Source organism: Ruminococcus sp. RTP21484sp1_RTP21277st1_D2_RTP21277_210401 (assembly GCF_040924225.1).
Taxonomy (GTDB): Bacteria; Bacillota; Clostridia; order Lachnospirales; family Lachnospiraceae; genus Blautia_A; species Blautia_A faecis.
Genome location: NZ_JBCOMJ010000004.1, coordinates 57,672 through 115,342 on the forward strand (window position 1 = coordinate 57,672; position 57,671 = coordinate 115,342).

A 57,671-nucleotide genomic window follows, 5' to 3' on the forward strand; every position below is an offset into this window, starting at 1 on the left:
ATCTTGTGTCCTTCTCTGGCTCCATGAAAATAAATCGTATGATCAGCCTCTTCATAGTAAAAATTAATTGGAATGGTATAGGGATACCCTTCATCACCAATTACAGAAAAAGCAGCTCTTTTTTCATCTTTTAATATTTTTTTACATTCATCTTGTGAAACCTGTTGCTTAAATCTTCTCATCTCGCGAAACATAAGATATCCTCCTGCCAATTATTTTGCTTTTCAATGGAATCTCATTTTTTAGATTACATTTTGATTAAGGCAAACTCCATTTTTCATCTATATAGATTACCAGACAATTCAATTGGAAAGAATCACATTCAGAGCAGTTCCAGTTTTTCTCAGAATTGCTCTTTTTGTTTGCTCTGAATCTGATACTTTCCTAATGAATTGTACCATATGCAAATAGAATTTACAAACATTTGTTCTGCTTATTTTCAAAAAATAGTGCGCCTAGCTCATCACTGAAGTAACGAGAATGCGACGCACAGTTTTTCAAAACTTTATCCATATGTTTTCCCTGTAACTTTCCAAAAATATTTGAAAAGGGACTGTTTCCAGCCCCTTAATTTCTGTAAATTTCCTTACAGATATGAACAACATGACAATTTGTGCCCCGGATATCTTTAATCTGCATACCACGATGGTTCATTTATATACCGAATAGTTCTTCTCCAGGAGCATGTCTCGCACTTAAAGCATCCCATTTCGGTTCTTCCATCGCTATATTCAACACGTCGCTCCTCATGTGGTTCAATTGTTCTATGAGTGAAGCAGAAATGCTCTTTATTATTTATTGATTGTCCGTCACACTGGATAATTATATCTAAAAAGTTTACAGCTTCTGTAATGTCTTTAAATCCATTAATTTCCTCAGGTTCAGGATCCTTAAAGAGTAAAATACGTGGCATTTATTTCTTTGTCTATTACTTCTTTATGGCCTGTTGCCTTCACTGCTTTCTGTGCTGCAAATACTGCACCGCAGATTTCACAGTATCTTACTTCCGTTAATCCATCTTCTGTGCAGGTCGCTGCTACTTCTGACAGGTTTTTGTCAGTCCTTTTATACTTATATAATTTTCAAAATATTTACTTTTCTGCCAAAACTGCTTCAAATCCTTCTTCTGCTTTTCTTACTGTGTCTTCTATGATTTTCTCTGCAATTGGTTTCAGATCCATTTTTAAGATCTGACCTATTACTTCCTCTTGTTTGGCTTCCGGTACTTTATATAAGGTAAAGCAGCATTTCAGTAATCTTCTTAATTTATTCTCCATGGTAAAATAGAGGTCGCATTTTTTTGCCATAAATCCTCTGGTGATTCCGGCAGAGGCAATGTCCATTTCATAAAAATCTTTCAATTCTGCTTCTTTTATATATTGTGAAAAAATATGCTGAATCTTCTGCGCCGTGCTCATATAAATATATTCTGAAGTAGTAGGAAGAGAATATCCTACCACATATAATTCCCTCAACGGTTCTGACAATTCGGCTATGTACATCTGTATCGAAACTTCTACTCCATAGACAAGCAACGGATCCGGAGTTTCCCCTAATAATTTCTCCGCCTTATCAAACTGGCTTCCAAACATTGTTTTGACCAGGGTAAGCAGCAAGGTATTCACAAGTATATGCGAAGCAGTAATGTTCCGTATCAGGATATGCTTGCATTGGTGGAAAGGCATTTTTCTGTACTCAGGCAAAATTCTATGCGGTACTACTCTATATTCACGGAAAAAGGGCTGCTGGATCTTTTCAACAGCAATGTTATTGTAGATTTACCGCCTCAGTTTGTACCTCCTCTTGAGCACGAAGACATTCTTGCCATGCTCAGGCAGCTGCGGTCAGATATTGCAAAGGATAATATTTGTGGCCTTATCACCCGCCCGACACAGCTGAAACTTCCTGACTATCTGTCCATTTCTGTCAGTGCGCAAAACAAGATTAATATTTACCCGACAAACGCTTTTTTATTTGGCACATATTGTTGTAATATTCATATTTCAGACGAATCATTGTGCCGGATCTTTCAGGATTTCGTTCAGTCACTGCCAGGAAGTCCTATGGTATATTCAAAGGAGGACTGTTTAAAGCTACTGGATCAGCTTACTTTGCCATTTTAATTTACGCCGGCAATGAGCCATATTCCGGGCAAAATTATTGTTTTTTCGCCTTTTTTCATATATAATAAATACATTATCGCTGCGAATCACTGCAAAATATGAATGTATCAGTACACTGATTCACAGCTTCCAGATTTATTAGAAATGGAGTGTTCGGATATGGAACTAAAAAACAGAACTTTATCAAATTTTGCAGAACTGGTACGCACTGGTGAATGTAAAAAATTCAGAGGGCGTTTGAAGGTAGGCGTGGATCTTGGTACTGCGAACACGGTTCTTGCAGTTGTAGATAGTACGAATCGTCCTATTGCCGGTGTCTCTGCACCCTCCCATGCAATCCGTGACGGTGTTATTGTGAATTATTACGAATCTGTTCAGCTGGTTACAAAATTAAAAGAAGAACTGGAAGAAAAGCTGGGCACGGAGCTTCTCTATGCCGCTGCTGCCATTCCTCCGGGAGTTTCAGAAGGCAGTGTGAAGAGCATTGGATATGTATTGGAAGGTGCCGGTTTCGAAGTAACCAACATTGTTGACGAACCTACTGCGGCCGCTGCTGTATTAAAGATTACCGACGGTGCAGTTGTAGATGTGGGCGGCGGCACAACCGGCATCAGCATCCTCAAGGATGGCAAGGTAATCTATACGGATGACGAGGCAACTGGGGGCAGCCATATGACGATGACAGTTGCCGGTCATTACCGGATTCCCTACGAAGAGGCAGAGGTTCTGAAGACCACTCCGGAAAAAGAGAAGGAAATTTTTCCGGTTATTAAGGCAACGGTTGAAAAAATGGCATCCATTACCGAGAAATTTCTAAAAGGCTATGAGATACCTGCAGTTTATGTGGTAGGCGGCTCTGCAAGCTTTCAGGAATTTACCAGCGTGTTTGAGAAGAAGCTGAACCTTCCAGTTTACCGGCCGGTTCATCCCCTTTTGGTCACACCGCTTGGAATCGCTTATAACTGCCAGCTTCCACAAAAAGCTCACTGATTCTAATAACAAAAAGCTCTATCGTATTTTGATCTGTCCAAAAGTTAGATTTTTGGTGCTTCAAAATACGATAGAGCTTTTATGTTGCAAATAAGTGAATTTCAGTTTTCTAGTATGGCTCACGCCCTGCCAGGCATTCACTTTTCAGGAGACGTTTGACAATAATCTTCTCCGGATGGGCAAGGATGGCGGCATCAAACAGATCTGTTTCTGCAGAACAGGGAAAACCATGCTTCTGTCTTTATTTGCTACCCAGGCAGTTTTTTGAAGTAACTGGTTCTTGACACATGATATCCCTTGCATTATAATACGTTTAACAATTAGGTTAAATGTTAAATAAAGGGGTGTGATGAATTTTTGGGTATACAGGATACATTAAAAGCACTGGCAGATCCAATACGACGTGAGATTTTGAACTTATTGAAGAATGGGCGGCTTTCAGCCGGAGAAATATGCGCACATTTTTCAGTAACGGGAGCATCCATATCAAGACATCTGGCAATATTGAAGGAAGCTGATTTGATCCGAAACCAAAGAGAAGGAAAGTTTATTTATTATGAATTAAACACTTCCGTATTGGAAGATGTCATGCTGTGGATCACAAATTTGAAAGGAGCATCAGACGATGAAGGAAATGATAAAAAAATATAGAGGTTCATTAATCAGCTCTATACTGGTAATTTTTGTAGGAGTCCTGGTCGGTTTTACGAGTACACACGGTAAATGGATAAATGTATTTTTTGTAGTAACGCACTGTATATTTGTAGCAATCATATTTTATGATAACAGAAGCCGACAACAGAGCCCTAAAGTTATAGGAATGGCTATATGGATGATACCTGTTATTACATTGCTCTATAATGGCATTGCCAGATTGGTAAATACCGGGGCAGATATGGAGAACCTGTTTATGGCATTCATGTATTATGGAACAGGCTTACTGTTCATGGTTATAGGAAATTATCTGCCAAAGGTAAAACAGAACAATACGATAGGGATCCGGGTTATATGGACATTGCAGGATGAAGAAAATTGGAATGCAACTCATAGATTCAGTGGAAAACTATGGATGGCATCAGGTATTCTGTGTATGCTTTGTGGTCTTTTTGAGGAAAGTATGGCTGCTCTTGTTTTGTATATCGTAAGCATTATGGCAGCTGCAATCATCAGCATTCTCTATTCTTATCTCTTTTATAAGAAAAAGATAGCGACCGGAGAAAAATTAAAAATTCAGTATAACAAAAAAACAATTGGAGTATCAGGTATCATAGCCATTTTAACCATTATATTCGGTATATGGACGTTGTTTTTGGGAAGTATTGAGATTCGTTTCGAGGATAAAGATTTTACTATTGAGGCACAAGGCTGGAGCGATTATACAGTAGACTATACGCAGATTGACAGTATCTCATATGAAGAAAATTCATCTCAGAGCTGGAATGATTATAGAACCAATGGTTTAGGAAATCTTAAATATGCTATGGGAAATTTTAGAAATGATGTCTATGGAGATTATATCCGGTATACCCATTCATCCTGTCATTCATATGTAGTCATGAGTATAAATGGAAAAATATTGGTCGTAAATGGTGCAAATGATTCAGCGACAAAGGAAATCTATCATACTATTAGCGAAAAGATGTCAAATGAATTAGAATAACATCAGTTACAAAAAAGCTTGACCACAACAATTCTGCAAATAAAAAAGAAACTGTCGGATAATTCCAGGCAGTTTCCTTTTTTACATATATCAGATACTATATTTATTTACAATTATTTTCAATCATGTCAGCTTTTTTGTTTCTCCCCATCAGCCGATAGTATTTACACCATAATCGCAGCGATTGCAAAGGAACGATTTCTGTTCCAAGTGTCATTCGTTCCACGATTTGTTCTTTGTCAAGAGAACAATCATAAACCTTCCCTTCGCTTACAATAGAAAATCCAGCCATAACGTCAATATCTACAGAATCAATGGTGAATTCCATGAATACCTTTGTACGATACATTGGATCAGAAGCAGAAGCCGGTGCGTGAAGTTCTCCCATTTCTGATAAAATTGTTCGGACCTGTTCAGCATCATGAACAGAGACCATTAAATCAATATCATGAAATTCTGAAATAATACCTTTAAAGTACAGCAGCATAGATGCGCCTAAAGCCCACTCTATATTTGCCTCATTAAATCGATGTGCAATTTTCTGTAGTAATTCAATTTTCTTCCGTATTTCAGGCATAATACCTCCCACTTATATATTTATCTGGATAAAACATGTTTGTTACTGATTCCTACGGATCACTCTGCAAGGACTGCCTGCAGCAATCACATTGTCGGGAATACTTTTTGTTACAATACTGCCTGCTCCAATCACAACATTATCTCCGATAGTAACTCCTGGTAAAATAATAGCCCCGCCACCAATCCATACATTATTTCCAATGATAACTGGTGCTGTTTGTGTTTTACAATCATGCTTCTTAAGTCCGTCAGATAAAGGTGGCTTGGAACTGTTTTTTGAGTTTTTGTTTAACTGCTCTTTCAGTTCTCGGATGGTCTGGTTCAGACTTGTAATCTCAGCAGAAAGCTCAGCAATGCGAGCACTTTGTTCTTCGTTTTGCTTCATCAGAAAACGAACGAATTCTTCTGTGATATTAACTGGCATTCAGACCACCTTCTTTCCGCGATTTTTTATATTTCTATTGTAACGGAAATGCCGTAAAAAAACCAGTCAGACAAAAAAGATACTTCCTTAATCCAATCCTCTAACGCCAGACCCTCTACAGAACTCTCGCGTATTATTCGTTACTACTATTATCCCTCTGATCCTCATTACAGCCATTGTTCCTTTGACCTGCTATAACAAAATGGCACAAAAAGCATTGATTTTATAGACCAATTAGTCTATTCTAAAATAACTACAACAAAAATATTCTTGGAGGGGTATATGACGAAAGCTCTGACTAATTATGATAAAATAAAAATTTCTACAGCACATGTTTTCCTGCAATATAATCAGGCTACAATGATACATAAATATTCATTAGATTACAATTCTGACTGGTTATATATTACTTTTATTAACCGTACCTATCGTATTAAACGAAAAACGGGAAGTGTTCAGTGGTCAGATAATGATTTTGAAATAATTCATGAAGCCAATCACAATGAAGCAATGACTATTTATGATGTTTTATGTTATTCAAAGGATAGATGCCATCTGTCACATGAATTTATAAACATAAACAGCCTTTCCTCTGTCCGAACAGGAAATCTCTCAACGAGCAGCGGATTTTTTCAGAATACCGCTGACTTTTTTAACGGAAAAACCGTTGAATTGCGTAATGCCTGTATAGCACTTTCCGGAAAGGAACTGGAAAAAGGAGATGTTGCTTTTAAATTAAATCTTTTTCCTTTTTTGCCGATTATCATTCGTTTCTGGGAAGCTGATGATGAGTTCCCGGCAAGTCTTCAAATTCTTGCAGACAGGAATACTTTAGATTACATGCATTATGAAACGCTTATGTTTGCACTTACACATCTGTTTTCCAGACTGAACGAGGAAATGCGAAATGAAAAAAGGTGAAGAATCCAGACAACTCCTGATTGAGTGTGCGGCTGAATTATTATGGAAAAATGGATATTCTGCTACTGGAATCAGCGAAATTCTCAAACAAACAGACCTTCCAGTAAGAAAAAATATGATTGAAATGTACCTGGAATACCGGTCATATCATGGCATCTGAAAGGAACTTATGTAAGTTCTGAAAAAATATTTTTGGGGAGGGAATCCTCCCCATTCTTATATCGTGGTACTTTCAAAGATTAAATTGTTAAAGCACTCTTTAAAGAAAAAAGTCCTATGCAATTTTCCAGAGTGGCACTCCATTAGTATAACATGCAATTAATATTTTTCCTGCTGCCTTATTACTTCTGATAATATTGACAGCAGCTTATCAGCCTGGACTGGCTTTGCTATATGTTCATTCATTCCGGCTGCAATAGCCTCCCGCTTATCTTCCTCAAATGCATTTGCTGTCATTGCAATGATTGGTATACACGCCTTGTCCTTATCTGGTAAATTTCTGATTTCCTGTGTTGCCTTATAACCGTCCATTTTAGGCATCTGGATATCCATGAGGATCACATCATATGTTCCAACCGGCATTTGCATTATCCTGTTTACACACTGGATACCATCCTCCACACGTTCTGTTTTAAGACCTGCACGCTCAAGTATTGCTTCTGCAATCTCTGCATTCAGATCATTGTCCTCTGCCAAAAGGATATTCCTTCCCTCAAGTATTTCACTGCAGGATTCTGGATTTTCAGCATGTTTTTTTACATAATAGCTTTCATCCGCTATCCTGTGTTTTAGTGTTACAGTAAAAGTGCTGCCCTTTCCAAGCTCACTCTCCACATCGATTGTTCCACCGAGCAGATCAACATATTTCTTTACGATTGACATTCCAAGTCCGCTTCCTGTGATTTTGCTCTTCGTGGTGTTTCGTTCACGAGTGAATGCTTCGAAAATTTTTGACAGATAATCCTGGCTCATACCAATTCCGGTATCGCTCACCCTGGTCCTTACAATCATGTACCCAGGCTCCTCGCAGGGTAATTCATCTATATCTACCATAACAGAACCACCGGCTGGAGTATATTTTACGGCATTACTCAGGATGTTGACAAATATTTCTTTTACCTTGGTAGTATCTGTCAGTATATTTTCATGTTCTACATTTATTGTGTAATGAAGAGCAAGATTCTTTTTCTTTGCTTCATCCTCAAATATTTCAAACAGAGTCTGCCGGATATCCTCAATCCGTCCATAGTTCTCATCAATTTCCATCCTTCCGCTCTCAATCCGAGCCATATCAAGTACATTATTTATGATTGACAGAAGGAGGTTTCCTGACTGCTGAAGTTTTTTTAAATGTTCTGAAGTTTCAGGCAAATCCTTTCCTTTCAGTTCATTCTCCATAAGCTGTGCATAGCCCAGAATTGCATTCATAGGAGTACGGATGTCATGTGACATATTGTTAAGGAAACGAGTCTTTGCCAGATTAGCTTCTTCTGCTTTTTTCAGAGCGATTTCCAACTTGTCATTAAGCTTTTGTGTATCATTTGCAGCAAGCTTTGCGACAGCTTCTGCTTTCCTTGCCTTCCGTAAAAGTACGAGGATAATACTAATGATAGTGAGTACAAAAAATCCTGCCGTAACAAAAAAAGCAAGCATATTGTCTTTTACAAAATCCAAAAATGTTACCTTATCTGCTGTACTGTCATAAATAGCAAGTGCACTTGTAAGCATGTCAGACGGCATAGCCTTTAAGGTTTTATTCAATATTGATAAGAGGGTTCCCTCTCCACTTCTAACTGCAAAGCATGCCTCCATTGTTTTTGTAAGTGGAATACTCTTGAAATTTTGACTGTTATCATATATTAGTGCCTGACTTGCGCCCATGAGGAAACAGTCTGCTTTTTCATGAATGACCATATCTGCTGCATCGTCAAGCGAATCACAATCTATAAGCTTCCATTGGGGATAACTGAATGCAATATGCTGTTTTAAGGCATATTTTTCCCTGGGCACAGCTACAGTATACACCTTATTCTCATCAAATTTTTCCTCATCTGTTACCGCCATCAGGCTGTAGGTCCAGGCTGTGTTTGTAAGTGTATATCCGTTTTTTTCTGCAAAATATGGATTCCTGCCAGCATAAAAAATCATGTCAATCTCTCGTTCTTGTAAAGCCTGAAGCATTTCATCATAATCATCATATTCCTGTATATTAAATTCCAGTGTCTGATTTCCCAGACAGTCTTTGGCATAAGAGAAATATTCTGCCAGCATACCGGTAAGTTTTCCAGTCTCTTCGTCCAGAGAAAATACTGCCGCATCATTACTCAGAAATCCGATCCGGATACCATCATGTTCTTCCAACCAGGACTTTTCTCCGCCTGTAAGACTTTGACAATAATCAAGCGTAAAATACTTTTTATACAGATCCGCCTTGAAAAAAGGACTATCCTGATCCAGCTGACGCATAGCCCAGTCCAACTCTGTCTTGATATCGCTGCGCTCTTTATTTATTACAAAATATATGCCGGATTTACCAATCGTGGTAACGGATGATATTCCCTGTTCAGACCAGATGGATTCCTCCAGAGATACAAAACAATCGATTTCATGATTCGCTAATTTCTTTTCGACATCATCATTATTATTCACATTTACATGTTCTGTATGTATGCCATTCTTATTTTCCCATTCTGTCAGCATGATTTCAGGCTCAGTACCCATGAGCACACCTACACGTTTACCGTCCATAGATTTGAAATCAGACGTCCCAATATCCGTATCCGATAAATCAGCATAAAGGATATATTTTTCCTCACCCATGGGTTCATCCGGGAAAAGCATCTTCTGTGCACGTTCATCGGTGTAAGAAATATCGCCCATGATATCAATCTCACCATTTTCAAGCTTATCAAAACAGTTGGACCAGTCACATTTCACATGCTCAAATTTCCATCCGGTATAACCTGCCAGAGCCTGCATGAGCTCGTAGCCATAACCTCGTCTGACACCGTTTTTATCGACATAATTAAAGGTATCCTCAAATGAGCCGACACGGATGGTCTGTGGCTGTTTTTCATCATTATTCGTTTCAGCAGCCTGGCAGTGTACCGATAACATCATCCACATTCCCAGGACCACAAATATACATGCAAATAGTACGGCTGATTTTTTTCTACTTTTATCCATATTTTTTATTTCCTTCATCCGTTTGTGTTTTATGATGTTCCAAACACCAGGTCAAAAACAGCAAGTATTGTTTTTATATCAATCGGTTTTGCAATATGTGCATTCATCCCTGTTGCTGTGTACTGCTGCTGTGTAATTTCCATCATCTCTGCAATGCCCCGGGTGATAAAAACGCTGCCAAACAGGCAGCGCATCTCATTTCATGCAACTGGCTGCCATTTTACAGGCCCTGTAGCTTTGCGTCGCAGACTTTCATCTGTTTTGCCGATTTCCATATTAGAGCATTTAAAATTATACAAAAAAACTGATTTTATTATACTCCCTTGCTCCACTTTACACAAGAAAAACCTCACCGCTTTAACGCTTAAAAATAATTTGAAAACCTGCTAAAAAGTTGTTAACCGAACTTCTTAGCAGGTTTTTATTACTAATCTGTCAGATTATTTTGTAATGTACTGATCAATTCCTCTATAACGATTGGCTTGGATAAGAATCCATTCATACCGCATTCCAACGCTTTCTTTCTGTCCTCGTCAAAAGCATTGGCCGTCATGGCAAGGATGGTGATTCCTGCCAGTGCCGGATCCCTAAGGGCACGGATCTGCTTCGTGGCCTCATATCCGTTCATTACCGGCATCTGCACATCCATCAGCACCAGATCATAACCGCCCGGTTTCGACCTCTTGACCTTCTCTACTGCCTCTGCCCCATTTTCTGCAGTATCCACCAGGAAGCCATATTCATTAAGGATCTCCACCGCAATTTCACTGTTCAGCTCATTGTCTTCCACAAGCAGTATACATCTGCCTCTGAAATCTGAGCATGCCGCCGGAAGAACAGGCTTCTCCTGCTCAGCCTGATTCTGGCCAATGGCAGTCATCAGGGTATCTCTGATATCGGACATAAACAGAGGTTTCGCACAGAATGCAGTTACTCCTGCAGCCCTGGCTTCCACTTCGATGTCTGACCAGTCATAAGCAGTCAGAATAATGATCGGTGTATCGTCACCAAGACTGCGGATCTGTCTGGTGACCTCAATACCATTCATATCCGGCAGTCGCCAGTCGATGATATAAGCATGGAAGGCATCCCCAAGCTCCATAGACTGTCGTGCACGCAGAACAGCCTCCTTACCGGAAAGTGTCCATTCCGAACGCATTCCAACCCTCACAAGCATTTTTGTCACGCTGTCACAGGTATTAAAATCGTCATCTACAACCAGAGCCTTAAGACCTTCCAGCTCTATGATCTTCTCTATACGTTGGTGCTCAGGCTGAGTCCGGAATGGCAGTCGGACGATAAATTCGGTACCTTTCCCCTGCTCTGTCCGGACCTCAATGGTGCCGCCCATCATATCCACAATATTCTTGGTGATGGCCATGCCAAGTCCTGTACCCTGAGTCCTGCTCACAGTGGAAGTCCGCTCCCTCTCAAAAGGAGAAAAGATCTTCTGTACAAATTCCTGACTCATACCGATTCCGTTATCCTTTACCCGGATCTCGTACAGTTCACTGCCTCTTTGGAACCCCGGATACTGTTTCAGCCGGACAGAAACGGTTCCGCCAGCAGGAGTAAACTTGATCGCATTGGACAAAAGATTCAGCAGCACTTGATTCAGTCGTGTCTTATCACAATAGACATTCTCATTTGTCACATCCACGGCATCCATATAGAGCTCCAGCTGCTTCGCATGGATCTGCCCGCTGATGATCGTTTTCAGATCATGAAGCACATCCGACAGACTGACCTCCGTTTCTTCCAGATGGATCTTTCCACTCTCAATCCGGCTCATATCCAGGATATCATTGATCAGAGAAAGCAGATGGTTACTGGAGGAAAGGATCTTACCCAGATAATCCCGAACCCTGTTTTTATCATCAATATTGCTTACAGCCAGTGTGGTAAAGCCGATGATCGCATTCATTGGTGTCCGGATATCGTGAGACATGTTGGAAAGGAAGGTACTCTTGGCCCTGTTTGCTGTCTCCGCCGCACGGACTGCCTCAGAAAGTGCCTGGTTCATTTTCCAGTCCGAGGTACGGTCCGACAGAACCAGGATGTATTTCTTTTTTCCATTTACCTCACTACCCATTGCAATATTATGGAACCAGCGTTTTTCCCCTGTTTTCTGATGAACATATTCAAAATCCCATTCTCGCTGTTCATGAACCTTGATTTCTTCCAGATAATTTTTCTCCGGATCTTCATGTTCCGCCGGATGCAATTTTCCCAGAACACGAATATCTCTACGAATCTGTTCTACCGTAATACCCAGCAGATTTTCCGCATTTGGGCTGACGTAATCTGCCTGATATGTTTTTGCATCCAGCATCAGAAAGACATCATCCACGTTCATTGAAAGCTTTTGAAACAGCTCATCCCGGTACCGGATCTCCGTATCCTTTCTTCTGAGATTTGTCCTGCTTTTTTGAATAATAAGACTGATAAGAAAAGCAGCAATACAGAACACGACCGCACCAACAAGAAGCATTGTACTGCTCTGCAGGCTGTTCATACTGGCATTGACAATATCCGCCTGTACAAGTCCCAGAAATACCCAGTCCTGAATATCTGATTTTTCATAAACCAGATAATAGTTCCTTCCATCCAGATCTATCAGCAGCGCACCGGTATGTCCTGCTTTAAACTTCTCCGAAAGCTTATTGACCTCTTTCTCCGACATATCAGAATGCTCTCTCAGAACACCGAAGAAATTATATACATTCCCCCATGACTCAGAAGAATGATCGATCACAACACGGCCATCCGGATGAACAATAAAACTCTGTGCATTTCCATTGAAAGCAGAAATATCCAGTACATCTACGATATCAGAGTTTTCATAGGCAATGGCGATGGCATCATATTCAAATCCCTGATAGCTTCCATGAGCCCTGGGAGTAGCAAAAACAAGCAGCTGGGATTTTCCTGGAACTGCTGCATTTGATATCACATCATTTCCCTGCCGGATGTCCTCTTCAATATCTTCCTGTAATCCAAGGTATCCGTTTTCCCCTGTCACCAGCTTATAGTTTCCGTCGGCTGACAGAAAAAAGAAATCCAAAAATCCGGCATCCTCCTGCGCATTCTTTATATAATGACGGATTTCATCTTCACTGGAGATATTTTGCAGATTCTCACCCCATATATGGAGATAAGTCAGGTTCTTATCTGTCAGTTCCCTTAGCATATTATCAGACTGATGAAAAATCTCTGTCAGATGAGAAACGCTTTCCTCATAAATGGTTTTCGACACAAAGTCAAAATATCGGAAAACCATCAGAACAATTCCCAGTAAAACAGCTGTAAAGACAGCAATCCGGGATCGTTTTACCATGCCAGGTTTCTTTCTGCCTTTATTACGATTCTTAATATCCATTCTTCTCACCTCAGAGTCATGTAGTCTTCAGGCTCTGCAAGAACGGCATTACCATCTGAAACATATTCTGTCCAGGTATCTTTCACAAAGGTATCTTCTCCCTCAAACACAATATTCTCATCTGTGAGATAAGCTTCCATGTGTTTTGGTATCGCAAGGCAGGTTACCGTGAATGTATCATTGTCCTGAACTTTTTTTCCATCTTTTGTAACTTTACTCAATGTGTAGCCATCATCTGTTTCTTTGACTTCCACGGAAATCCCGCTGAACACAGGCAGCGAACCACGGTTAAAGGGAATGAAGCCGCCCTGGTAGCCTTCTACAAAGTTTCTGACTGTCTCTTTCAGTTCTTCCCCGCTCATCTTGCAGCTATACGCAGAAAGACTGTTTGGCATGATCATGCTGCCAGCCATTTTTTCCGTATATTCTGCCTTCAGTACATTTCCCGTAAAGCTGTTCCCAGTTGCGAGCAGTACATCCGTTCCATAAATACCACGCAGAGTGTTTGCCATAACCGAATAAGCCGCATTTCCCCCACTGCTATGAAAACGGTTGGAATAGGATTTCTGTGAATCCAGCACGGTATTCTCTGAAGCAGATTCTTCCGCAAGAAGCTGGGAATTAAATGACTGATATGCCTGCTTTGCATCGTATTCTCCTGAAATCATCTTAGACACCACATCCTTGGAAACGGAGAAAAAGTCATTTGACGCAATGCGAATATACATATGGTTTTCTTCGATCACAGGTTTCACATCCTTCAGATACTCCGTAAGCCTGAAATCCACATCCTGGCTGTAGCTCAACAGATCCTGTCCATCACTAATGATCCGGTTCTGTGCCTCCGCTGAAAACATTGTTTTCAATACCTTCATTGCTTTCTTTCGGCGGGCTTCGTCCTGTGTCAGGTCGCGGTTTAAGGCCACCTGAAAATATGGGGTCGTCATCAGCCACTTTTCGCCATTCTCCTGAAAGAATGGCAGAAATGTTGTGTTAATGCCCTGATCCTGAAACATTTTTACACCAGCTGAGGTGCCAAAGTACATGGCAAGCTTACCACTCTGGTACATCTCAACGATATCATCATAATTCATATCCAGATCATCCTGGTTCAGCCCTGTATCCTGGATAAACTGTTCCATACGTTCAAAAGCCTGCGGCCAGACGGTACCATCCAGACCCTCTCTCTTTGTATTATCCGGGTCACTGTAGGTGGTGCGCCACTTGCGTCCGTCTACAGAAGACAATTCTGATGCAGACAGACCCTGCAGTGTTTCCATACAGGTATAATCGTAATAATAGTCTGCAGTAAAGCCACGGATTCCCACCTCGTCAAATGCCTGGCAGGCAGAAACGAAGCTTTCATAATCGGTTGGCAACGGAATTTCATACTTTTCAAAAAGGTCCTTGTTGACCACGAAACCATGGGCATCCGCGCACACGGGAAGCCAGTTTACGCTGCCATCCTCGTTCATAAAACTGCTGAGGTAGGTATCATAGACAGCACCTGCCTCATTGGTTGTGGAAAGATCCATCAGACTGTCCTTCAGCGGACTTGCGTCATGCAGGGAAAACCGGCAGCAGGTTATAATATCCGGTAAACCACCGTTTTCATCAAGAAACTTATAAAAATCCAGATCATTATTGCCGACTACAAATTCAACATTGATATCCGGAAGCTGTTCCTGGATGTATGGTGCATATTTATCATACAGGCTGGTGCTCCATAAATACACTGTGATGGTTTCTGCATCTTCTTTTTCTGCAATTTTTCTGCCACAGCCTGACAAAAGTGATGTGCCTGTCGCCATCACCAGAAGTACAGCAAGTAACTTACTCCGTTTTTTCTTTTTCATTATGACTCCCCCTGAAACTGTGTTTCATTAGTTTATAAATTATATTTATTAATAATTTTCCATCAACAGGCTTTGCTATATGTTCATCCATTCCTGCTTCTTTAGCTCTCAGTCTGTCCTCCGTGAATGCATTTGCTGTCATTGCAATGATCGGAATCATCTTTGCATCCTCTCTGTCCAGAGAACGGATTTTCTTTGTAGCTTCATAACCATTCATAACCGGCATCATAATGTCCATAAGAATGACATCAAATTCACCAGGTTTACTTTTTCTGAATAGCTCAACAGCTTCCTGTCCATTCCATGCTTTCGTCACCTCAGCACCTTCATTCTGGAGCATAAATTCTGCAATTTCCATGTTCAGCTCATTATCTTCTGCCAGAAGAATATGCAACCCCTTTATAGATTTTTCTGATACATCCTTCTGTTTTTCACGTTTATCCGCATTCATATCTATTTTGAACGGAACCCGGATCACAAATGTAGTTCCTGTGCCTTCTTCACTTTCAAAGGTAATGGCTCCGCCCATTTTCTCGACCAGATTCTTTGCAATCGGCATCCCAAGTCCTGTTCCGGCAAATTTTGTGCGGCTTCCTGTGTGTTCCTGTGCAAATGGTTCAAATACACATTTCTGGAACTCCTCAGTCATTCCGATTCCGGTATCCCGGCAGACAAATTCCATTGTGGTCATTCCCGGCTGTTCGGATGGGATTTCCATGCAGCTGATATAGATATGTCCGTTTTCTCTGTTATATTTCACCGCATTGGACAGGATATTCATCATCACACGTTTCACATACCCCGGACTTCCAATAAAATCCCGGTGTGTGATTTCTTTTTTCTCCCACTCGATCCGGATATTCTGTTCTGCAGCCATCTGCTTGATCACAGCAAATACTTCCCTTGAAATACTGCTCAGATTAAATGGAATCTCTTCCAGAACGATTTCGCCTGACTCAAGCTTACTCATATCCAGGATTTCATTTACCAGTTCCAACAACAGATTGGACGCCTTTTTCACCTTTGTCCTGTATTCCGTCTGTTTCTCCAAATCACCTGCATAATGTTCTGCCATATTGACCATGCCGCAGATTCCATTGATCGGAGTCCGGATATCATGGCTCATCCGCTGGAGAAATTCTGTTTTTGCCTCATTGGCGGCTTCTGCCTTTTTTGCTGCTATCAGAAGTTCTGCTTTATATTTTTCATCTTTTTCCTGTTCCTGTTTCCGGTGCGCCAGATTGGTTCTGTATGTCCAGAACCAGAATATACTGAACATCAGAAAATAAAGAAAAATAACACTTATCACACTTAATGGAAGATTATGGAACACTTCTGTATCCGGAAGATATGCATAAATATAGTAATCCCTCTGCTTCAGCATGATTCCGTAGCATCCTGTTCCTTCATTCTTCAAATGATAAATGTGCTGACTGTCTGTATGCTTTTTCATTTCCTGAACAACTTCGTTTTCAGCCGTATTCTGTCCTAACAGACTCTCATCATTGCTGGCAACAACAATCCCATCATCTGCAACAAGAACCGTTCCATCTTTCTGAGTACTATAACCGTTTAAAAGTCCTTGTATCGTCAGTGTATAGTTTCTGGCAAATTCAGGAGAAGTGTAATAGTAGATTGCTACAATACCCGGTGCATCTTTTCTGGCACAGGCTGCAATGTCGACATGTGATCCATCTTCCCTGTCAAACCGTTCCGAATAAGTTCTTTCTTCATATCCGTCAAAATCCATGATAATATCTTTTTGCAGATACTCTGTAATCTCATTGGCCAGAGATTCATCCGTACTGTATTCGCAATCCATCTTTCCTTCTGTATCCAGTACAATGATGCCATCCACCCAGAGAGTCTGCAGGTTTTCTTTCAGAAAATCCTCGCTTAGCTGCCCGCCGTTTTCTGTTTCCATTTTAATATTTGTACTCATCTGTCTGGCACTTTCAATGGCACGGAGGAGACTTTTGGATTCCGAAGATTCATTATAATGGGTGTAGGTGGAGCACTGCACTTTCACATAATTTACAATCTCCACCATTCTTTTCTCTGCTTCTGCTTTTTCTGCGTGGAAGAAATAAAACAGAGAGACTACAGCCACACAGATTCCAATCAGACCACCCAGCCGCTGGATTCGTTTTTCTTTTTTACTTCTCTTAATATCCAAGATCATCCACCTCCAGATACTTCTGGGGATCATCCAGATATTTTTCAATAATTTTCAGGGATGTACCATCCTGACGCATTTCTTCCAGAGTCTGGCTCATCTGCTCACAGATTCCCCTGTCATCATCTTTTGCAAAAGCGACACCTATTCCAGTGAGCATTAAAGGTTCTTCCAGGATACGGAAGCTTGCGTCATAATCCTTCATATACTGGACAATCGATTCCTCATGTGCGGCAACTGCATCTACATATCCTTTTCCCAGAAACGTATAAATCAGCTCCCGGTGTCCAAGACTGATCAGATTTGCCAGTTTGGGGATTCTATCATCTGTCCGGTTCAGAAAAATACTTTCCGGTTTGGTTGTGGACTGAACAGCCAGATTCTTTCCCTCCAGGTCGCTCAATTTATAGATATCACTGTTCTCATTTACAGCGACCACCTGACGGCTTGCTATGTACGGTCCTGCCCAGCGGTAATCATCAAGACGTCCTTCCATAGAAAAGCAGCCCATGATACAGTCAATCTCTCCGCTCTCCACCAGTTCTTTTTTATCTTCCCAGTTGATCTGGACAACCTCCACCTGATATCCCATTCTTTTGAAAGCTTCTGTAGCCAGTTCTACATCTATGCCAGTCGGTACACCATCCTCATTCAGATAATTGTATGGTGGATAGTTATCGCTTCCGAGGGTAATAACAGGCTTTTCTGTTTCTTCTTTCGTGTTATCTGTGTTTTTACACCCTGCCAGGGTAACTGCTAAAATTCCCGCAAGCAGAATGCCTGCAATCACTTTTTTTCCTTTCATTTTCTGTCTATCCTAATTATCCTTCTCGTATTTTTTATATCTGATTCCCTGCCATTTGTTACTGTTCAATGACCTGCGGTTCGGTGCCCCCCCCCGCCGGATTTTATGCTTCTGATCGTCTTTTCCAGTATTTTCATCTCAACCGGTTTTGAAACATGTGCATTCATACCAGCTGCCAGTGAATGCTGGATATCCTCTGAAAATGCATTGGCGGTCATGGCAATGATCGGAATCGTCTTTGCCAGTTCATGGGAGCTTCTGCGGATTGCCTTTGTTGCCTCATAGCCATTCATAACAGGCATCTGCACATCCATCAGGATCATGTCATAATCCCCTGGAGCAGACTGTTCAAATGCTTTCAAAATCTCTTCACCATTTTCACAGATGGTACATTCCGCACCTTCAATCTTTAACAGTTCCGTCAGGATCTCTGCGTTCAGCTCATTGTCTTCTGCACACAGGAATCTCATTCCCTGCAGGATATTTCCATCCTGCTCATCTGTTTCTTCTTGTGCCGCCAGAGCAGTTGTTCTGTCCTCTGCAATTTTCAAATCTATGAGAACCTCAAAACAGCTTCCCAGCCCCAGTTCACTCTCCACATCGATGGTTCCTCCCATCGCCTCAACCAGGTTCCTGGTAATCGCCATTCCAAGTCCGGTTCCCTGTATCTTATTCGTCATGGAATTTTCTGCACGGGTAAACGCATCAAAAATTGTATTTTTGAAATCTGCTGACATTCCCATGCCATTATCGCTGACCCAAAAGCGGTACTTTGCATAAACAGATGAATTTGATTCACATTCCTCTGCCAGAAACTGAATTTTTCCGCCTTCCTGTGTATATTTTATTGCATTAGACAGCAGGTTGCTGAAAATCTGCATTAAATGGACGCGATCCCCATTCACCCACTCATGCCGGATATTTTCTTTTGCAATTGTAAAGGTCTGCTTCTTTTCATATATTTGAGAATGAAATATCGTGTCAAGTTCCTGTATAAAATCCACAATAGAAAAGTCAGAATATTTGAAAACCGTTTTGCCAGCTTCAATCTTACTCATGTCCAGAACATCATTAATGATCCCCAACAGATGCTGTGATGAAGTGTCAATTTTATCCGCATACTCTATTACCTTTCCTTTATCTCCGGCATCATATCTGATCAATGACGTAATACCAATGATCGCATTCATAGGAGTACGAATATCGTGAGACATGTTGGCAAGAAAACTGCTTTTGGATCTGTTCGCTTCCTGTGCCACCTGAAAAGCTTCCTCTGCCGCCTGTTTTGCCTGCCGTAATTCTGTATTTACTGTTTCCAGCTTCGCATTATTTTCCCGCTCCGCACGGATCGCTTCCTGCTGGTTTCTACGCATAACAAAAGAAATTCCCAGCATAACGCAGACAGCTACGATAACCGTAAAGATAACGATAAATACCATAACAAAATTCACAAGTTTTAATGTATTTGTAGCAACATACTCTGCCGGAACCAGAAAGATAAGTGTCCATTCCGCATTTTCCAGTCTTTTTAATGCATAAAAATATTCAGTACCATCCAGTATTGCATTAGAATAACTACAGCCTTTTTCTTCCAGTTCCACTTTTGTTTTATCAAAAGAAGAATTGTGAAGGTATTTCATATTCTGTAAAACCGAAAATACATTATGCCCTTTAATTAATTCCACCTGATTGCTGTTAAACAGTTTAAATCCATTATCATCCAGTACATACACACTGTTGTTTCCGTTATATGCATCACAGCTAAAATAAGGATTCAGCTGTTCCATATCCTGGGAAATTCCAAAATAAGAGATTGTAGTTTTCTCTTCTCCATTTTGAAGTTCTATTGCTTCTGGCAAACGTTGCAAAAACACCATCTCTGACTGGTTATCTGTCATAGAATCAAAAACAAAACTGATCTGTTCGGGTTTGTCTTCAAAATAATCCAGATCACGAAAAAGTCCTATGTATCCGTCTTCTGTATAATATCTGCCCTGTGAATCCACTGCCACCAACATGATCTTATGATCTGCATATGCTGATAATTCATATTTCTTTTTCATATGTCTGCAGAGTTCATCTGTAGTCTGTATGTTTGCATCTCTCAGATAATTGCATTCTTCCGTTACCCGGTCCCAGTGGGAATCAATCACATCCTCCAGATTCTGAAACATCTGATGGGTAATCTCTTCCATCTGGTTTAACCGTTCCTCATAGATGATATCCCGGATATAAGTCTGATACAGGAAAAAAAATGCAAGAAGCATCGCTATACCAGCTATACAGCAACACAATATTAAGTTCCGATAACTCTTTGTCTTCTGCATCCTTTCCCTCCGCTTATTTCCATTCAGCGTCTGCTTCACTTAAAGTCTTAAATTGCCCAAAAAATTCTTTTGCCGCATCCATACCTACAATACCACTGTCTGTCACTTCTGTTTCTGATGCCAGTTTTTCACTGATTCCGGAAATTGCAACCTGATAAGTCTTCTCATCTTCCAGCTCCATCGGACTTACCAGCACATAAGGATAATTGTTTCCTGTACCGGCTGCATCATATCCTTCTTTATATAAATCCTGAATCTGTTTTCCTGTTAATCTGACCGTCTGGATTGTCTGTGACCAGCCTGTCGGAAGAATGGTACAGATGTCATAGTCTGTAATATTCTTTGCATACAGTTTTCCGCTCACGCCACCATTGTTCTGGTTAGTGCCATTTCCACTGATCCATGTTCCAAGGGATATAAGAGCAATGTCACTTCCGGTCGCCTCGGCAAAGCATCTGCCCACCAGCTTTGCACAGCTTTCCTGTGAGATTTCCTCTGTAGCTGTTGTGAACACTTCCGGCTGATTATTTACCACGCTGTCCTGATCCTCATCCAGCTGATCTGCTACATCCTTTATTGATGCCTTATCCTGCATGAATTCCAGCATTTTGGTTCCGGTAGTTACAATCGTATTTTCCCATCCAGAATAAATAAACGGTGTCGTATTCCCTGCATTGATAAAATCCGAAATATCTGCATAGTAGGTATCATCCGCCTTTGCATCTTTAAAAGGAAGTAGTCCTGCTTTTAATGTGCTCTCCGGATACAGGGCACTGGTTCCTTCTACCGTAGACAGCACCTTCATGACTTTTAATGCATCTTCAAGTTTCTCCGGATTATTTTCCAACTTTTTATTCAATCCGTAAAAACGGTTTACATTTAAAATAAATACATTCTGGCTTCCATCTTCAGACAGGTATGGCATCAGACCAAATTTGTCCGTTGTATCTTCTGAGTCCATAATGCCATTCTGTGGTCCCAATAGAAACAGTGCGTTTCCCTTTATAAAAGCTTCTCTTGTTTTACTATCATCTATCGGATCACTGTTGCTGCTGTCAAACATACCGATGTCTTTCCATTTTTGGATATATTCCATGCTGTCCATCATGCCTTCCGTGTCACTGACATTTGCCTTTCCTGACAGGTAATCTTTCTGCCACTGCTTTCCAGACAAGGTACCAAGGAATCCCGCATCCGCAATATTACATATATACTGGAAGGCAGAACCCGGATACTGAATCTGTGCCATACATAACGTAACTCCTGCTTCTTTTGCTTTGCCTGCAAGTTCTTCAAGCTCTGTAAAAGATGTTGGCAGCTTCCAGCCATGTTGCTCAAGCAGTGTTTTATTATAAGTGATTCCATAACAGTTGTACAAAGATGGAAGCATATAAAGTGCACCCTCATCGGATACCTCTTTCAGACGTGATTCCACATAATTATCTGTAAAATCGTATCCGGAGAGATCAATCATCTTATCACTGACATCCACCACATCTGGCTTATAAAAAGTCTGTGTGCAGATATCCGGAAGATCATCTGCCTCTAACATATTCTGTAGATAGGTTGTTGTATTTGACCCGCTATACGTGATTACTTCGAGATTAACCTCTGGATATGTTTTATGCACCTCTTCTATAAAGCTGTCCACCTCCAGATAAGGAGCCATAAAAGTAATTGCTTCGTGTTTCTTTGATGTTTCATCTGTTTTCCCACACCCTATAAGTCCTGTTGCTGCCACACATGCCAAAATAAGACATACACTTTGTACTTTTTTGATTTTCATATTTTTCTCTCTCAAATAAAATTATTATTGTTACATCTATGAAGTAACACCGTAAAAAAACACTGTCTCACAGACAGTGCACATCAGTTCATGCAACTGGCTGCCATTTTACAGGCCCTGTAGCTTTGCGTCACAGACTTTCGTCTGTTTTGCCGATTTTCTTATTATAGCTTTTAAAATTCTGCAAAAAACCTATTTTATTATACTCCATCGCTCCACTTTACACAAGAAAAACCTCACCGCTTTAACACTTAAAAATAAAAAAAGAACAGCCGATACATATACTCGAACTGTTCTCCTTCTTCCGAAGTCCACGCAGCATTGACATTACTGTTTCCAGACATGATCTGCTGAATTTATAAGGCATCCCAGATTCCTTTATTTTCAAAATTAAATGCCGCATTTCGTGCATCCTCTACAATTTCCTTGTCATAACCTAACATATCCAAAAGCTGAATCGCATTTCGGGATGTGGCTCTTCCATTTTTCAGGACATAGGAAAATACCACCTCTTTTTCCTGTACGTCTTCCTCAAAATGATAGTTTTCATACTGGGAATCCAAAATGTACGACAGTTCTATGTCATGAGTAGCTGCAAAAGGCAGCACCCATTTTTGCCGAAGTGCATTTAAAATTCTGGATGAAGCAGCAATCCTCTCAACCGTATTTGTACCTCGAAGCACTTCATCAATAATACATAAAAGTGGCTCCCTTTTCTTACTTTCTTCCAATATTCGTTTCAGCGACTTGATTTCTACAATAAAATAGCTCTCTCCACTCTCTATATCATCCCGCAATGCCATAGATGTCATAACTTTCAAAAACGGTGCCTGGTAGGATGAACAAGTACAGGTAACAAGCGTCTGGGCAAGAATACTGTTCATTGCAACATTTTTTAGGAATGTAGATTTTCCGGATGCGTTAGAACCGGTTACCAAAGTTCCTCCGGCTACTTGAAAGCTATTGGCAACTGCCTCCTGAAGCAGTGGGTGATACAGATCTTCTACAGCCATTTCAATCTGCGTGACACCACTTTCCCAGCTTTTAAACTCAGGTTTGCACCAAAGCGTAAGAAGTTCCCGAAAAGACGCAATGGAAATACACGCGTCCAGTTCTCCAATATTATCAATAAGCTTCAAAATAGAGTCCGTTTTGTCCTGAATTTTTTTCAAAAGACCGTTATAAACCAGAATGTCTATATGAGTCAGCATTCTGATATAGTCCATAAGAATCTGTGCCGGATCTCCTCCATCTGTATTTTTACTGGTCAAAAAAATTGCTTTCCGGTTAAGACCCTTAAACACCGCTCTGGCTTCTGCAATAGCAGACATCTGCTTTCTTGTTTCTGACCATTGCACATTCTTTATTTTTTCTGCAACAGATAACATTCGAAGCAAGTGTGCATAACAATCCAGGTAAGCTTCGATTAATTTTCGGTCATTGCCTGCATAATAAATTGTAATATTTGTTATCATTAAGACCATGAAGCAAAAAAAGCCAACTACTGGCTTCACAGGTAAAAGCACTGCAACATTCAACACCAGCAGTATCAACATAAACCAATGGATTCCTGTTTTTACCTCAGGAGAACTTTTAAGAGCCAATACCGTATCCGACAAAGAACCTAATCTCGTTTTTCCAATCTGCGACAGGAGCAGCTGCATATGCTCCCGTTCTTTTTCATGTTGGGAAAAAAAATCTATCAACTCATCTCTTTTGTCTATTTCAGCCTGAGAAAATACCGGTCTTCGCATCATATCATAAAGCACATCTTCCCCAGGAGAAGAAATCGTCTGATTTACCATCTTATAAAGGCGATCCATATCCAGATCATTCCAGGTAATATCGTCTATTGCAAAGCCTTCTTTTTCTCTTCGTCTAAAATAATGGGAAATCTGCTCAATATCGCCAGGCTCATATTGCCTGGTATACGGCTTCCCCCAGTTTTTTCGAATTTTAGTCAAGATACGCTTTTTATTTTTATAATTTTCATATATAATCCATAAAACAAATAGCAAAAGACATACTGCTATTGTCAAGATTACTGATACATATGGATTCATTCCGCTTTCACCTCTTTTATGTAATCAATTCAATAAAATTGTATTTTTTAGTTCTCTTGCCGCAGCTCCCATAGGATGCTGGCTGTCATACACCAGGCAGATCTGGCGCTCCGGGATTTCATCTTTTAATGGAATCTGTACGATCTCTTTTTTCAAAAGGGAAGGTACGGCCATTGGCTGGGGTAAAAATGCAAGCCCGAGCTCGCATTTTACCAGAGGCAGAATCTGGTCCGCAGTGGCAGCTTCCGTATCCGGGGAAAGATCCAGGCCATGAGATAAAAATACACTGTTGTAAAATTTATAGGTCATAGTTTCCCGCCCAAGAGAAATCATCGGATAGTTCTTTACCTCCCGAAGGGAAAGCTCCTGGCTGCCAAGGGCGGTAAAAGTAGTGCCACCAACCAGGATCTCCTGAAAGGGCATGAGCATGATCTGTTTCAATGGGGAATCCACCTCTGCCGGAGTGGAAACTACTGCAAAATCAATCCAATTCATGGCCCGGGTAATATTAGGCTGGCTGTTGTTTAACGCCTGAGCCGCCTTGGTAAAGTTGTGGTATTTTGCCACATAATAAAAGATCTTATAATACTCGAAGTTAACGTCCATAATATTTTTCCTTTTCTTTTGGCGTATCATATGTTTATTCCAGCTATATCAATTATAGTTTTTACTTATTTCTACGTCAAGCGTATTATGTACTCGAAAATCATATGGCGTTGTACTTGCCATATGTTTCCCTCTTAAGGTAGAAACTACCACCCCTCCCCTGTATATCGCTTAAGAGGAAAATACCCTTTAGGATGATTTCTACTCCTAAAGGGTATTTTTATAAATAATTATTTATTTAATTTATGAAATAATATAAAACAATACTTAACCGCTCAGGTATTTTCCGGATAAATCCCAATAAACGTTAGAAGCGGAAGTACACGGAAATCATGTAAAACAATTTTCATTTCCCTGGCTTTTTTCCCCTTAACAGGAATGATCTTCTGATAGCCAATTACCGTTCCTGTGTAAATACTGTTCCATATTTCCCCTTCTTTAACAAATACCTCATATTTTTCTACTCTCTGGCTATAGCAGACAGCCTCTTTTAATACCAGATACCCCAAATTGTATGAGTCGTCCAGGCAAATCGTTATCTCTACTGGCAGCTCACTGCTTTCAGGCTGATACCATGCTTCCAAAGTATCCTCTGTCAAATTGGAAGCCGGATGCGCTGGATCTTCATTTTCCGAAAAAACATGTGCTGTACTCATTAAATTATGAGCAAAAGATTTCTTTTTCCAGCTTCCAAATTCTTCCAGACGTTTAACATCATTTTTATGAAGAAGTCCGTTTGGCATAGGTGGAATGTTTAACAAAAAGGTTGCATTTCCTCCAACAGCCCCAATATAGATATGAACCAGCTCTTCCAGACTTTTCACCTGATCATCTTCTTCTGGATGATAAAACCATCCAGGTCTTATAGAAGTATTTACTTCTGCCGGATACCAGATCAGATCCGTTTCACCTTCAAGCGCTTTTCTGCTTCCAAGATCTTCCATATCACTGGTAATCCGGCGCATTCTGAATTCCTCATCATCGGTCTGCTGGCTTCTTTCCTGTACACTCTCTGCAAGTGCTGTACGCGCAGGAACAACACTCCACTCAGATTTTCTTACATCGCCAGCTTCATTTCCACACCATCGGATATCTGGCCCGCACACACAGATACATGCGTCTGGCTGATATTTTCGAACACATTCGTAATAGCGATTCCAGTCATAGACCTGTTTTTTCCCATTAGGTCCTTCCCCACATGCACCATCCAGCCAGACACTGAAAATATCCCCATAGCCGGTGAGAAGCTCAGTCAGCTGTGCCAGATAGTAATCGTCATATTCTTTTCCACTTCCATAGCAAGGCTGATTGCGGTCCCATGGGGAAAGATAAATTCCAAATTTCATTCCATGGCGGTGGCATGCTTCGGACACTTCCCGAACCACATCTCCCCTGCCATTTTTCCATGGGCTTGCTGCAACGCTGTGACTGGTATATCTGGTAGGCCACAGGCAGAAACCGTCATGGTGCTTACAGGTAAGAATTACGCCTTTCATGCCGGCATTTTGTGCTGCAGTCACCCACTGGTCTGCGTCAAACTCTGTAGGATTAAAAATTTGCGGATTTTCCGTTCCATCTCCCCATTCCCGATTGGTATATGTATTCATTCCAAAATGAAAAAACGCATAAAACTCTGTTGCCTGATAGGCAAGCTGACGGCGGGAGGGAACAATTTTTATTAATTCCTGATCAGTTGGCATATGATTTCTCCTTTAATTTTCATATATTTTTCAGAAAGAAGATACTATGCAGACAGCTGCAAAAAATAGTTTCATCCCTTCAACCCGCCTGCACCGATTCCCTGAAGCAGATATCTCTGTCCAATGAGATAGATAATAATTGTTGGGATCATAACGATTACAAGTCCGGCAAACAGGGCACCCCAGTCTGTAGCATATTTCTGCACCTCAAACAAATTTGCCATACCGATGGGAAGGGTTTTCTTTGCATCTTCCGTAAGAAGAACAAGTGCCAGTGGATATTCATTCCAGAAGCCCATGGCACTTAACATGGTAATGGTAGCGATTCCGGGTTTTGCAAGAGGCACCATAACTCTTAATAACAGCTGGATATTAGTAGCACCGTCAATTCTTGCAGACTCCTCATAATCCCTTGGTACCGCAGACATAAATCCCTGCAAGGTAAAGATACAGAAAGGAAACTGCATAACTGCATAAACAAGACATAATACCGGCAGGTTATTTAATCCGTTCACAGCCTGTAATTCCAGAAACAAAGGAATCATAATGTAAGTAGCCTGCAGAAAAATGCAAGCCATGTAGACCGTAGAAATCAGCCTGCTGCCCACAAAACGGTATCTTGCCAGTACATAAGAGATGGGAATGACAAAAAGCAGAAGCAATACAGTGGAAAGCACTGTCACAAATATGGAATTTCCAAAATAAGCGGCGATATTTGCTTTCTGCCATGCTGCCACAAAATTATCCAGATTCAAAGCTGCGGGCAATGCATAAGGATCTGTCAGATATTCTGCATTTGTCTTAAACGCAGACATCAGATTCCAGAAAAGCGGATACAAAAAGATAACGGTAAACAGAATCATCAGGATCCTGATACACCAGGTTCTTACAGTTTTCATCAGTCTCCCTCCCTATTCTTTTTCAGATGATACTTTTTTAGAAATCATTGCAAGCACGATTGCAAGAATCAGGGTAAACATGGCAATTGCCATGGCATATCCAAAATTGGCGTTTCGCATACCCTGGGTATACATATACTGTAAAAGTACACTGGAAGCACCATTTGGTCCTCCACCTGTCATAACATTGGACAGGGTAAAACTTAAGTTGATAGTACCAGACAGGGAAAGTATATAGGTCGTTCCAATAGATCTGCGAAGCAGCGGAATGGTGATCTTAAAGAACTTCTGCACTCCTGTTGCGCCATCAATGGAAGCAGCTTCATAAACCTCCTGGGAAATCCCATCAATGGAAGCCACATGCATGACCATGTAATAACCAATGGCCTGCCACACCAAGGCCGCACCAATACACCAGAGAGCTGTTTTTCCCTCTCCAAGCCATGCATGTTTCCAGGTGGAGAGATGGAACAGATCCAGTATATGATTCAGAATTCCTCTTGTGGGATTAAACACAAAGGACCACACAATACCAACTACAGTCATGGAAACAATACTTGGGAAAAAGAATACGGTCCGGTAAAATGACTTTTCCTTAAGCTGTCCCTGAGTAAGGATAAATGCAAATACAAGACTTAGAAATATGGTCACAGCCGGGATTACCAGCATCAGCTTAAGAGTATTAAACAGTGCCTGAAGAAAATCCTTATCCTGGAACATATACCTGTAATTATCCAAAAATACAAATTTGCTGTTAAAGCCTACGCTAAGTGCAGTGGAACTGGTAAAAGACAGATAAATGGCATTTACCATAGGGACAATCATAAAAACAATGGTTAAGATCAATGCAGGAAGCGTACACAGGGCTATAAATAATCTGGGCTTTTTTACCACGCTTGCTCACCTCTTTAAATTTAAATATTGAATAACTGTGGATGACATCACCGATTGGCAATATATCTATTTAGGGTTACAAAAGGCTGCCGCATACATTGTGCAGCAGCCTTTCCATGCTTTACCGTTTTTATCCGGCTGGCATATGAAGTTTAGTTGGCAGCTTCCATATCAGCACGAACCTGTGCGAAAGCAGCTTCTACGTTCTGTGCCCACTCTTCTACTGTCATTTCATCGTTCATAACAGAAGTGATCGGGTTGAAAATCTCATCTTTCGGGTTGATCTTGCAGTCAGCCGGAACTGCTGCAAAGCTCATGATCAGGGAGGAAGCATTTGCCTCTTCGTAGATTCCGTACATATTGTAGATTGCAGTAGACAGCTTATCTTTTGCTACTTCACGGGCACTCTTGGTAGCATAGAGGGCACCGGAAGCCTCTGCAAAAGCAGATACGGATTCATCGCTGTACAGGAAACGGAGAAATTCTTTTGCAAGCTCTGGGTTCTTGGCAGCTGCCGGAATAGAGAACTGCTCGCAGCTGTCAAATACATAATGCACATCATCAGCATTCTCGGTTGGGATCGGAGCCATTGCAAACTCGAATCCGTCTTCTCTTGGAGCATCCTGCATCTCATTTTCCATCCAAGTTCCGTTCGTGATAAATGCAGCTTTTCCAAGCATCATCTCTGTCTGGGACTCAGTATGGTTCATACCTACAGTACCCTCTAACAGGTTGCCTTTCTCTGCAATTTCTTTGATATGGGTAAGAGCCTTTAACACACCTTCGTTGTTGAAGGAGCCTTCCTCATAATTGGCAATCTTGGTAAGAGCTTCCTCGCCGCATTCATTTGCAATTGCCGGCCAGAGCATTTCTTCCATATATCCCGGATAAATTCCCTGATAGGTAAAAAGAGCACGTCCGTCAATATCCTTTAAGGTATCGCCAAGTGCAAAAAACTCGTCCCATGTTTTTGGAACTTCCAGATTGTTCTCATCGAAAAAGGTCTTGTTGTAGATCAGACCCTGCGGACCGCTGCTAAATGGTGCAAGATAGATTTCGCCATCTCCGTAAGGAGCACATTTGGTACTGGAAAGAATACCGTCTGTAATATCATCCCGAAGAGTTCCGGTTCCTGCATAGTTCTCTCCGTCAAATACATCGTCCAGGTTCAGAAGCGCATGCTCTTTGATCAGGGAAAGGATTACGCCATCCTCAGCGCCATCATTAAGGCAGATAAAATCCGGTGCGTTTCCGGCTACGATCTGTGGGCGGATAATATCACCAATAGTCGGGCTAATAGTCATGTTTACTTTCACGCCCTCATGGCTCTCTTCGAAAAGCTCTACCATCTGGTTCCAGTAAGCATCTCCGTATCCACCCTGGAAAATGGCAATGTTCAGTTCCTGTTCTTCTGCTTCCGCAAATGCTGTGAGCGGGGAAAGTACAGTAGCTGCACTCATGGCAAGAATCATTGCAGATGCTGCAAATCTTTTTTTCATAGGTTGTTTCCTCCTTCTTGTTGGCTTTTATTACGTTTGCCTGATGATGCTATTATAGTGCAAAAATCTTTTGTCGTAAATTAACAAAACAATTCTCATTATGGAACATTTTCTTGTAAATAATATCTGATATGGATTTTCTTGCAGCATATATGTATTATTTTTTCATCTTTTGCTTTTTACATAGATTATTCTGTTTTTTTCCTGTATAATGAATGAAAATAATAATATTTTGACAGATACCCGTCAGTGGTCAGCAACAGGAGGAGCCTCCATGGAAAAAAAACATCATTTTCAGGGATTTCGTAAATTCAGCATCAAAACAAGACTTGTAATTGCCCTTCTGATGATTTCTATTATCCCATTAGCAGGAATCAGCGGCTATTCTTTTCATATATTTTCCGCGGCACTTCAAGAGAAGCTTTCTGCATCTATTTCCCAGACCCTGTCCATGATCAATCTGAATATGGTAAGTGAAGTCGAGAAATATCAGTATTTGTGTGGTTCCATCTGTATCAGCCAGGAAATCAAGGAAGGTCTTCTGAAAAAAGATATGACTGATATGGAAAAGAATCAGGCAATTATCGAAATCCAGAAGATGATCCGGAGCAAGATCATTTACCCTGCTCAGGCGAAAAATATTACTGTTTATGATACAGATGGAAATATTTTTTATGATCTGGGCTATGACGGGTTCTATCAGGAAGATGTGGACCGGATCCTATCGCAGCTTGAGGAGCAGGAACAGGATGTGTGGGCTTATGCACATACTTACCGTGACAGAAATATTCTGGTTCTCGGAAGAAGGATTTACGAGCAATATTCCAAAAGCCGGGTGATCGGATACACTCTGATTTCTATTGAAGAAAAAATCTTTTCCAAGACGGTACTGGAGCCTGTGGGACTGTCAGATTCTTCCAATATTATGTATATGAATCTGGATGGAACGGTGCTCTCTTCCTGGAACCGAAGTATCGCCCTGGGGGAGAAAACTAATGAGGAGCTTCTGAAAAAAATCCAGGAAAGGCTTCCAAAGAAAACCGATTCCTTTAGTATTCAGGAGGATGGAGAGGAACAGCTGGTGACCTATATTTTTAATAAAAATCTGAATCAGCTGTTTGTATATACCATGCCTTACCACTATATCAATTCAGAGGTTTATGCCATGCTGAAACAGATTCTTGTGGTGGTAGTGTTTCTGGTTTTACTATGCATCGTAATTGTAGCCATGGTATATCAGGGAATTATGTCTCCTATTAAAAGAATGCTGGAATTCTGCAGTGAGGTTTCCGAAGGAAATTTATCTGTGCGTATTCAGGACAAGCATAAGGATGAACTCTCCCGGCTTTCCGGCAGCATGGATCATATGGCAGATACCATCGAACATCTGATGGACCAGCAGAAGACTCAGGAAAAGAAAAAAAGAGAGCTGGAGCTGCAGATGCTTCAGTATCAGCTGAATCCTCATTTCCTTTTCAATACTCTGAACAGTCTTCGGTTTGTGGCTGCCATGCATAAGGATCAGATTGTAAGTGACGGAATCCAGGCGCTAAGCAGTCTTTTACAGAATACTCTTACTAATAAGAATGAATATATTACGATTCAGGAGGAACTGGAAAATCTGGAAAATTATTTTTCCATTCTTAGGATCCGGTATGCAGGAAGCTTTGAATATTCTTTCCATGTGGAGGAGGATGAGCTGCTCTCCTGCCTGGTTCCAAAGCTGATTCTGCAGCCTCTGGCAGAAAACTCGGTGATGCACGGTTCGTCAGATAATGGCACGGTGATGGAGATTCAGATTACCTGCTGGCGGGAAAATGCGGATGTAATGATCGAACTGTCTGATGACGGCAAAGGCTTTGAGGTGACAGTTGACGCTCTGGCACCTCACCCGGAGCGGAAAAGGATTGGCGTCGCCAATGTAAATGACCGGATCCAGCTGAATTTCGGACGAAAATACGGGCTGAAAATTAACAGCCAGCCGGGAAAAGGAACTACTTGTACCCTGACCCTGCCGGAGCTTTATGCGGACACGCTTTCATAAAATACACAACTAGAGCCTTTTTCAAACACGCTCTGGTCAGAAAGGACGATACATGTACAGTATACTGATTGTGGATGATGAGCCTATTGTAAAAATTGCGCTTCGTTCCATCCTGCCCTGGGAGGAGCATGGCTTTTCTATTTGCGGAACGGCATCAAATGGACTTGAGGCATTGCCTTTGATCGAACAGCATCATCCGGATGTGATCATCACAGACCTGAAAATGCCTGGGATGGACGGGCTTGAGCTGATTCGGACTTTAAAGGAAAAGAATTGTCCGGGAGAAATTCTGGTACTTAGCAATTACGAGGATTTTGATTCTGTGCGAAGTGCACTGCTGCTTGGTGCGGCAGATTATCTGCTGAAAATTAAGATCCAGCCAGATACCCTTCTTGCCTGTCTGAATAAAACGGTAGAAAAATTAAAGGACAAAGTGCCCAGAAATTGGGAAACCGAAAAAAAGGATCAGGAAGAGGATATATCAAAGCTGCTGCTGGAATTTTTCCAGAAGGATGTAAAGCTTTCAGATTTTATGGGACAGCATGCTAAAACCAGACTTGCATTTATGGAAGCTTCCTGTGCCGTCTGCTATGTAACCTTTGAGAAGTATTTATCTAATGACGCATTTTCCATCTCCGGGAGTCTTCTGCGGGATATGATCCTGGATGCGGTTCAGGGAGTGCTTCAGCCCTATATTCTGGTGCTGAACGATTATAGCGCACTGGTTGTTTTTTCCCAGACGGAGCTGTCCGACAGTGAAATTAAGGTGGAACAGCTGGTAAAAAAGCTATACAATCGTTTTACCATGTACCAGTCCTTTGCACCGGATATGCCCTATCAGGAAATGTTGGAAAATTACGAGGAAGCGCGAAGTGTGTTCCGGGAATTTTCCTCTAATGAGGGACACTATAAAACTGATGTAGCGAAAACCCTGGAGTATATGGAGGAAAATTACATGTACAGGCTGACCCTGTCTTCTATTTCTGCAAACGTAAATTTAAGCTCCAGTTATCTGTGCAGGATTTTTAAATCTGAGGTTGGCACAAGCATTACCAATTATCTGAATAATCTGCGGATACGCAAGGCCGCAACCCTGATCAAGGAGAATACCATGTCCATGAAAGAGATTTCTTCCATGGTAGGAATTGATGATCAGCTTTATTTCAGCAGGCTGTTTAAGAAATGCATGGGAATTTCGCCATCGGAATATGGAAAGAGGTATCATCAGTAGACAGATCATAACACCAATATACCATAATGAAAGGAATAAATATATGGAATTGTATTATAAAAATCCGGCAAAATGCTGGCTGGAGGGATTTCCACTGGGAAATGGACGAATGGGAGCGGTTATTCACGGAGCTTTGGAACATGAGGTATTACAGTTAAATGAGGATACCTTATGGTCAGGCTCTCCTTACAGCGGACAGACCGGACTTTCCCCTGAAGTAGTGAAGCAAGCCCGGGAGCTTGCAAAAGCCGGGAAATATGAAGAAGCAAAACAGGTTATGGAAAAAAAGCTGGAAGAAGCTGAGGATGTACAGGTTTATCTGCCCTTTGGGGATCTGCATCTGGATTTTGTGGAGGATAATTATGATGCTGATGGAGATACAGTTGCAGGTGCTTCGCCGGATTCAGATACAGCTGTGACAGATTATGAGAGGCATTTGGATTTAGATCGGGCTGTGGCTTCTGAGTGCTATGTGAGAAATGGCGCTAAGCTTACACGTACCTGCTTTATCAGCGCACCGGCTCAGGGACTTGTGTATCAGATTAAAAGCAGCCGGCCCTTTTCTATTTTGATCCACTGTGACGGAGCCTTTATCCGTGAGAAAAATTATACGGAAAATCATTTCACGCTTACCGGAATCTGTCCAGGAAGAAGCGGACTGAAAGTTACTAAGGAAAATAAACCGGAAGAATTTCTTTTCCCGGACGAACCAGAGCTTCAGGGTGTACACTTTATAGGAGAAGGGTGCGTAACTGCAGAAGGTGGAAAGGCTACTGGATCTGCTGATGGAATTCTATTGGAGCATGTAACTGGGGTGGAAATCCGTATGGCAATCCGTACCAGCTTCCGGGGATTTGACAAAGCATATACTGAGCAATATTCCGATGCCCAAATTCATCATATGCTGGCTGCCGATTTAGAAAAACTTTCAAAACCATTTGAAGAGCTGCTGAACGAGCACGTAGAGGAATACAGGTCTTTTTATGGGAGAACTTCATTGAGACTGTGGGATGATGTACCGAAGATTTCTGCTGAAACTTCTCAGTATGATCTGCGGGAGCGTCTTGTAACATTTCATGAGGGCGCATCTGACCCGGAGCTTTATGCAATCCTGTTTGCTTTCGGAAAATATTTGCTCATCTCATCTTCCAGACCAGGGACCCAGGCTGCCAATCTGCAGGGAATCTGGAGCAATGATATTATTCCACCATGGTTCAGTGATTTCACCGTAAATATCAATACCGAAATGAATTACTGGATGACAGGGCCTCTGAATCTTGCCAAAATGCAGGAACCACTGGTAAATCTTTGCAAAGCGCTGGTTAAAAATGGACAGAAAACCGCCAGAGAACTGCTTAACTGTGAAGGAACTGCCTGTTTTCACAACACGGATATCTGGGGTAAAACTTCTCCTGCAACAGGAAAAGCGGTGTGGGCGTTCTGGCCTTTTGGAGAGGCATGGCTCTGCCGAAATCTGTTCGACCAGTACTTATTTACAGAAGATAAAGAGTATTTGAAAGAAATCATGCCTATACTTGAGGAAAATGTGCGGTTCTGTCTGGCTCAGCTTCAGGAAACAGATCAGGGACTTGCTATCTGTCCCGCCACCTCACCGGAAAATCTATTTTATGAGGATTGTTCCGTGGCAGAATACAGCGAAAATACCCTGGCCATTGCAAGGAATCTGTTTCAGGATTATGTGAAAGGCTGCGAAGCGCTTGACTTGCAGAATCAGATAATGTGTGATGTGCTGGAAGCGCTGGAGCGCATGGTACCTACTGCTATTGGAAGCAAGGGACAGATTCTGGAATGGAACCAGGAATTTCCAGAACAGGATGTGCATCATCGCCATGTTTCTCATCTTTATGAGCTTCATCCTGGCTGCGGCATTACTCCACAGACACCAGAATTATATAAAGCAGTGAGAAAAAGTCTTGAACTTCGGGGGGATGAGGGAACCGGATGGAGTCTGGCTTGGAAGGTTCTGATGTGGGCCCGTATGGAAGATGGCGCTCATGTGGAGAAAATTATGAAAAACCTGTTTTATGTAGTAGATCCAATGGAAGAAATGGGAATACGAAGAGGTGGCATCTATCCCAATTTATTTTGTGCCCACCCACCGTTCCAGATTGATGGAAATTTAGGTTACAGTGCTGCGGTTGCCGAGATCCTGGTTCAAAGCCAGGGAGAAGAGCTTGTCCTTCTCCCTGCGCTCCCACCCTCCTGGAGAAATGGGGAAGCCACGGGGTTCATTGCCCGCGGAAACATCCGCGTGGATCTTAAATGGGAGGGGAAGAATGTCACCTACACCTTAACTCCTGCTCATGACACCACTTTACGTCTCCGCGTCGGAAAAGGGGACGTGAGGGGCTATTCACTGCGTGGGGGCGTGGCATACGAAGGAAATGGGATGCTAAGCTGAGGAAGAACTTTGTGAGAGCAGACGGTTTTCCGCCCGTCTTATTCGCCTGTTTATTCGTTACTCTGGAAGGCGCCCTTCGTACATAATACTCAGTTCACCATACACCTGTGCCCAGTTCCGGATCGTACTGGTCCATCTCTTGGTAACTTCAAATGTGGCAAGATACAGAGCCTTTAATAGAGCTGTATCGCTTGGAAATACGCTTCTCTGGCGATTCAGTTTCCGGTAGGTAGAATTCAGGGATTCAATGGTATTTGTAGTATAAATCACCGTCCTGACCGTCGTCGAAAATTTAAAAATTGGAGAAATTCTATGCGTTGTTTTCTCATATTTGCAGATAACGCCAATCATCTAAACTAATTAAATATATTATAAGCAAGTGCATGTACCTGACATAAACCATGGATTGGCATGTAGCTTCTATACGAAAGCTTAATACCTATTTTTTATAGTTTCTTCAAACTAACTCATATATTTTTCCATATCAAGCTTCTTTTCTGATTTTGCAACAATTAGGGATGCTGTCACATCGCCCAGGCTGTTGCTCATTGCACGCATCATTCCAAGCAGGGAGTCCAGTCCCATGACCAGTCCGATTCCTGCAAGCGGAACATTCAACTGTGTCAGAAGTACAGACAGGCATACAAGCCCCGCTCCTGGAACTCCTGGCGCACCTACAGAAAGAACAAACACGGAGAAAAACATAGACAGCATCATTCCACCGTTGATATCAACACCGAAAACTCTTGCCAGTGCCATGCCAAATATCACCAGATATATACAGGTTCCGTCCATATTTACCGTTGCCCCCAGGGGAATAGACAGGGAATAGATTTTCTTTGATATACCAAGTTTATTCTCGCAGGCATCCATGTTCACAATGATCGCCGCATTACTGGAAGCCATGCCGAACACCTGAAGCATTGTGGGACTGTATTTTTTCAAAAAGGGAATCGGATTCAAACGGCCGATTACTCCAAGTAATATACAATATACAGTGATCATCGCCACGATTCCTACTGCAAAAGTTCCCAGCATGGCCAGCATGGACAACAGCACATCCGGTCCTGTCTTTAATACAACCGATACAATGGAGCAAAAGGTTGCAACAGGTATGAAACGTACCAGCATCACTGTAATCTTTAGGAACAGGTCATTGCATGCTTCGAATATATCCTTTAATAATCTGGAATGCTCCCCGATCTTCTCTAATGCAATTCCAATCAGAACTGCCAAAAAGATGAGCTGCATCATGTTGGAATCTAAAAACGGTTTTACAAAGTTTGCCGGAATGATTCCTACAATTGTATCCTTGATTGAAATACTTACATCCGAAACCGACACCGTAGCTGCATCTCCAGCCAGTTTTGCCGCAAGCTCTGGATTACCTGGCTTCAATAATTCAAACACACCTGTTGCCGTAAGAATTGCCAGAACCGTGGTAAGCAGGTAAAAGCCCATGACTTTTCCACCAATACGTCCGGCTTCTTTCAGATCTCCAAATTGGGAAATGCAGCATGCTATGGAGAAAAATACTACCGGGCCTACAATCATCTTCAAAGCATTCAGGAACATTGTGCTGATAGATGTAAAAATAGTATTGTTCAGTGCTTCGTTCACGCCTGAAGGTACAAACACTTTCATCAATACACCTATTACGATTGCAGCTATTAAAGCCAGCATTGTATGTAATACCATGGCATGGGGATTTTTCTGTACTGTAATTTCTACCAGGTTCATGTTGTTCTTGTTTTTATAGCGCAGTCTTTCTTCATTCGCCTTGAGAAGGACATCCCGGATTATTTTTTCTTCTTTTTCCTGTGCGCTCTGAAGATCATCATTTTCCTGGTCCAGTACTTCTTCTATGGTATGACCATAAATAAACTGGAATTTCTCACCACGGAGTGACAGATTCACATATACCCTGCCAAACCTTTTATTCAAAATAATGCAGATCTTTTCATCAGGGTCTTTGGCATGCTCCCTTAATTTCACCAATACTTCCTCTACTAAAAGCATTGTCTTTATGGTCTGCTTTTTCTCTATGCCAAACTCTTCCAGACCTTCTTTGATAAACTCTATTCCCGCTTTTGTATGCTTCTGCTCTACCAGCAATCTTTTGCTCATAGTTCTTTTAATCCCTCCTAACCCTAAAATCTTTTATTTACAGTTTTTGATTCCACTTGACGTCATATAAGTTCCTACCAATACCGATATAACTGCAATAATACCGGAAATCAAATCGGTGTGTGAAGTTCTCCCATTTCTGATAAAATCGTCCGGACCTGTTCAGCATCATGAACAGAGATCATTAAATCAATATCATGAAATTCTGAAATAATCCCTTTAAAGTACAGCAGCATAGATGCGCCTAAAGCCCACTCTATATTTGCCTCATTAAATCGATGTGCAATTTTCTGTAGTAATTCAATTTTCTTCTGTATTTCAGGCATAATATCTCCCACTTGTATATTTATCTGGATAAAACATGTTTGTTACTGATTCCTACGGACCACTCTGCAAGGACTGCCTACAGCAATCACATTGTCGGGAATATTTTTTGTTACAACACTGCCTGCTCCAATCACAACATTATTCCCGATGGTAACGCCCGGTAAAATAATAGCTCCGCCACCAATCCATACATTATTTCCAATGATAACTGGTGCTGTTTGTGTTTTACAAAATTCAAATGATCCGTCTTCTTTAGGTATCCCGAAGCGATCTATGGCATTTGTCGGATGAAATGCCGTATAAATCTGTACATTCGGTGCAATTAAGGCATTATCACCGATACGAATTATATTGTCATCAAGAAAGGTACAATTCATATTTACTTCACAGTTATTTCCGAAGTAGATATTATTACCATAGTCAACGTAAAAAGGAGCCGTTATCCATAAGTTTTTGCCTTTTCCGCCAAGAAGTTCATTCAGAATTCGTTCTTTTTCATCTGCATCCGCAGAATTCATCTGATTATAATCTCTTACCAGATATTTTGCCTTATGCCATTGTGTCAGCAGTTCCGCATCTCCACAATCGTACAGTTCTCCTGCCAGCATTTTTTCTCTTTCTGTCATAGGTCCCTCCATCTGATATCCAGTCCACATTGTTTTTTAATAATACCATAAAAACAGGACTTATAATATGTATTCCATTTGTCTTTCTTTTGTTCGCATCCCCATTTTCTCATAAAACTTTTCTGCTGAAGTATTTCCTGTCCATACATTCAATGTCACTTCATAGCAGCCCAGCTGCTTTGCTTCGTTTTTTACATATTCAAACAGGCTTTCACCAATATGCTGACCTCGTGCTTCCTGATCAATACACAGATCATCAATAAAAAGAGATTTAAATGGAACCATATTGTTTGAAAAAGGCTGCTCCCGTAATTGACAAAATGCATACCCTACGCAAACATCAGCCTCATTTACTGCAACATATATTGGTGTTTCTTTATTCTTCAAAATCTCTCTCAATTCGTCTATGGTATATTTTGTTGTACCCGGAATAAAAATATCAGGTCTTATATCTGCATGAATTTGCAGCACCTGTTTTAATAACTCTAGAATTCTCGGAATGTCTTTTTCTTTTGCGTCTCTGATCATCATTTTCGCTCTCCTTTTAACAGATTAATTTATCCTCATTTTCCTTCCCCAATCGCAATATTTCCATCTCTAAAATCAAGAAATACTATCAACCATGTTTTATCTGGCATCCTTTTACAAACTCAACTGCATTTTTAATATCTTCAGCATCTGGATGCCCTTTTGCAATTCCACCAACCAGTTTAAATGGACCAAATGTGTCATAGCCCTTGCATCCGAATTTTCCAATTACCTTAGAATGCTTCTTACTCAAAATCTGCTCTATGGATTTATAGTTCGCATTTCCACCATAAGTACAAATCAGAAATACCTTTTTGTTGTCTGGTAAGTTTTTCTCCGCAAATCCCAATAATGATTGATGAAATTTCGAAAAATAGATTCCCGATGCAAAACCAATCATATCATAGCTGCTCAGATCTGCATTTGGCTGCTTTACAGCATCAATCAAATCAACCTGACACTCTTCTGCTATGCGCTTTACTAATTTTTCTGTATTTCCATGATGCACAGATGCATATGCGATTGCTTTTCTCATTTGTTTTCCTTTCTGAGAAAGTAAAGCGGATATTCCAGGTCCGCTTTGCTACTTGCTCATGAACGCAGTCGCTTCGTGACCTGTGTTCAAATTATCGAAGCTCCTATGTGTATGATATCTTTATATTATCATATATAGCTTAACTATTCTATATTCTTCGGATCAAAATAACCTGTTTTTGCAGACATTTGAGTATGCAAATCAGAAAAAGATCCCTTTGCAAAGCGAATGGCTAAAACGCCTCCACTTTACTGGGATCTTTTCATGCATACAATGTTAATGTACCTCGACGGTTAATCAGATTTCCCTGTCAAGCGGATATTCCAGGTCCGCTTCGCTACTTGATTCGGTTAAATACCATATTCACCAACTATGCCATCAATATCCGGCATTGGATCATCCGACAGCTGGCAGCTGTCCTTCTGTACCTGGGATTTATTTACAATTATATATGCACTGGCAAACTTCTGAATCACAAGCTGCAGCTGTTCATCAGTAGTATCCTCTGGCACCATGATAGTAACTGTGCTGTTCTGTAAGTTCACCCAGTCTGCTTCCATTACATCTGGATCAATCCCTTCCAGACAAATTGTTTCGATTCCTGTCAGCATTGCAAATGCTGTCATATTAAGATTCTCAACTCCGCTGCGAATGTGTATTTCCTTCAAATCTTCACATCCGATAAATGCACAACTGTCAATATTCTTCGCATTCACACAGAACTGCTCCAAACCTGTAGCTCCAAAACACTGTACCCCGATTCTGTTTACCTTTCCCTTCCACCATACGGTCTTCAAATTCTTACAGTAATTAAACAGGTAATTGTCCATCTCTCCAACCCCGTTCACAAAAATCACTGTTTTCAATCCCTTACATTCCTCAAATAAACCTTTATTCGTATTTTCCAGAGGTGCATAACAAATCACAGTTTCCAGATCATGGCAGTGGGTAAAAGCACTGTCCTCTATAGACTTCAATGTCTCCGGCAGAATCAGACAGCGCATTGGCAGCCACTCGCCTTCTTTCTGATTGGTTGCCATATCCGAATGCACATAATCTCTTGCACATTCAAAAGCATTATAAGAAATATTTTCTACCGGCACACCACCAATCGTACGCGGTATAATAACATCCACAGATGTTCCGATATACGCAGTAATCGTTCTGCTTGCTTCATCAAACTCAAACTCTTCTTCCGGTAATGCTTCATAAGGCATCTCTGTCAGGCACTCCACGGCTTCTTCCGGAACAGTTTCTTCTGCCCTTACCGGTACCGCAATTCCTGCCAGTATTGCGATTGCAATCACCACAGTCAATATCCTTTTCTTCATTCTGCTGCCCCCTTTCCACAATCAATATTATGCAATCTTTACATTATCAGAATATAGTAAAAGAATTTCATTGTCACTATCATTACAGCCAGTAAAATTATGTTTAATCCAATAATTTTCCTTTACGATATGATCTGACCCAAAAGAATAGGTACACTGAAATTTACAGGACGAAGCAAAATTGCGGAAATAAGAAGCGTTTCTCGATTTCATTTCTGATTTCGAAAAACGCTATTTAAATGGCGGGTTCTGAGGGTACCTTGCCATCATTTCTTACCGCAATCGTAATATCTTCCATCAGCGTTCCACTGTTTTGTGCCTAAACTGCATACAATGTAACATCTTTATCCTGAATCGGATATGAACTACCTGGCATATAAATTATTTGTGCGTAAGCATCTTCATTGGTGGCAGGATCAATTACATTGGTATTTCGTGTTTCTGCCCAGCCCAGCAATATATGATTTGCTCGATTCATACTTGTCCCATCCGGTAGCCTGATTGCTTTGGCATCATAACTTCGTATCGGAGCAGGGCATATTTTTCCGTCATAGAAGTCCTGAAATCATCCACATTGATAAAAGAAAAGCCTGTTTCATTTCCGTTTTCTATCACAAAGTAAAGTTCTTTTCCAATATAATTTTTCAGTTGATCATAGATTCGAATAAGTGAAAGTCCTGCGTCAGGATCCTTTGGCATCTATTTTTTTAAATTTGGTTCTAAAGAAATACGGAGAATTACCTCCAACCTATCAGGTTGTTGGTTTTGACGATTCACCGATTGCGTCAGAATACCTTATACCATTCAGCACGATACATCAGCAAATCGATGTTCTTACTAAAGAAGCCATGGATATCCTCGTCATGCAGATGAAAAACCGTAAAAAGCGTCGCCCAGCTATTATGGAGACCCCCATTCACAAAACAGTACTACCCACTCTAATTAAACGTGAGACAACCATTTTTTAGTTTTTATCCAAAAGTCCCGGAATCCACATTACTGGCATTCCGGGACTTTTAACACGACAGCTGTTGACTGCCGGAAATGGTTAATTTGCTTCGTTTTTTACATATTTAAACTATTATTTGCGAATATCTACAAGTCCATTTTTTAGTATATTTTCAGAAAACTCATACGAGGCTCCATCACCGGTTACATTAAGATACAGATTTTCCAGGTCATTTTCATTTACGATCCAGGCCATGTTCAGCTGCACGCTTTCATCTGGCTTTATAGAGGAAATGTAGTTTCCGCCATTGCCATAATTTTCAGAGACATTATAATAAACCATTTCTCCGGTCTTTGCCATGCCATCCCAGGTGATGCGGTCATAGCCATCGCCGGACTGTTCCGTTGGAACGTAAATCTGTACTCTTCCATTTTCCTTTGTCATGGTTAGCAAAGCACCAAGATAAAGCATATGGTCGATTTCCTCATCTGAATTGTTTGTATAGGTCACTGTGGCATAAACCAGTTTCTGGTTCACAGCTTCTGACTTCACAATCTCATCCAGGGAATTGATTCCATCACCAGATTTTACATAATTCAATGTATTTGCAGACAGTTTTCCATCAGCCCCAATTGCTTCTGTCCATTCCTCCGGTATTTTGTCAGGCTCAAGAAGCTGAAGGTCATCTGCGATCTGGATGGAATCCACCTTTGCAGAAATGGTTTTCGTCAGATACTCACCATTTGTGTCTTCCCCAGTCGCATTCAGATCAAAGGTGTCACCGATCTGGTAAACAGGCAGCTCCTTCTCATTTACAGAAGTGATTATTTCATCATCATCATTTTCTATCTTTTCAGCTATCATGTCTTCACTCCAGGTAGGCATCCCGGCAGTTTTTACCATAGTTGTGTTTCCCGTAATCACCAGATTCTCAGCCACCTTTATGGCATCCTCTTTTGATACGTCATCTCCTATGTAGATCATAATCACACGGTATAAATCCGGGCAGACAAGGTAAATTCTCTGGTTAAAAGTTCCACTTTTGGCGATGCTATTATACTTTAGGTATACTCCCTGATATTCTCCAAATGTACGCTCCTCGCTATCAATAACATTCTGATCCTGCACAACCTGTCCCAGATCATTTTTATCCAACAGAACAGATGCAAAGCTAAACCCGCCGGTCTGTTCATGTTCCGGATACTGAAGATGATACTCGTCATTCCAGCTCATGCCTTTTGGAATGTATCTGGCAAACAGATTTACCTTTGGAACCTCATCTGGAAGCATGGTTTCCTTTGCCATGCTATCGGCATCAATTTTAACCGCTACACCATAAGCGCCCTGCTTCTCCAGAAACCAGTGATACAGATTTACACCTGCATATGCTGCTGTGGAAACTGCCAGCGTACAAGCAGCTGCTACAGCTGCGATTTTGGGAATCGTCCATGTTTTTCTTCTTTGAAGATTCATCACCTTTGTATCCTGTATCTGCTTTGCAACCTCATTTTGAATCATTTTATGGATAAAATCCGGTGTTTCGGGAATATCGCTTTTCATATCTTCTAATCTCATACCAGCACCTCCTGCAATTCCTGCCTTAATTTTCCCCTTGCCCTTGCAAGTCTCTTCTGAACAGCACCTTCCGATATTTCAAGGATCTGGGCGATTTCTCTTACGCTGAAATCTTCTATGTAATACAAAATAACGGGCAAACGCAGCTCCTCTTTTAAGGAATTTACAGCGGCATACAATTCGCTGTAATCCTTTGACTTTTCTGATTCCATTTCCAGTCTGTCCTCCAGATCTTCAAACGAAATAAACTTACTGGACTTACGTACGAGGTTGTAACATTCGTTGATCAAAATTCGGATCAACCAGGTACGGGCATATTTATCGTTTTTTAATGTGTCTATTTTGGAAAAAGCTTTTACAATTGTCTCCTGGATAGCATCTGCACAGTCCTGGTCACTGAATAAGATTGTTTTTGCAGTTGAGTATAATTGTCTTTCCGAATCCAGGACCAGATTTCCCAGTTGTTCTTTTGTCATTTAAATACCACCTCTTTTTCATGCCGGCCAGCTTTTTCTTTACATCTATTAGACGCATAGAAAACAAAAATATCCCCCAATAATTCATTTTCGCATAAATAATTATGATAAGCTGACTATGCAAATGCTAAACTAACAGTCCAAAAAAAACTAAACTAATTGTACTCTTGATACCTTCCTTATTTGCAAATTTGCAGTAAAATATAGATATAAAGAAAAAGGGAGGTACCAAAGATGAAATTATCACTTTCTGCAAATATAAGCAAGTTGCGAAAAGAACACGCTATGACACAGGAGCAGTTAGCGGAAGCTTTAGGCGTTACCTTTGCATCTGTCTCAAAATGGGAACGGGGTGTGGCGACGCCGGAATTAAACCTGATTGCGGAGATGGCAGATCTGTTTGAGGTGTCTATCGATGCGCTTATCGGATACCAGTTTAGAAACAATAACAGAGAAACTGTAATTACAAGGCTGAAGCAGTATTCTCACGACAGAGATACTGAGGATGTTTTTTCTGATGTTGAAAAGGCATTACAGTGTTATCCGAATTGTTTTGATGTTGTTTATTACAGTGCCAGAATCTACCGTTTAAGAGGACTGACGCAAAAGAATGCTGCTTATTCAAAGAAGGCGCTTTCCCTTTGTGAACGTGCATGTATACTGATCGGACAAAACAAAGATCCGGAGATAAGTGATGTTTCTGTTCGCAGGGAAATGGCTGAAATCCATTTTGCGCTTGGGGAATATGACAAAGGAATTGCATTATTGAAAGAGAACAATCCATGTCGGCTGAACCACTCTTCGATTGGAATGGTGCTTGCATCCTCTTGCAATGATCCGGAGGGAGCACTTCCCTTTTTATCGAGGGCATTATTAGATTTAACTGTGACGCACTTTGAAATTGTGGTGGGATATATGAATGTTTTCTGTAAGACAAAAGATTATGCAAATGCTCTAGCTCTTGTGGATTGGGCTCTTGCCTTTTATCCCGGGCTAAAAGATCCCGAAAAACAGGGATATATGGACAAAAGCGAAGCATTTCTTTGGGCACTGCGAGCGGATGTTCTGCTGTCGCTGTGTAAAAAAGAAGAAGCAATCAACAGCCTTCGGCGAGCAAAGGATGTTGCATTGCACTTCGACGAATCACCAAATTACGATGTTTCAAGTATCCGATTTGTTTTCTGTAAGACTCCTGCAAGCGCTTTTGATGATTTTGGTGATACTGCCATGATTGGGGTTGATGAATTTATCAAAAGCCAGGAAAAAAGCGAGCTGAGCAATTTATGGAAGTGTGTCAGGGATGAATAACAATTACAAAGCCAAATGAAAAACTATACTGTGCAGTTTTATAAAAAGGGGGGCATGCTTTACGATTTTGCAATATACAACACACCTAATGTGCCAGGTCCACAATGACTTGATATAACACCACCTGCCCTGGTTTCCAATATCTCATCAAAAACGCCAAGCTCTTCCAGATAAGCCCGCACTTTCTCTACAGTTTCCTGTTTACAGCCAGAATGTGTTATGAATACACGTTCTGGTCTCGCATTTTTTAAATCTTTTTCCATATCTTTAACATAGTCCATGATAACAGAATTAATTTTCCCCCGGTATTTCTTAGAAGCATTCATGGCGCCATTTTCTACTACAATCCTGGGATGCAGTTTTAAAATACCTCCGGCCATAGCCGCTACTGCATTGCAGCGTCCACCGCGGTATAAATAGGTGAGGGTATCAACCACAAAGCTTGCTCGCACATTTGGTTTCAACCTCTCTATCTCAGAAACAATCTGGGAAGCTGTCCGGTTATTCTTTGCCATAATTGCAGCCTCTACTACAAGAAGACCGATACCTGTAGAAAGGTTTGCAGAATCGATTACCTTTATCCTGTCTGAAGCCCCCAGCTCTTCAGCAGCAAGGCGCATCACATTTCCAGAGGTGGACATACCTGCAGAAATAGAAAAGCAGACAATTTCCCTTCCAGCCTCTGCATATGGGCGGAAAAGCTCCATGGCATCTGCCAGAGCAGGGGCTGAAGTTTTTGGTGTTGTCTTGTTTGCGTCAGACCAGGTGAAAATCTGATCAGGGGTAATGTCTTTTCCATCTTTATATTCACTGTCACCCAGAAGAATATGAAGCGGAAGAATGTCAATATCATATTTTCTCAATAATTCCTGCGAAAGGTCGCAGGTACTGTCTGAAATAATTTTTACCATATTCGTTTCTCCTCTGCCAACTCATTTTCTATCAGATTCCCGGCCTGCAAGAGCCAGAAATTTTTTATCAGACTGTATTCCCTGTGTCAGAAATCTTCCATCTCTGAATAGTGCATACGTTGTCACCGGTGCAGGAACGTTCTGTGCGGCTTCTCTGCTTGTAACATGAATTACCCTGAAAGAAATATTGTGTTCTTTTGCCACTTCCGCCACACGGGGCACCCAGTAACAGGTAAAGGGACATTGATCTGTATAGTAAAGAACAAATCCTTCCTCTTCTACTTTCGGGTGTCTTGCACATTCTTTGAATTTTGGCGGCTCAGTATCTGTGTCAAATGGTAAATACATAAGAGTGATTCCGCAGTCCGAAGTATCTGCAACAGAAAATCCCTTAAATTTTAAATACTTCGGGTCTGCCAGAAATTCTTTCTTTCGCCCTTCTGAAGACAGAATACAGATTCCCTTTTTCCCTTGTTCTTTTGCATCACGAATGCATTCATTCAGCAAATCATTGGAATAGCCGTGTCCCTTCATGGAACCGGAAACCCATAAGCAGTTAATATATATATATCCGTCTGCATCAATGGGCACCCATGCATTTTCTGCAGGAATATATTCAATAAAACACTTTCCGCGCTCTGCACTCCGATAAAAAACCAGTCCTTCTTCAAAACGCTGTTTTAACCACTCTTTTTTTACGATACTGTTTTTTCCTGACATAGCACAGCAGATATGTTCCTTGTCAATGTTTTCTTTTGTAATTCTAATATAATGCATAATATCACCTTTCCCAGATATCATGATTGCTTAAATAACCTTGATCTGACACGCTTTCATGGCTTCCAGAGCCAGTTCATGACTCTCTGGCGTTACTCCTGCGCAACAGAGCGAATCTACAATGATTGGCACTTCCGGCAAAAATGGCTTCCAAAGGTAGGTTTATCAATGGGACCAGATTCCAGAAGCTCTGCAATCTCCTCCCTGATTTCCCAACCATAGGTACCGCGGATGCAATGCTCTACAGGAAGCCATATGAAATACGGCATGTTTTCTAAAAAGCCTATTTAAGCTAACTATACCACGTTATTGAGATTTCGTATACTGCAATAGGCTGATTTCAGCGTATATATTTTTGAAATTTTATATTTTCTATTGCATAAAAATAAGCCATTCAGTCAGAATTGCATCCAACCAAATGGCTACTTATATCAGTTTTCTCCTGCCATTTTTTTTGACATACCCCAATAAAACACAGCGCAAAATACCAGAGCAAAAACAACACCAAATATATTCTGAATCACTCTGAGGCTGACTGCACCCTTTAATCCATAACTCTCTGCAGCGATAGCCAAAGCGCCAAATGTATTAAATACAGCCTGCCAGCCATATTTTGCAGAAAATCCCACACCGATTCCACCAAGGATTCCTATGTATGCATAGATGGATGACGGAAGCAGGAAATACAATGCTGTAAAACAAAGAACTCCTGCAATATTTCCCACAATTCTTTTCTTCACTCTGTACTGCATGTCTTCCATAAACGGTAAGATTGCTGACATAGCTGCAATACCTGCCCACATTGCACGTGGCATTTTAAAAAGCTCTGCAATACAAAGTACAGCCGGTACACACAGGATCTGGCATAACTGCCATTTTGTCCTGGAAGAAGAGAGATCAAATTCCTGCAGTACATCCTGTATCTTTCTTTTATAAACCCGGTTTCTGTGATTTCGATAAAATACCAGACAGGTAAGTACAGCTCCTACTGCCATTCCCACCAGTCTCATCTCGTAGCTTTTTCCTGTTACATCATATCCATATAGCAACAGATATCCAAGAACGAGTGTGGACTGATTAAACATAAATGGATTATGACAGCCGAACAGAATCAGCACTGCCAATGCAGCAATATTTAACAGCATTCCCAGTACCGGGGAAAGCTGATTTGCCAGATGTGGACACACTGTCATAACTGCGAAAAACAAAGCCAGAAGTATGGTAGACTGTCCGGTATGGATTCCGAGATCGGCATTTCGAAATACCATAAGACATAATAAGACAACGACTCCTACAATACTGTTCTCATTTCCAAGCAGAATACTGAAAATAGTAACAAATAAAAAACAAAATGCCATCGTGACCGCTACCTTCGCCATATATACAAACAGATGATATATTTTTTCTTTTGCGGTCTCACTTTTTTTCAGCAGGTCTTTTGAACCTGCCTGATTCAACTGAAGTTCCTGATAAAATGTCATATAGCACCTCCGCTTTTTTGTAAATAGGCATTTTATCACAAACAGGAAGATAATTCAAGAATGATTTTTAAGAGAATAATTACCTGGCCAGACCATTGCTTTCAATTCTGATCATACGATACCCAATTCCAATATGCGTCTGGATGTATTGCACACCATTTTTTTCTGGCTCCAGTTTTTTTCGCAGTGTCGCCATAAAAACACGGAGGGAAGCAACGTCATTTTCAGAACACCGCCCCCAGATCTGCTGGGTAATAAATGTATGTGTCAATACTTTTCCCGCATTACGGGATAAAAGGCAAAGCAGCTTATACTCAATAGGAGTAAGATGTAATTCTTCACCCTTCAGATATGCACAGCCAGCCGAATAATCGATCTCTAATTCACCATTTTTAAAAACAGATGTTTCCTGCTGTTCTCCTGGCTGCGTTATTGCAAGTCTCCTTTGCGCAACACGAATACGCGCAAGCAATTCCTCTACAGAAAACGGTTTCGTAATATAATCATCTGCACCAGCGTCCAGTGCTTCAATTTTATCTGTATCCTCACTTCTGGCACTGATCACAATAATCGGCATGTTCGACCAGGTACGGATTTTCTTTATTACTTCTACTCCTTCCATATCAGGAAGCCCGAGATCCAGAAGGACAATATCCGGATGATGAGAAGATGCTTCCAAAATGGCCGAAGAGCCGTTTTCTGCTGCCAGATATTTATAGTCATGTGTCTTTAATGTCGTAACAATCAGGTTTCTTATAGGTCTGTCATCCTCAACCACCAGAATTAATGTTTTATTCATTCAATGTCACCTCACTTAAGGGTAAAGTAAAAGTAAAATTACATCCATGGGGATCATGGTCCGTCAGAATCAGGGTTCCGTCATGGGCTTCTATAATAGAGTGACAAAGCGCCAGCCCCAGTCCCAGACTTCGGTGACTATCCGCAACTGTTGTTTTGCCGGTATAAAACATCTGGAAAATATGCGGCTTCATTTCTTCCGGAATCCCAGGTCCATTATCCTCCACGCTTATCTGCGCTTTTCCATCTGTTTTAGTTCCCCGGATTCTGATTACAGTACCTGGCGGCGTATATTTTATGGCATTGTCAATTAAATTTACCAGAACCTGTATAATAAGGCGGACATCCATACGTGCAAGAACAAGTTCTTCACAGTCAGTTACGATTTTATAATCGTCATGCTTCCGGCTGATATGCCGCAGAGCCTCTGCGATCACCTCATCTAACAGCTGATCTGTAAATTTGAATTTCAGTCTTCCATCATTTAGCCTGGTAACGGAAAGCAGATTCTCCACAACTCCGATCAGCCATTCAGAATCATCATAAATATCCGTATAGATCTGATGCTTTGTAGCTTCATCCAGCCGTTCACTGTTGCTAAGAAGCATATCTGCATTACCTGAAATGGAGCAAAGAGGAGTTCGAAGATCATGGGAAATTGCCCGAAGAAGATCTGCCCGCAGCTGTTCGTTTTTGGCTATCACTGCATTTTTTTCTTTTTCCATAGCATTTTGGGCATTTTCCATTGCAAGTGCACATTCATTTATCACGGACAGCAGGATACTGTATTCAAAAGAGTCCAGTGTTTCTTTCTGCAGCGGTATTCCTATTACACCGTAAACATTGTTCCCGCTCCGAATTGCCAGATATAAGCATTTGGCATGTGGAAAATGATGTGTGGATGCACCGGCACGCTGTCTGTTTTCATAGGCCCATCTGGCTATCTTCTGTTCTTCAGGTGTTAAAAAATCTTCCGCGTCCTCTCTTTCCTCACCGGAAAAAAGCTTTCCCGCTGATAAAGCTCCGTTTTCTACTACATATGCTGTAATATTGCGGTTTAGCAGACGAAGAAGCTGTGTACAGGTGACATCAAGAATTTCTCTCTCTCCTTTAGCCTTTTGCAGCAAACGGTCTGTATCAAACAGAATCTGTGTACGAAAGGCAAGCTGTGTAGAAAGCTTTGCATGTGTTTTCAGCTTCGCCGCAAGTGCCCCTGTAAGTACGGATGAAATTAGCATTATGAAAAAGGTCACCGGATAACCCACCGCATAGGTCTGAAAAGACATCCTTGGTTCTGTCAGAAAAAAGCAAAATAAAAAGACACTTAAGAAAGAACCGGCCACACTGCATAGATAACCATCTGTCACAATGGAAGTAAGCAAAACTCCCAAAATGTATATGGTTACAATATTTGTATCTGTGAAATCCAGCTTCTGAAACAGCAGACCAATCAAAGTACATACTGCAAATATAAAAACTGTCAGAAAATAATCCTTTGCAGACGGTTTTTCCATATACCATGTAAATGACCGTTTCTGATAGTTTTCTGTTTTGACCGTATCCGGAATAATATGGATATCAATATCCGGTTCGTCTGTTTTTTTATTATCCTCTTCAATTCCCAGACTCATCCTGCCAGTCCCCTTTTCTGCCGTTTTTGCAATTATATCATGCGACTGTATTATGGTCAAAATCCTTTTTTTCATACCCGGACTGTCCATCAAGAATTATAATTTCAGCTTCCTTATATTCAATTTTACACTCATGAATCTCTCTTAACAATTCTTCATCCGAAAGAGTATTCAAAAACAATATCTTCGATGACTGCTGTTTTTCTTCCGTATTTTCCTGAATTTCACCCCAAAACTGATCTGCTTTATTTGCAATATAAAATCCAAGTCCAAACAAACAAAATACAGTAACAGCCAATATTCCTTCTGCCATTGTCTTCACCTCTATAGCAGCCTCTTTATAACAAATGACTATATTATATTCGGAAACATTTCTGAAGGGCTCTGTATTCCCCTAATACCAGTAATTTATGATTCTCTTCAAAATACGTATCCGGTGAAATTGCAATACCAAATTCTCCTTCATTTTTTACTGCCAGAATATTAATATTGTAGCGTTTTCTGATATCCAGTTCTCCTACTGTTTTTCCAACCCATTCTTCTGGAACTTCCACTTCAAAAATCGCATGGGATGCATCCACCTCCATATAGTCGAGGATATGATCATCTGTGTAACGGATCGAGGCCCACTTTGCAACCTGCTTTTCCGGATAAACCACTTTATCCGCACCATTACGCAAAAGGAATTTTTCCTGAACATCACGCTCAGCCCTGGATATCACCAGTTTCGCTCCCAGTTCTTTCAGAAGAGAAGTTGTTTCAAGAGAATTCTGAAAGCTTCCTCCAATGGTTACAAAACAGATATCGTAATTTCCTATTCCAAGGGAACGCAAAAATTCAGCATTGGTGCTGTCACCAATCTGCGCATTGGTCACAAATGGTAATGCTTTATCTACTCTCTCCTCATTCCAGTCAACTGCCATAATTTCATGTCCCAGCTGATTCAGCTGCATAGCAATATGTCTTCCAAATCTTCCAAGTCCAATAAGCAATACATTTTTCATAATTATATTTTCTCCTTCTTATCCAACTGTTATTTTCTCCAGAGGCAGTTTTGCATTTCCCCTGTTTCTTCTTGAAAGCACCGCATAAATCAGAGTCAGACCACCTACACGCCCCAGATACATCAGTATAATCAGCACAATTTGCGAAAACATATGAAGCTTCGGTGTAATTCCCAGTGTGAGTCCTACTGTTCCCACAGCTGAAGCAGCTTCATACAGGCAGTCTAAAAGAGGAAGCTCTTCATATACACTGATTGCAAGTCCGCCGCAAAAAAATAACGTAAAATAAAGTATGGCTATTGTCGCCGCATTTTTTATCACATGATATTCCAGCCTCCTGCCAAAAGCCCCTGCATTTTCCTGGCTTCGGAATGTGGCAATTGCATTTAACAAAAGAACTGTAAACGTTGTGGTTTTCATTCCACCAGCTGTAGAACCAGGTGAACCGCCAATCAGCATTAACAATATCATAACAGCTTTTGAGGCTTCACTCATCTTTGAAATATCAATCGTGTTAAATCCGGCAGTTCTTGTAGTTACCGATTGGAACGCCGCAGCTAATAAGCGATTCCCTGCGGATAGATTTTTCAAATCACAGGTGAAGAAAAAAATGATCGGAATTAAAATCAGGCATGCAGTAGTCACAAGGATAATCTTGCTTTGCATGCGATAACGTTTAAACTTCATTTTGTTGGTATAAATATCGTCCCAGGTGAGAAAACCGATTCCCCCTATGATGATCAGAAGCATAATCACTACATTTACAAGAACATTTGCAGAATACCCGGTCAGAGAGGGAAAAGGATTTGCAGATGTTCCCAGAATATCAAATCCTGCATTACAAAAAGCGGAAATAGAATGAAAGACTGACAGCCAGATTCCCTTTCCCTTGTAATCCCATAAAAAAACCGGCAGCAGTAACAATGCCCCTGCAGCTTCAATCAAAAATGTCCCCTTTAAAATAAATCTTGTCAATCTGACGATTCCGCCAACCTTAGGCGCGGAAATCGCATCCTGCAGAGTACTTCTCTGCATAAGGGATATTTTTTTACCGGAAAGAAGGGAAACAGATGCAGCCACCGTTACCACTCCCAGTCCGCCTATTTGTATGAGTACAAGAATAATTGTCTGTCCTGCCAGAGACCAGTAGCTTCCGGTATCCTTTACCACAAGCCCTGTAACGCATACTGCAGAAGTGGCTGTAAAAAGAGCCTCATGAAATGGAGTTGGTATTCTATCTACAGATGAAAAGGGAAGCATTAAAAGAATGCTTCCCAAAAGGATCACTCCTGCAAATCCCAGAATTATTAGCTGAAAAGATGTCAGATGTTTTTTCTTATATGATTTTTCCGGCATAAATGATCAAAACTCCTTACGAATGATTACTTTTTTGTTGCACCCATTATATATAATTGCCTTTAAAGATGGTATAAGAGTATCTGATTCTGTATTAAGATTGTATAAAGATGTGTTTCCGCCATATTCAGCCTGAATTCGGTTGCCGTAGCAAAAAAATAAGCCATTCAGTCAGAAACATATCCAACCAAATGGCTTTTATTCTTATCTTCTATCCAATATTTTATCAAATCGTCTGAAGAAAGTTGAAGTTGTAATGATTGCTGCCAGTATATCACTGATTGGTTCAGCCAGAAAAACGGCAAATACCTTATTCTGAATGAAAAGCGGCAGAATAAAGATCAGCGGAATCAACAGGATCAGTTTTCTTAAGCATGCAAGCAGCAGACTGACTTTCGCCTGTCCCAGTGCCATAAAGCTCTGCTGACAGGAAACCTGAAATCCCAGTGAAAAAATACCAGCCATATAGATTCTCAGTGCCCATGCGGTATACGTGATCAGATCCGTATCATTAGAGAAAATACCTGCAAAGAGCCTGGGAAACAGAAGCATGATCAGCCAGAAGCAGCCGGTAAAAACCGTGCAGACTGTAAACTGCGTAAAAAATGCTTTTTTAACACGCTCTTTATTGCCGGCACCGAAATTATAACTCATGATCGGCTGTCCGCCCTGGCATATTCCCTGCAGCGGTAAGGTTGCAAGCTGGCTGACACTTGTGATAATAGTCATGGCTCCAACCGCAAGATCTCCGCCATATCTTGAAAGGCTGGAGGTGAAACTGATGGACAGAATACTTTCTGTGGACAACATGACAAAAGTGGATATTCCAAGCCCCAGGCATGGTAAAATAATATTTTTTTGTAATTTGAAATTCTCTTTCCTGAGATGGAGAATGGTCTTTTTTCCTGACAGGAAACGAAGAATCCAGATGGCACCAACAGCCTGACTCAAAACAGTAGCAATTGCAGCACCGCTTACGCCCAGGTCAAATACAAAAATAAAAACAGGATCCAGAATAATGTTGATCATCGCACCGATCACAGTGGTCATCATACTGATCTTTGCAAATCCCTGTGTGGTGATAAAGGGATTCATTCCCATTACGATCAGGACAAAAATACTTCCCAGTATATAAATTCTTGCGTATGACACTCCATAAGGAAGGGTCTTATCACTGGCACCAAACATTGTCAAAAGCTGTGGAGCGAAAACGAAAAAAATCACCGTAAGGGCCACAGCCATAAGAATAAGAAGCGAGAAACAGTTTCCAAGAATCTTTTCCGCTGTCGCATTATCCTTTTTTCCCATGGAAATTGCAGCTCTGGGAGCACCTCCTGAACCTGCGAGCATGGCAAAGGCATTAATCAGCATAAGAATTGGCGTAAATAACCCCACACCGGTTAATGCTGCCGCGCCAACACCGGGAATGTGTCCAATATAAATACGGTCTACAATGTTGTACAAAAGATTAATGATCTGTGCCACAACAGCAGGAATTGCAAGCTGCGCCAAAAGACGTGGGATTTTTTCCGTTTCCATTGCCTGTGTATTAGATTTACTACTCATATCTGTTTTCTCCTGACAAATTTTTTGACATAAACCAATAAAATATAAACGAATTATGTCTTCTGATTTTAACTCATATATTTGTCAATATCAAGCTTCTTTTCTGATTTTGCAACGATCAAGGATGCAGCTGTTGCTCATTGCACGCATCCTTCCTCCACTGATCAACAGCCTGTTTACAGCTTATGTTTTCTCCTCCAGATACAATCCTTAAGTACATTTACAAGCCTTGCCGGTTCAAGGGGTTTGGTAAGATGCTCATCCATGCCAGATATCCGGCTGTTTATAATGTCTTCTGCAAATGCATTGGCACTCATGGCAATAACCGGTACGCGCTCTGCATCTGATCTTTTCATGGAACGAATTCTCCGGGCAGTATCCCAGCCGTTTAAGTTTGGCATCATGATATCCATTAAAATCACGTCATAATACCCTGGCTCGGACTTTTCAAATTTCCCAATTGCCTCCAGTCCGTCTTTGGCGCAATCCACAAGAAGCCCGTTATCTTCCAGGATAAAGCTGGCGATTTCCCTGTTCAGCTCATTATCATCAACTACTAATGCCCGGAGACCTTCAAGGGAAATCGTATTCTGGTCCTTTACAAAATCTTCCAGTTTCCGGGCTTTTTCTGCTTCTCCGATTTTGAACGGAATTGTCATGATCACAGTTGTGCCGGTTCCCTCTTTACTTTCGATCCGGATCGTGCCGCCCATTCTGTCTGCCAGCTTCTTTGCAATGGGAAGTCCCAGTCCGGTGCCTTCATATTTCGACCGGCTGGTTTCCTTCTCCTGGGCAAAAAGGTCAAACGCATGTGCCACAAACTCCTGGCTCATACCAGGACCATTATCTGCACAGCCAAATTCATACACTACCCGCTTTTCATCTGCAAACTTCTCTTTACACCATACATGGATTCTTCCGCCTGGTTCTGTAAATTTCACCGCATTATCAGAAATCGCATTCAGAAGCCGTTCCAAATAAACAGAATTTCCGGTTAATAATATATGACTTAGCTCTGATTTTTCCCAATCCACAATGCATTCTATATTTTTCTCAGCTGCCTGAAGCTGCTTTTCTGTGTTGATCCTGCTCAGGATTTCTGTCAGATCAAAAGTAAGCTCCTGATCAACAATATCTCCCGACTCCAGTTTATTCATATCCAGTATATCGTTTACAAGGGAAACCAGATATCTGGAGGAATCCATAATCTTATCCCTGCATTTTTGTTGTATTTCAGGGTCATTGGGATAACGGTTTGCCAGTTCAACCATGCCTATGATCCCATTCATAGGAGTTCGGATATCATGGCTCATATTAGACAGAAACCTGGTTTTAACCGCCGCATCCTTCTTTGCTTCTGCAACCTGGTATATAAGAGTCTGCTCCCTTCTCTTCGCATCACTGATACTTCGAATCGCACAAAGAACATGGGTCAGGCGGCCAGTCTCATCCCTTTTCTTCTCAATAAAGCGCAGACTATGCCAGCTTCCATCCTTCATCCGGTATTCCATAACGACGGATTCTTCGTCTTTCATTCGTTCCGGCAGTGTAGAGATATCTGTAAATTTTTCAAAAGCATCCTGATACTCTTCTGCCACCAGTCCACGGCAAACTCTTTTGTTGTTTTCAGACAGAGTACCTGAATGAATATATTTCAGATGCTCCACATCCCTGTTGGAAATTTCCTCAAAATAATCCGCCTGGATATCAATTCTGGAAATATATTGGTACGTTCTGGCAATGGAGGAAATGATCTCATTTCCTAATCTGGCCTCATTCAATGCTTTTTGCAGTTTCTCCTGGATTTCCTTTTCTTTGTAAAGGATACTGTCTATATTGCGATATCCAAGAAAAGCATCAAAGGTCTCATCATCTGTCTTTCCCTTCACTACATAGGCTTCATAATAGCTATCTTTCCCTTCCTTTGAAACACTGTGGTAATGGTAAGTAAGCTTCTCTTCATGTAAAAGCCTTCTTTTCATATTTGCGCAGAGATGCCAGTCTATAAACTCTTCTTTCTCTTCATCTAGAATAAAATTGTCTGCATATCTTCTCGTATATTCATCAAAAATTTCAGCCGGATGGGGATCTGTCTCCGCCAGCTTCCTGGCATTGGTATTCTCATCCAGCCTCAGTATCTCATATTTACCGGAATTAAGATCTATCCGGTATAAAGATACATACTCTGGCAATAATCTGCTTAAGACATATTTTTCTTTCACAGGATAATCATTTACCTCCTGCCTCGGATCGTCTGTCTTTGTTTTTTCTCGTGAAAGCATAATACCGTTTTAATTTTATCCTTTCTTTTGCTGTTAGAGCGTGTTTGAAAAAGGCTTTCTGCAAGATGTGCTTCACAATTTGTGGGAGATTTCGCCCGGATGAGGGCGCCGTAGCGGGCTACGGCAACTGAATTCGGGCGAAATATACCGCAAAGTGGGGCGTGCAGATTGCGGGAATGATTTTTCAAACACGCTCTAGCATTTGTTTTTGCATGCCAGGCACAAACCACCACGGACGTTTCTGGTGGAGCCGCATAACTTACAAACCTCTGTTATTTCTGGTTTCCAACTGCTGTCCAGCCTCTTCAGGCCTCCGCTGACCTGATCCAACGCTTCATCATCCAGCTCAACAGCTGCCTGACTCATAGGCTTCATGCTCTCTTTTTTGTCATTCACTTCTTTCATAATAGTTTCCTCCTGTATATGATTTTAATATGATTTCACTTTTTACTATAGTAATTATACAAGTTTTTACTTGTGTCTTCAACTGTTTTTTGGCATTTTAGCCAAAAC

The 57,671-nt window shown here is 41.1% G+C and carries 49 protein-coding genes, 2 pseudogenes and 2 riboswitches (1 of these 53 only partly in view); of the genes and pseudogenes, 12 read left to right on the forward strand and 39 right to left on the reverse strand.

The window, feature by feature from the left end:
• Positions 1-194, reverse strand: the start of a protein-coding gene (locus tag AB5706_RS04215) for a pyridoxamine 5'-phosphate oxidase family protein (protein ID WP_173772015.1). The gene continues 286 nt to the left of window position 1, outside the view; 194 of the gene's 480 nt are visible here — the first part of the coding sequence; it begins with the start codon at positions 192-194; its stop codon lies beyond the left edge, outside the window.
• An 897-nt stretch (positions 195-1,091) separates the two neighbouring features.
• Positions 1,092-1,625: a TetR/AcrR family transcriptional regulator gene (locus AB5706_RS04220; RefSeq protein ID WP_173772017.1), complete on the reverse strand. Its 534-nt coding sequence runs from the start codon at positions 1,623-1,625 to the stop codon at positions 1,092-1,094.
• 6 nt (positions 1,626-1,631) lie between these two features.
• Between AB5706_RS04220 and AB5706_RS04225 the strand changes: the two genes are divergently transcribed.
• The 4 genes from AB5706_RS04225 to AB5706_RS04240 all read left to right on the forward strand — a co-directional run bounded on the left by AB5706_RS04225 (position 1,632) and on the right by AB5706_RS04240 (position 4,773).
• Positions 1,632-2,123: a hypothetical protein gene (locus tag AB5706_RS04225; protein WP_173717345.1), complete on the forward strand. Its 492-nt coding sequence runs from the start codon at positions 1,632-1,634 to the stop codon at positions 2,121-2,123.
• Positions 2,124-2,282: 159 nt separating this feature from the next.
• On the forward strand, positions 2,283-3,113 hold the full coding sequence (gene eutJ / locus AB5706_RS04230; protein WP_173772019.1) for an ethanolamine utilization protein EutJ: 831 nt from the start codon (positions 2,283-2,285) through the stop codon (positions 3,111-3,113).
• Between the two features lie 357 nt (positions 3,114-3,470).
• On the forward strand, positions 3,471-3,764 hold the full coding sequence (locus AB5706_RS04235) for an autorepressor SdpR family transcription factor (RefSeq protein WP_187564839.1): 294 nt from the start codon (positions 3,471-3,473) through the stop codon (positions 3,762-3,764).
• 181 nt (positions 3,765-3,945) lie between these two features.
• Positions 3,946-4,773 carry an SdpI family protein gene (locus tag AB5706_RS04240; RefSeq protein WP_227199227.1) on the forward strand — a complete coding sequence of 276 codons (828 nt, stop codon included), beginning with the start codon at positions 3,946-3,948 and terminating at the stop codon, positions 4,771-4,773.
• Between the two features lie 103 nt (positions 4,774-4,876).
• Here AB5706_RS04240 and AB5706_RS04245 read toward each other — a convergent pair whose 3' ends face one another.
• Together AB5706_RS04245 and AB5706_RS23050 are read right to left on the reverse strand one after the other, a co-directional pair.
• Positions 4,877-5,350: a DUF1897 domain-containing protein gene (locus tag AB5706_RS04245; protein ID WP_118584022.1), complete on the reverse strand. Its 474-nt coding sequence runs from the start codon at positions 5,348-5,350 to the stop codon at positions 4,877-4,879.
• Positions 5,351-5,392: 42 nt separating this feature from the next.
• Positions 5,393-5,776, reverse strand: a complete 384-nt coding sequence (locus AB5706_RS23050; protein ID WP_330382695.1) for a DUF6444 domain-containing protein — start codon at positions 5,774-5,776, stop codon at positions 5,393-5,395.
• Between the two features lie 282 nt (positions 5,777-6,058).
• On the opposite strand from AB5706_RS23050, the gene AB5706_RS04260 reads away from it, so the two are divergent.
• Both AB5706_RS04260 and AB5706_RS04265 read left to right on the forward strand, forming a co-directional pair.
• Positions 6,059-6,697 (forward strand): DUF3786 domain-containing protein, encoded by a 639-nt coding sequence (locus AB5706_RS04260; protein WP_173771466.1) that lies wholly within the window; start codon positions 6,059-6,061, stop codon positions 6,695-6,697.
• Positions 6,684-6,857: a hypothetical protein gene (locus AB5706_RS04265; protein ID WP_173717288.1), complete on the forward strand. Its 174-nt coding sequence runs from the start codon at positions 6,684-6,686 to the stop codon at positions 6,855-6,857. The genes AB5706_RS04260 and AB5706_RS04265 overlap by 14 nt, the downstream gene beginning before the upstream one ends.
• 158 nt (positions 6,858-7,015) lie before the next feature.
• Here the strand turns inward: AB5706_RS04265 and AB5706_RS04270 are convergent, their stop codons facing one another.
• The 13 genes from AB5706_RS04270 to AB5706_RS04330 form a co-directional block, all read right to left on the reverse strand.
• Positions 7,016-9,883, reverse strand: coding sequence for an ATP-binding protein (locus AB5706_RS04270; protein WP_173773299.1), 2,868 nt, complete (start codon positions 9,881-9,883; stop codon positions 7,016-7,018).
• 200 nt (positions 9,884-10,083) lie between these two features.
• Positions 10,084-10,159: riboswitch (cyclic di-GMP riboswitch) on the reverse strand.
• 151 nt (positions 10,160-10,310) lie between these two features.
• Positions 10,311-13,262 carry a hybrid sensor histidine kinase/response regulator gene (locus tag AB5706_RS04275; RefSeq protein ID WP_173771462.1) on the reverse strand — a complete coding sequence of 984 codons (2,952 nt, stop codon included), beginning with the start codon at positions 13,260-13,262 and terminating at the stop codon, positions 10,311-10,313.
• Positions 13,263-13,267: 5 nt separating this feature from the next.
• Positions 13,268-15,118: an extracellular solute-binding protein gene (locus AB5706_RS04280; protein ID WP_173771460.1), complete on the reverse strand. Its 1,851-nt coding sequence runs from the start codon at positions 15,116-15,118 to the stop codon at positions 13,268-13,270.
• Positions 15,096-17,300, reverse strand: coding sequence for an ATP-binding protein (locus tag AB5706_RS04285; protein ID WP_173771458.1), 2,205 nt, complete (start codon positions 17,298-17,300; stop codon positions 15,096-15,098). Before AB5706_RS04285 ends, AB5706_RS04280 begins: the two co-directional genes overlap by 23 nt.
• Entirely contained in the window at positions 17,284-18,099 is an 816-nt protein-coding gene (locus AB5706_RS04290; protein WP_173771457.1) for a substrate-binding periplasmic protein, read from the reverse strand. Before AB5706_RS04290 ends, AB5706_RS04285 begins: the two co-directional genes overlap by 17 nt.
• Positions 18,100-18,164: 65 nt before the next feature.
• Positions 18,165-20,426, reverse strand: a complete 2,262-nt coding sequence (locus AB5706_RS04295) for an ATP-binding protein (RefSeq protein ID WP_347161028.1) — start codon at positions 20,424-20,426, stop codon at positions 18,165-18,167.
• A 13-nt stretch (positions 20,427-20,439) separates the two neighbouring features.
• Complete coding sequence (locus AB5706_RS04300; protein WP_148462050.1) at positions 20,440-22,212, reverse strand: 5'-nucleotidase C-terminal domain-containing protein; 1,773 nt, start codon at positions 22,210-22,212, stop codon at positions 20,440-20,442.
• Positions 22,213-22,300: 88 nt separating this feature from the next.
• Positions 22,301-22,376: riboswitch (cyclic di-GMP riboswitch) on the reverse strand.
• 192 nt (positions 22,377-22,568) lie between these two features.
• Positions 22,569-24,176: a MutS-related protein gene (locus tag AB5706_RS04305; RefSeq protein ID WP_173717799.1), complete on the reverse strand. Its 1,608-nt coding sequence runs from the start codon at positions 24,174-24,176 to the stop codon at positions 22,569-22,571.
• A gap of 123 nt (positions 24,177-24,299) precedes the next feature.
• Complete coding sequence (locus tag AB5706_RS04310; protein WP_173771451.1) at positions 24,300-24,881, reverse strand: LysR family transcriptional regulator; 582 nt, start codon at positions 24,879-24,881, stop codon at positions 24,300-24,302.
• A gap of 275 nt (positions 24,882-25,156) precedes the next feature.
• A complete protein-coding gene (locus AB5706_RS04315; RefSeq protein ID WP_173771449.1) occupies positions 25,157-26,581 on the reverse strand; it encodes an alpha-L-fucosidase in 1,425 nt (474 codons plus the stop codon).
• Positions 26,582-26,652: 71 nt separating this feature from the next.
• The gene (locus AB5706_RS04320; protein WP_173771446.1) at positions 26,653-27,480 is read right to left on the reverse strand and encodes a carbohydrate ABC transporter permease; all 828 of its coding nucleotides are present in this window, start codon (positions 27,478-27,480) and stop codon (positions 26,653-26,655) included.
• Between the two features lie 12 nt (positions 27,481-27,492).
• Complete coding sequence (locus AB5706_RS04325) at positions 27,493-28,374, reverse strand: carbohydrate ABC transporter permease (protein ID WP_173771444.1); 882 nt, start codon at positions 28,372-28,374, stop codon at positions 27,493-27,495.
• Positions 28,375-28,526: 152 nt separating this feature from the next.
• Positions 28,527-29,873, reverse strand: coding sequence for a carbohydrate ABC transporter substrate-binding protein (locus tag AB5706_RS04330; protein ID WP_173771442.1), 1,347 nt, complete (start codon positions 29,871-29,873; stop codon positions 28,527-28,529).
• Between the two features lie 274 nt (positions 29,874-30,147).
• Between AB5706_RS04330 and AB5706_RS04335 the strand changes: the two genes are divergently transcribed.
• Genes AB5706_RS04335 through AB5706_RS04345 form a run of 3 tightly spaced genes read left to right on the forward strand, consistent with a single transcriptional unit; the run spans position 30,148 to position 35,570 of the window.
• On the forward strand, positions 30,148-31,917 hold the full coding sequence (locus AB5706_RS04335; protein WP_173771441.1) for a cache domain-containing sensor histidine kinase: 1,770 nt from the start codon (positions 30,148-30,150) through the stop codon (positions 31,915-31,917).
• A gap of 52 nt (positions 31,918-31,969) precedes the next feature.
• A complete protein-coding gene (locus AB5706_RS04340) occupies positions 31,970-33,148 on the forward strand; it encodes a response regulator transcription factor (RefSeq protein WP_173771439.1) in 1,179 nt (392 codons plus the stop codon).
• 43 nt (positions 33,149-33,191) lie between these two features.
• Positions 33,192-35,570 carry a glycoside hydrolase family 95 protein gene (locus AB5706_RS04345; RefSeq protein WP_173771437.1) on the forward strand — a complete coding sequence of 793 codons (2,379 nt, stop codon included), beginning with the start codon at positions 33,192-33,194 and terminating at the stop codon, positions 35,568-35,570.
• 57 nt (positions 35,571-35,627) lie between these two features.
• Here AB5706_RS04345 and AB5706_RS04350 read toward each other — a convergent pair whose 3' ends face one another.
• From AB5706_RS04350 to AB5706_RS04390, 9 genes are all read right to left on the reverse strand, one after another.
• Positions 35,628-35,918, reverse strand: a complete 291-nt coding sequence (locus tag AB5706_RS04350) for a transposase (protein WP_313718794.1) — start codon at positions 35,916-35,918, stop codon at positions 35,628-35,630.
• Positions 35,919-36,032: 114 nt separating this feature from the next.
• Complete coding sequence (locus AB5706_RS04355) at positions 36,033-37,697, reverse strand: dicarboxylate/amino acid:cation symporter (RefSeq protein ID WP_173771436.1); 1,665 nt, start codon at positions 37,695-37,697, stop codon at positions 36,033-36,035.
• A gap of 110 nt (positions 37,698-37,807) precedes the next feature.
• Positions 37,808-38,023, reverse strand: coding sequence for a nucleotidyltransferase domain-containing protein (locus AB5706_RS04360; RefSeq protein WP_173771434.1), 216 nt, complete (start codon positions 38,021-38,023; stop codon positions 37,808-37,810).
• A gap of 42 nt (positions 38,024-38,065) precedes the next feature.
• Positions 38,066-38,650 carry a sugar O-acetyltransferase gene (locus AB5706_RS04365; protein ID WP_173771432.1) on the reverse strand — a complete coding sequence of 195 codons (585 nt, stop codon included), beginning with the start codon at positions 38,648-38,650 and terminating at the stop codon, positions 38,066-38,068.
• 60 nt (positions 38,651-38,710) lie between these two features.
• Positions 38,711-39,181: a GNAT family N-acetyltransferase gene (locus tag AB5706_RS04370; RefSeq protein WP_148462037.1), complete on the reverse strand. Its 471-nt coding sequence runs from the start codon at positions 39,179-39,181 to the stop codon at positions 38,711-38,713.
• An 85-nt stretch (positions 39,182-39,266) separates the two neighbouring features.
• A complete protein-coding gene (locus AB5706_RS04375; RefSeq protein WP_173771430.1) occupies positions 39,267-39,713 on the reverse strand; it encodes a flavodoxin family protein in 447 nt (148 codons plus the stop codon).
• A gap of 350 nt (positions 39,714-40,063) precedes the next feature.
• Positions 40,064-41,044 (reverse strand): leucine-rich repeat domain-containing protein, encoded by a 981-nt coding sequence (locus tag AB5706_RS04380; RefSeq protein ID WP_173771428.1) that lies wholly within the window; start codon positions 41,042-41,044, stop codon positions 40,064-40,066.
• Positions 41,045-41,363: 319 nt separating this feature from the next.
• Entirely contained in the window at positions 41,364-41,522 is a 159-nt protein-coding gene (locus AB5706_RS04385) for a hypothetical protein (protein ID WP_173771427.1), read from the reverse strand.
• Positions 41,519-41,743, reverse strand: coding sequence for a hypothetical protein (locus tag AB5706_RS04390; RefSeq protein ID WP_173771425.1), 225 nt, complete (start codon positions 41,741-41,743; stop codon positions 41,519-41,521). The genes AB5706_RS04385 and AB5706_RS04390 overlap by 4 nt, the downstream gene beginning before the upstream one ends.
• Between AB5706_RS04390 and AB5706_RS04395 the strand changes: the two genes are divergently transcribed.
• Entirely contained in the window at positions 41,713-42,012 is a 300-nt protein-coding gene (locus tag AB5706_RS04395) for a substrate-binding domain-containing protein (RefSeq protein ID WP_148462035.1), read from the forward strand. The two genes, AB5706_RS04390 and AB5706_RS04395, sit on opposite strands and share 31 nt — an antisense overlap.
• A 113-nt stretch (positions 42,013-42,125) precedes the next feature.
• Here AB5706_RS04395 and AB5706_RS04400 read toward each other — a convergent pair whose 3' ends face one another.
• Both AB5706_RS04400 and AB5706_RS04405 read right to left on the reverse strand, forming a co-directional pair.
• Positions 42,126-43,568, reverse strand: a complete 1,443-nt coding sequence (locus AB5706_RS04400; protein WP_173771423.1) for a hypothetical protein — start codon at positions 43,566-43,568, stop codon at positions 42,126-42,128.
• Positions 43,565-44,044, reverse strand: a complete 480-nt coding sequence (locus AB5706_RS04405; protein ID WP_148462033.1) for a sigma-70 family RNA polymerase sigma factor — start codon at positions 44,042-44,044, stop codon at positions 43,565-43,567. The genes AB5706_RS04400 and AB5706_RS04405 overlap by 4 nt, the downstream gene beginning before the upstream one ends.
• 234 nt (positions 44,045-44,278) lie before the next feature.
• Here AB5706_RS04405 and AB5706_RS04410 point away from each other — a divergent pair, with 234 nt between their 5' ends.
• Positions 44,279-45,352, forward strand: a complete 1,074-nt coding sequence (locus tag AB5706_RS04410) for a helix-turn-helix domain-containing protein (protein ID WP_148462032.1) — start codon at positions 44,279-44,281, stop codon at positions 45,350-45,352.
• 59 nt (positions 45,353-45,411) lie between these two features.
• Here AB5706_RS04410 and AB5706_RS04415 read toward each other — a convergent pair whose 3' ends face one another.
• The 11 genes and pseudogenes from AB5706_RS04415 to AB5706_RS04470 all read right to left on the reverse strand — a co-directional run.
• Positions 45,412-46,263, reverse strand: coding sequence for a DegV family protein (locus AB5706_RS04415; RefSeq protein ID WP_148462031.1), 852 nt, complete (start codon positions 46,261-46,263; stop codon positions 45,412-45,414).
• A gap of 21 nt (positions 46,264-46,284) precedes the next feature.
• Positions 46,285-47,040, reverse strand: coding sequence for an N-acetyltransferase (locus AB5706_RS04420; RefSeq protein WP_173771422.1), 756 nt, complete (start codon positions 47,038-47,040; stop codon positions 46,285-46,287).
• A 431-nt stretch (positions 47,041-47,471) separates the two neighbouring features.
• Positions 47,472-48,521 (reverse strand): FUSC family protein, encoded by a 1,050-nt coding sequence (locus tag AB5706_RS04430; RefSeq protein ID WP_173771420.1) that lies wholly within the window; start codon positions 48,519-48,521, stop codon positions 47,472-47,474.
• Positions 48,522-48,600: 79 nt separating this feature from the next.
• Complete coding sequence (locus AB5706_RS04435; protein ID WP_173771418.1) at positions 48,601-49,320, reverse strand: response regulator; 720 nt, start codon at positions 49,318-49,320, stop codon at positions 48,601-48,603.
• The gene (locus AB5706_RS04440; RefSeq protein WP_226815022.1) at positions 49,313-50,950 is read right to left on the reverse strand and encodes an ATP-binding protein; all 1,638 of its coding nucleotides are present in this window, start codon (positions 50,948-50,950) and stop codon (positions 49,313-49,315) included. Before AB5706_RS04440 ends, AB5706_RS04435 begins: the two co-directional genes overlap by 8 nt.
• Before the next feature lie 37 nt (positions 50,951-50,987).
• Positions 50,988-51,263, reverse strand: coding sequence for a hypothetical protein (locus tag AB5706_RS04445; RefSeq protein ID WP_148462027.1), 276 nt, complete (start codon positions 51,261-51,263; stop codon positions 50,988-50,990).
• Between the two features lie 43 nt (positions 51,264-51,306).
• On the reverse strand, positions 51,307-51,954 hold the full coding sequence (locus AB5706_RS04450; RefSeq protein ID WP_148462026.1) for a potassium channel family protein: 648 nt from the start codon (positions 51,952-51,954) through the stop codon (positions 51,307-51,309).
• An 18-nt stretch (positions 51,955-51,972) separates the two neighbouring features.
• Positions 51,973-53,310 carry a TrkH family potassium uptake protein gene (locus tag AB5706_RS04455; protein ID WP_173771416.1) on the reverse strand — a complete coding sequence of 446 codons (1,338 nt, stop codon included), beginning with the start codon at positions 53,308-53,310 and terminating at the stop codon, positions 51,973-51,975.
• Between the two features lie 204 nt (positions 53,311-53,514).
• Positions 53,515-54,876, reverse strand: a complete 1,362-nt coding sequence (locus AB5706_RS04460; RefSeq protein WP_148462024.1) for an MATE family efflux transporter — start codon at positions 54,874-54,876, stop codon at positions 53,515-53,517.
• Between the two features lie 176 nt (positions 54,877-55,052).
• Entirely contained in the window at positions 55,053-57,098 is a 2,046-nt protein-coding gene (locus tag AB5706_RS04465; RefSeq protein ID WP_173771414.1) for an ATP-binding response regulator, read from the reverse strand.
• An 11-nt stretch (positions 57,099-57,109) separates the two neighbouring features.
• A pseudogene (locus AB5706_RS04470) lies at positions 57,110-57,286 on the reverse strand (DUF6783 domain-containing protein); the annotation flags it as partial.
• Between AB5706_RS04470 and AB5706_RS04475 the strand changes: the two are divergent.
• A pseudogene (locus tag AB5706_RS04475) lies at positions 57,224-57,478 on the forward strand (DUF6783 domain-containing protein). The pseudogenes AB5706_RS04470 and AB5706_RS04475 overlap by 63 nt on opposite strands.
• Positions 57,479-57,671 lie beyond the last annotated feature (193 nt).

Coding starts and splice junctions, on each gene's coding strand:
- AB5706_RS04225 (WP_173717345.1), top strand. CDS start 1,632: ATGCGAAGCAGTAATGTTCCGTATCAGGATATGCTTGCATTGGTGGAA.
- eutJ (WP_173772019.1), top strand. CDS start 2,283: ATGGAACTAAAAAACAGAACTTTATCAAATTTTGCAGAACTGGTACGC.
- AB5706_RS04240 (WP_227199227.1), top strand. CDS start 3,946: ATGATACCTGTTATTACATTGCTCTATAATGGCATTGCCAGATTGGTA.
- AB5706_RS04245 (WP_118584022.1), bottom strand. CDS start 5,350: ATGCCTGAAATACGGAAGAAAATTGAATTACTACAGAAAATTGCACAT.
- AB5706_RS23050 (WP_330382695.1), bottom strand. CDS start 5,776: ATGCCAGTTAATATCACAGAAGAATTCGTTCGTTTTCTGATGAAGCAA.
- AB5706_RS04260 (WP_173771466.1), top strand. CDS start 6,059: ATGACGAAAGCTCTGACTAATTATGATAAAATAAAAATTTCTACAGCA.
- AB5706_RS04265 (WP_173717288.1), top strand. CDS start 6,684: ATGAAAAAAGGTGAAGAATCCAGACAACTCCTGATTGAGTGTGCGGCT.
- AB5706_RS04270 (WP_173773299.1), bottom strand. CDS start 9,883: ATGGATAAAAGTAGAAAAAAATCAGCCGTACTATTTGCATGTATATTT.
- AB5706_RS04275 (WP_173771462.1), bottom strand. CDS start 13,262: ATGGATATTAAGAATCGTAATAAAGGCAGAAAGAAACCTGGCATGGTA.
- AB5706_RS04280 (WP_173771460.1), bottom strand. CDS start 15,118: ATGAAAAAGAAAAAACGGAGTAAGTTACTTGCTGTACTTCTGGTGATG.
- AB5706_RS04285 (WP_173771458.1), bottom strand. CDS start 17,300: ATGATCTTGGATATTAAGAGAAGTAAAAAAGAAAAACGAATCCAGCGG.
- AB5706_RS04290 (WP_173771457.1), bottom strand. CDS start 18,099: ATGAAAGGAAAAAAAGTGATTGCAGGCATTCTGCTTGCGGGAATTTTA.
- AB5706_RS04295 (WP_347161028.1), bottom strand. CDS start 20,426: ATGCAGAAGACAAAGAGTTATCGGAACTTAATATTGTGTTGCTGTATA.
- AB5706_RS04300 (WP_148462050.1), bottom strand. CDS start 22,212: ATGAAAATCAAAAAAGTACAAAGTGTATGTCTTATTTTGGCATGTGTG.
- AB5706_RS04310 (WP_173771451.1), bottom strand. CDS start 24,881: ATGGACGTTAACTTCGAGTATTATAAGATCTTTTATTATGTGGCAAAA.
- AB5706_RS04315 (WP_173771449.1), bottom strand. CDS start 26,581: ATGCCAACTGATCAGGAATTAATAAAAATTGTTCCCTCCCGCCGTCAG.
- AB5706_RS04320 (WP_173771446.1), bottom strand. CDS start 27,480: ATGAAAACTGTAAGAACCTGGTGTATCAGGATCCTGATGATTCTGTTT.
- AB5706_RS04330 (WP_173771442.1), bottom strand. CDS start 29,873: ATGAAAAAAAGATTTGCAGCATCTGCAATGATTCTTGCCATGAGTGCA.
- AB5706_RS04335 (WP_173771441.1), top strand. CDS start 30,148: ATGGAAAAAAAACATCATTTTCAGGGATTTCGTAAATTCAGCATCAAA.
- AB5706_RS04340 (WP_173771439.1), top strand. CDS start 31,970: ATGTACAGTATACTGATTGTGGATGATGAGCCTATTGTAAAAATTGCG.
- AB5706_RS04345 (WP_173771437.1), top strand. CDS start 33,192: ATGGAATTGTATTATAAAAATCCGGCAAAATGCTGGCTGGAGGGATTT.
- AB5706_RS04355 (WP_173771436.1), bottom strand. CDS start 37,697: ATGAGCAAAAGATTGCTGGTAGAGCAGAAGCATACAAAAGCGGGAATA.
- AB5706_RS04360 (WP_173771434.1), bottom strand. CDS start 38,023: ATGCCTGAAATACAGAAGAAAATTGAATTACTACAGAAAATTGCACAT.
- AB5706_RS04365 (WP_173771432.1), bottom strand. CDS start 38,650: ATGACAGAAAGAGAAAAAATGCTGGCAGGAGAACTGTACGATTGTGGA.
- AB5706_RS04370 (WP_148462037.1), bottom strand. CDS start 39,181: ATGATGATCAGAGACGCAAAAGAAAAAGACATTCCGAGAATTCTAGAG.
- AB5706_RS04375 (WP_173771430.1), bottom strand. CDS start 39,713: ATGAGAAAAGCAATCGCATATGCATCTGTGCATCATGGAAATACAGAA.
- AB5706_RS04380 (WP_173771428.1), bottom strand. CDS start 41,044: ATGAAGAAAAGGATATTGACTGTGGTGATTGCAATCGCAATACTGGCA.
- AB5706_RS04385 (WP_173771427.1), bottom strand. CDS start 41,522: ATGAATCGAGCAAATCATATATTGCTGGGCTGGGCAGAAACACGAAAT.
- AB5706_RS04390 (WP_173771425.1), bottom strand. CDS start 41,743: ATGCCAAAGGATCCTGACGCAGGACTTTCACTTATTCGAATCTATGAT.
- AB5706_RS04400 (WP_173771423.1), bottom strand. CDS start 43,568: ATGAGATTAGAAGATATGAAAAGCGATATTCCCGAAACACCGGATTTT.
- AB5706_RS04405 (WP_148462033.1), bottom strand. CDS start 44,044: ATGACAAAAGAACAACTGGGAAATCTGGTCCTGGATTCGGAAAGACAA.
- AB5706_RS04410 (WP_148462032.1), top strand. CDS start 44,279: ATGAAATTATCACTTTCTGCAAATATAAGCAAGTTGCGAAAAGAACAC.
- AB5706_RS04415 (WP_148462031.1), bottom strand. CDS start 46,263: ATGGTAAAAATTATTTCAGACAGTACCTGCGACCTTTCGCAGGAATTA.
- AB5706_RS04420 (WP_173771422.1), bottom strand. CDS start 47,040: ATGCATTATATTAGAATTACAAAAGAAAACATTGACAAGGAACATATC.
- AB5706_RS04430 (WP_173771420.1), bottom strand. CDS start 48,521: ATGACATTTTATCAGGAACTTCAGTTGAATCAGGCAGGTTCAAAAGAC.
- AB5706_RS04435 (WP_173771418.1), bottom strand. CDS start 49,320: ATGAATAAAACATTAATTCTGGTGGTTGAGGATGACAGACCTATAAGA.
- AB5706_RS04440 (WP_226815022.1), bottom strand. CDS start 50,950: ATGAGTCTGGGAATTGAAGAGGATAATAAAAAAACAGACGAACCGGAT.
- AB5706_RS04445 (WP_148462027.1), bottom strand. CDS start 51,263: ATGGCAGAAGGAATATTGGCTGTTACTGTATTTTGTTTGTTTGGACTT.
- AB5706_RS04450 (WP_148462026.1), bottom strand. CDS start 51,954: ATGAAAAATGTATTGCTTATTGGACTTGGAAGATTTGGAAGACATATT.
- AB5706_RS04455 (WP_173771416.1), bottom strand. CDS start 53,310: ATGCCGGAAAAATCATATAAGAAAAAACATCTGACATCTTTTCAGCTA.
- AB5706_RS04460 (WP_148462024.1), bottom strand. CDS start 54,876: ATGAGTAGTAAATCTAATACACAGGCAATGGAAACGGAAAAAATCCCA.